At 69.6% G+C, this 41,237-nt stretch carries 39 protein-coding genes, 1 tRNA gene, 1 pseudogene and 2 riboswitches; of the genes and pseudogenes, 21 read left to right on the plus strand and 20 right to left on the minus strand.

Annotated elements, in window-relative coordinates:
• Positions 1-47: 47 nt before the first annotated feature.
• Positions 48-1,889 carry a DUF3352 domain-containing protein gene (locus ABZU75_RS25970; protein ID WP_355559201.1) on the minus strand — a complete coding sequence of 614 codons (1,842 nt, stop codon included), beginning with the start codon at positions 1,887-1,889 and terminating at the stop codon, positions 48-50.
• Between the two features lie 375 nt (positions 1,890-2,264).
• On the opposite strand from ABZU75_RS25970, the gene ABZU75_RS25975 reads away from it, so the two are divergent.
• The 8 genes from ABZU75_RS25975 to ABZU75_RS26010 all read left to right on the plus strand — a co-directional run bounded on the left by ABZU75_RS25975 (position 2,265) and on the right by ABZU75_RS26010 (position 10,160).
• Positions 2,265-3,056: a thioesterase family protein gene (locus ABZU75_RS25975; protein WP_355559204.1), complete on the plus strand. Its 792-nt coding sequence runs from the start codon at positions 2,265-2,267 to the stop codon at positions 3,054-3,056.
• A gap of 99 nt (positions 3,057-3,155) precedes the next feature.
• Positions 3,156-3,977 carry a glutamate racemase gene (gene murI / locus ABZU75_RS25980; RefSeq protein WP_355559207.1) on the plus strand — a complete coding sequence of 274 codons (822 nt, stop codon included), beginning with the start codon at positions 3,156-3,158 and terminating at the stop codon, positions 3,975-3,977.
• Positions 3,978-4,082: 105 nt separating this feature from the next.
• Positions 4,083-4,835 (plus strand): MBL fold metallo-hydrolase, encoded by a 753-nt coding sequence (locus tag ABZU75_RS25985; protein WP_355559210.1) that lies wholly within the window; start codon positions 4,083-4,085, stop codon positions 4,833-4,835.
• A gap of 5 nt (positions 4,836-4,840) precedes the next feature.
• On the plus strand, positions 4,841-5,557 hold the full coding sequence (gene rph / locus ABZU75_RS25990) for a ribonuclease PH (RefSeq protein ID WP_350924802.1): 717 nt from the start codon (positions 4,841-4,843) through the stop codon (positions 5,555-5,557).
• Positions 5,554-6,162, plus strand: a complete 609-nt coding sequence (gene rdgB / locus ABZU75_RS25995) for an RdgB/HAM1 family non-canonical purine NTP pyrophosphatase (RefSeq protein WP_355559214.1) — start codon at positions 5,554-5,556, stop codon at positions 6,160-6,162. Before rph ends, rdgB begins: the two co-directional genes overlap by 4 nt.
• Positions 6,163-6,443: 281 nt before the next feature.
• The gene (locus tag ABZU75_RS26000) at positions 6,444-8,132 is read left to right on the plus strand and encodes a molybdopterin-dependent oxidoreductase (protein ID WP_355559217.1); all 1,689 of its coding nucleotides are present in this window, start codon (positions 6,444-6,446) and stop codon (positions 8,130-8,132) included.
• A 984-nt stretch (positions 8,133-9,116) separates the two neighbouring features.
• On the plus strand, positions 9,117-9,443 hold the full coding sequence (locus ABZU75_RS26005) for a hypothetical protein (protein WP_355559220.1): 327 nt from the start codon (positions 9,117-9,119) through the stop codon (positions 9,441-9,443).
• Between the two features lie 204 nt (positions 9,444-9,647).
• Positions 9,648-10,160: a hypothetical protein gene (locus ABZU75_RS26010; protein ID WP_355559223.1), complete on the plus strand. Its 513-nt coding sequence runs from the start codon at positions 9,648-9,650 to the stop codon at positions 10,158-10,160.
• Positions 10,161-10,677: 517 nt separating this feature from the next.
• Here the strand turns inward: ABZU75_RS26010 and ABZU75_RS26015 are convergent.
• Complete coding sequence (locus tag ABZU75_RS26015; RefSeq protein ID WP_355559226.1) at positions 10,678-11,205, minus strand: DUF1772 domain-containing protein; 528 nt, start codon at positions 11,203-11,205, stop codon at positions 10,678-10,680.
• 97 nt (positions 11,206-11,302) lie between these two features.
• Here ABZU75_RS26015 and ABZU75_RS26020 point away from each other — a divergent pair, with 97 nt between their 5' ends.
• A complete protein-coding gene (locus ABZU75_RS26020) occupies positions 11,303-11,968 on the plus strand; it encodes a helix-turn-helix domain-containing protein (RefSeq protein ID WP_355559229.1) in 666 nt (221 codons plus the stop codon).
• Between the two features lie 204 nt (positions 11,969-12,172).
• On the opposite strand, the gene ABZU75_RS26025 is transcribed toward ABZU75_RS26020, so the two are convergent.
• A complete protein-coding gene (locus ABZU75_RS26025) occupies positions 12,173-13,576 on the minus strand; it encodes a serine hydrolase domain-containing protein (protein ID WP_355559232.1) in 1,404 nt (467 codons plus the stop codon).
• Between the two features lie 345 nt (positions 13,577-13,921).
• Between ABZU75_RS26025 and ABZU75_RS26030 the strand changes: the two genes are divergently transcribed.
• Positions 13,922-14,668, plus strand: a complete 747-nt coding sequence (locus ABZU75_RS26030) for a toxin glutamine deamidase domain-containing protein (protein WP_355559235.1) — start codon at positions 13,922-13,924, stop codon at positions 14,666-14,668.
• Positions 14,665-14,934, plus strand: coding sequence for a hypothetical protein (locus ABZU75_RS26035; RefSeq protein WP_350924817.1), 270 nt, complete (start codon positions 14,665-14,667; stop codon positions 14,932-14,934). The genes ABZU75_RS26030 and ABZU75_RS26035 overlap by 4 nt, the downstream gene beginning before the upstream one ends.
• Before the next feature lie 159 nt (positions 14,935-15,093).
• Here the strand turns inward: ABZU75_RS26035 and ABZU75_RS26040 are convergent, their stop codons facing one another.
• The 8 genes and pseudogenes from ABZU75_RS26040 to bcp form a co-directional block, all read right to left on the minus strand.
• Positions 15,094-17,604, minus strand: a complete 2,511-nt coding sequence (locus ABZU75_RS26040) for an FtsX-like permease family protein (RefSeq protein WP_355559239.1) — start codon at positions 17,602-17,604, stop codon at positions 15,094-15,096.
• 1 nt (position 17,605) lies between these two features.
• Positions 17,606-18,379, minus strand: a complete 774-nt coding sequence (locus ABZU75_RS26045) for an ABC transporter ATP-binding protein (protein ID WP_355559242.1) — start codon at positions 18,377-18,379, stop codon at positions 17,606-17,608.
• Positions 18,380-18,604: 225 nt separating this feature from the next.
• Positions 18,605-19,159, minus strand: coding sequence for a DUF1707 domain-containing protein (locus ABZU75_RS26050; protein ID WP_355559245.1), 555 nt, complete (start codon positions 19,157-19,159; stop codon positions 18,605-18,607).
• Positions 19,160-19,168: 9 nt separating this feature from the next.
• Positions 19,169-19,834: a response regulator transcription factor gene (locus ABZU75_RS26055; RefSeq protein WP_355559292.1), complete on the minus strand. Its 666-nt coding sequence runs from the start codon at positions 19,832-19,834 to the stop codon at positions 19,169-19,171.
• Between the two features lie 106 nt (positions 19,835-19,940).
• Complete coding sequence (locus ABZU75_RS26060) at positions 19,941-21,140, minus strand: sensor histidine kinase (RefSeq protein ID WP_355559248.1); 1,200 nt, start codon at positions 21,138-21,140, stop codon at positions 19,941-19,943.
• 673 nt (positions 21,141-21,813) lie between these two features.
• Positions 21,814-21,886: transfer RNA gene (locus ABZU75_RS26065), tRNA-Leu, on the minus strand.
• 28 nt (positions 21,887-21,914) lie between these two features.
• Positions 21,915-22,322: pseudogene (locus ABZU75_RS26070) on the minus strand (HNH endonuclease signature motif containing protein); the annotation flags it as partial.
• Between the two features lie 104 nt (positions 22,323-22,426).
• Positions 22,427-22,891, minus strand: a complete 465-nt coding sequence (gene bcp, locus ABZU75_RS26075) for a thioredoxin-dependent thiol peroxidase (RefSeq protein ID WP_355559251.1) — start codon at positions 22,889-22,891, stop codon at positions 22,427-22,429.
• Positions 22,892-23,002: 111 nt separating this feature from the next.
• On the opposite strand from bcp, the gene ABZU75_RS26080 reads away from it, so the two are divergent.
• Together ABZU75_RS26080 and ABZU75_RS26085 are read left to right on the plus strand one after the other, a co-directional pair.
• The gene (locus ABZU75_RS26080; protein ID WP_355559254.1) at positions 23,003-23,335 is read left to right on the plus strand and encodes a DUF3618 domain-containing protein; all 333 of its coding nucleotides are present in this window, start codon (positions 23,003-23,005) and stop codon (positions 23,333-23,335) included.
• A gap of 90 nt (positions 23,336-23,425) precedes the next feature.
• Complete coding sequence (locus ABZU75_RS26085; protein WP_355559257.1) at positions 23,426-23,902, plus strand: hypothetical protein; 477 nt, start codon at positions 23,426-23,428, stop codon at positions 23,900-23,902.
• Between the two features lie 138 nt (positions 23,903-24,040).
• Here the strand turns inward: ABZU75_RS26085 and ABZU75_RS26090 are convergent, their stop codons facing one another.
• Positions 24,041-25,234, minus strand: a complete 1,194-nt coding sequence (locus tag ABZU75_RS26090; protein WP_355559259.1) for an amino acid deaminase/aldolase — start codon at positions 25,232-25,234, stop codon at positions 24,041-24,043.
• A 149-nt stretch (positions 25,235-25,383) separates the two neighbouring features.
• On the opposite strand from ABZU75_RS26090, the gene ABZU75_RS26095 reads away from it, so the two are divergent.
• Positions 25,384-26,022 (plus strand): DUF6286 domain-containing protein, encoded by a 639-nt coding sequence (locus ABZU75_RS26095; protein WP_355559262.1) that lies wholly within the window; start codon positions 25,384-25,386, stop codon positions 26,020-26,022.
• Between the two features lie 224 nt (positions 26,023-26,246).
• On the opposite strand, the gene ABZU75_RS26100 is transcribed toward ABZU75_RS26095, so the two are convergent.
• The 8 genes from ABZU75_RS26100 to ABZU75_RS26135 form a co-directional block, all read right to left on the minus strand.
• On the minus strand, positions 26,247-28,028 hold the full coding sequence (locus ABZU75_RS26100; RefSeq protein WP_355559265.1) for a hypothetical protein: 1,782 nt from the start codon (positions 28,026-28,028) through the stop codon (positions 26,247-26,249).
• A gap of 137 nt (positions 28,029-28,165) precedes the next feature.
• On the minus strand, positions 28,166-29,542 hold the full coding sequence (locus ABZU75_RS26105; RefSeq protein ID WP_350924841.1) for an L-serine ammonia-lyase: 1,377 nt from the start codon (positions 29,540-29,542) through the stop codon (positions 28,166-28,168).
• Between the two features lie 70 nt (positions 29,543-29,612).
• The gene (gene gcvH / locus ABZU75_RS26110; RefSeq protein WP_030906360.1) at positions 29,613-30,002 is read right to left on the minus strand and encodes a glycine cleavage system protein GcvH; all 390 of its coding nucleotides are present in this window, start codon (positions 30,000-30,002) and stop codon (positions 29,613-29,615) included.
• Complete coding sequence (gene gcvT / locus ABZU75_RS26115; RefSeq protein WP_350924845.1) at positions 29,999-31,090, minus strand: glycine cleavage system aminomethyltransferase GcvT; 1,092 nt, start codon at positions 31,088-31,090, stop codon at positions 29,999-30,001. The genes gcvH and gcvT overlap by 4 nt, the downstream gene beginning before the upstream one ends.
• A gap of 40 nt (positions 31,091-31,130) precedes the next feature.
• Positions 31,131-31,215, minus strand: a riboswitch (glycine riboswitch).
• Between the two features lie 2 nt (positions 31,216-31,217).
• Positions 31,218-31,316, minus strand: a riboswitch (glycine riboswitch).
• A gap of 78 nt (positions 31,317-31,394) precedes the next feature.
• A complete protein-coding gene (locus ABZU75_RS26120; RefSeq protein ID WP_355559270.1) occupies positions 31,395-32,090 on the minus strand; it encodes a gamma-glutamyl-gamma-aminobutyrate hydrolase family protein in 696 nt (231 codons plus the stop codon).
• Positions 32,091-32,229: 139 nt separating this feature from the next.
• Positions 32,230-32,994: a 3-oxoacyl-ACP reductase gene (locus tag ABZU75_RS26125; protein WP_350924856.1), complete on the minus strand. Its 765-nt coding sequence runs from the start codon at positions 32,992-32,994 to the stop codon at positions 32,230-32,232.
• A gap of 5 nt (positions 32,995-32,999) precedes the next feature.
• A complete protein-coding gene (locus ABZU75_RS26130) occupies positions 33,000-34,346 on the minus strand; it encodes an aldehyde dehydrogenase family protein (protein ID WP_355559274.1) in 1,347 nt (448 codons plus the stop codon).
• A 2-nt stretch (positions 34,347-34,348) separates the two neighbouring features.
• Positions 34,349-35,692 carry a glutamine synthetase family protein gene (locus tag ABZU75_RS26135; RefSeq protein ID WP_350961173.1) on the minus strand — a complete coding sequence of 448 codons (1,344 nt, stop codon included), beginning with the start codon at positions 35,690-35,692 and terminating at the stop codon, positions 34,349-34,351.
• 88 nt (positions 35,693-35,780) lie between these two features.
• On the opposite strand from ABZU75_RS26135, the gene ABZU75_RS26140 reads away from it, so the two are divergent.
• The 7 genes from ABZU75_RS26140 to ABZU75_RS26170 form a co-directional block, all read left to right on the plus strand.
• Positions 35,781-36,500, plus strand: a complete 720-nt coding sequence (locus ABZU75_RS26140) for an FCD domain-containing protein (RefSeq protein WP_355559278.1) — start codon at positions 35,781-35,783, stop codon at positions 36,498-36,500.
• Between the two features lie 39 nt (positions 36,501-36,539).
• Positions 36,540-37,292, plus strand: coding sequence for a hypothetical protein (locus tag ABZU75_RS26145; protein WP_355559281.1), 753 nt, complete (start codon positions 36,540-36,542; stop codon positions 37,290-37,292).
• Between the two features lie 61 nt (positions 37,293-37,353).
• Entirely contained in the window at positions 37,354-37,662 is a 309-nt protein-coding gene (locus ABZU75_RS26150; protein ID WP_350924866.1) for a hypothetical protein, read from the plus strand.
• Positions 37,663-37,735: 73 nt separating this feature from the next.
• A complete protein-coding gene (locus ABZU75_RS26155) occupies positions 37,736-37,966 on the plus strand; it encodes a hypothetical protein (RefSeq protein ID WP_355559284.1) in 231 nt (76 codons plus the stop codon).
• 246 nt (positions 37,967-38,212) lie between these two features.
• The gene (locus tag ABZU75_RS26160) at positions 38,213-38,461 is read left to right on the plus strand and encodes an acyl carrier protein (RefSeq protein WP_084195145.1); all 249 of its coding nucleotides are present in this window, start codon (positions 38,213-38,215) and stop codon (positions 38,459-38,461) included.
• Positions 38,458-39,678 (plus strand): beta-ketoacyl-[acyl-carrier-protein] synthase family protein, encoded by a 1,221-nt coding sequence (locus tag ABZU75_RS26165; RefSeq protein WP_355559287.1) that lies wholly within the window; start codon positions 38,458-38,460, stop codon positions 39,676-39,678. The genes ABZU75_RS26160 and ABZU75_RS26165 overlap by 4 nt, the downstream gene beginning before the upstream one ends.
• A 209-nt stretch (positions 39,679-39,887) precedes the next feature.
• On the plus strand, positions 39,888-41,237 hold a 1,350-nt coding region (locus tag ABZU75_RS26170), incomplete at its 3' end, for an ABC transporter ATP-binding protein (RefSeq protein WP_355559290.1).

Here is a 41,237-nt window from a genome sequence, read left to right on the forward strand (position 1 = left end):
GTCCGATCGGTTCCTGCAGATCCGGCTCAACGGTGACCTCGCGCTCTTCAAGGCGATATGAACAGGAGCCGCAGCGAGAAGGTCGCCTCGCTGCCCGACTGGGTGCCGCTCACGCCCACGCCGCGCAGCACCTGGAGGTTGGCCTTCTCGTCGCCCTGCAGGCCTTCGAGATAGAGCTTCTCAATCTTGTCCAGGTCGACGAAGACGGCGAAGGTCGCCTCGTCGGCGTTGGGGATCGCGAGCTGGAAGGTCTCGCTGTCGCCCAGGGCGCCGTCCTTGTCGAGCTCGGCGGCGTACTCCTGCGAGCTGGCCAGGACGAAGGTGCCGTCACCGGGGACCTTGGCGAGCTGCGGGACGGCCGTCCCGGTGCCGGCAAGGTACTTCTCGATCTTGCCGACGACCTCCTGGGCCTTGGCCGGGTCGGTGACGATCTTCGCGCCGAACTTCGGGTCGCTGTCGAGGCCGCCTGCGTCCAGTGCGAGGGTGATGTTCTTGCCGAGCAGCGTCACCAGGTCGTCGGGGAGCGACAGCCCGGACTGCTGCTTGGCCTGGTCGACGAACTGCTGCACGCCGCCGCCACCGGCCGCGTCGGCCGACTTCATGAGCTGCGTCCACTGCTTGCCGATCACCTCGCCGAGACCGGAGATCGAGACCGCGCCGGCGGTGGAGGCCGGAAGCGTGCTGATCCGGGAGGCCTCGGGGGTGCCCATGTCCAGATTCTGGGCGCCGCGGCTGATGCCCGCGAGCTCGATGTACCCGCTGTCGAAGCGGAGGGCGCCGGCCACCCGGACGTTCTTGATCTGGGCGAGGGTGGCGGGGTCCTGGGACGCCACTTCGGGAGTCAGCTGGGCGATCTTGCCGGCGTCCGCCCAGAAGGAGAGGACGCCGGTCTCGCCGAGGGCGCTCAGGTCCTCGGAGAAGGTGGCGTTCTCCGACAGCGGCGCGGCGGCCGCGGCCTGGTCGGCCTCCGCCTGGGTGGGGCTGAGCAGCGCGTAGTCGTCGCGGAAGGCGATGCCGTACTTCTCCTTGCCCATCAGCTTGGCGATGCCGGCCTTGGCCTTGTCCTGGTCGGTGACCTGGACGGCCACCACGGCACTGGGCTCCTTGGCACCCTTGGCGGCCGGCACCGCGGCCACGCCGACGCGGACACCGAGCCACGGCTCGATGTCGGTGGCGTAGTTCACCTTGCCGAGGCTGCCGGACTCCTTCTTCAGCAGGTCGAAGATGGCCTGGCGCGGGTCGTCGCCGGTGAAGGAGTCCTTGGTGACGGTGAACTTCCTGGCGATGCCGAACAGCGCCAGCTTCTGGTTCGCGGCCGGGTCGAGGTCAAGGCGTACGTAGCCGATGGCGTTGGCGGGCAGCACGTCGTGCGGCTGCGTGCCGCCGCCGCTGAGCAGGCTGACCGCGAAGACACCGCCGCCGCCCACGAGGACCACGACCAGCGCGGCGATCGCCGCGAGCAGCCAGCCCTTACCGCCCTTGCGGGGCGGGGTTCCGGTCGGCTGTCCCGGGCCCAGGAAGTCGGGGCCCTGCTGCCAGTTCCCCGCCTGCTGCGGATAGGTCTGCTGCCCGTAGTTCTGCTGCTGATAGCCGGGCTGCTGCTGGCCGTAGTTCTGCTGCCCGTAGTTCTGCTGGCCGACCGGCTGTCCGTAGTTCTGCTGGCCGTACGCCTGCTGGGGGTTCTGCTGGGGCTGGCCCTGCTGCGGGTAGGGCTGCCCCTGCTGGTAGCCCTGCTGGGGCTGGGGGTGTCCGGGCTGGCCGTTCTGGGGGTAGACCTGCGTGTGTGGTTGGTCGCTTCGCTGCGCGCCCTCGTTCCAACGGTAGGCGATCGTCCTGTCGGGTTGCTGATCCGGCGTGGGCGACTGGTCTGGGGGATTGTTGGCAGGCATGATCACTCACAATGTGGACTTCGTGGATATGGAGAAGTTAGTGCACTTTGCTAGCAAGCCGCTTGCATTGAACTAACTATGTGATTGGTGCATCTAAGCGGGATTGAGCTCGCTTGCTGGGGATTCGCCAGGTCTTACCGCGCTATTTCCGCAGGTGATCGTCATGTCCTTCTCCCTGTGGGCTTCGACCTTTCCGCCGCCCTGGGCGGCTCGGGAAACCGCGGGGAATCTTGCGACTCGGATGCCCTCGGCCTCATTTCGGGCCCGGGTCCGGTTCGGGGGCGGCCCAGGTGGTGGAGCGTCCGGGGGCCGGGGAGGCGAAGGCGGCGGGGAGTAGGTAAAGTGAGCCGTCTAGAACAAGGTTCGGGAGCGTGGATGACGAAGTTCGACGAGGCGACAGGGGCCATCCGGGTGGACGAGACCACCTACGACGTGTGTCTCGACCCCGGATACTCGATCGGCGGCCCCCTCAACGGCGGCTACCTGATGGCCGTGCTGCTGCGCGCGGTCGTGGACGCCTCCCCCCATGAGCACCCGGTGACCACCAGTGCCCAGTTCCTGCGCGCCGCCGTCCCCGGCCCCGCGCAGGTGCGCCTGGAGCAGATCAAGACCGGCCGCACCGCCACGATGACCCGGGCCAGCCTGGTCAGGGACGGCGACCCCATCATCGAGTCCCTCGTCACGACCGCGACCCTCGGCGCCGCCGCCCCCGACTGGACGGACGGACCCTCGGTGGCGATGCCGCCGATGGAGCAGTGCCTCCGGCTGCCCGCTCCCAAGACCGAGTCGAACATGACGCTCAACGCCCAGATGGACCTGGCGTTCGACCCTCCGACCATCGGCTGGCTCGACGGCAGGCCCAGCGGCCGCCCCGAGGCCCGCGCCTACTTCCGGATGGCCGAGCCGCAGGATCCCGACCCGTACGTGCTGGCGCTGGCCGTGGACTGCCTGCCGCCGGTGGTCTTCTCCGCCGGAGAGCGCGGCTGGGCCCCCACCGTCGACCTCACCTGGCACCTGCGCGCCCTGCCCGCTCCCGGCTGGCTGACCCTCATCGCCGGAGGCAGGCTGATCAGCGACGGCTGGTTCGACGAGGACGTCGAGGTCTGGGACTCCACCGGCCGCCTGGTCGCCCAGTCCCGCCAGCTGGCCCGGGTCGGGCGGGGCTGACCCTCGCGAGACCGGAAAAGTACACGGCCGAGTCGGCAATCGGTGGTGTGAGGATTCTTACCGTGTTCGATCGACCCAGGTCGCCTAGCCTTGGGAACTGTGTCGCAAGCAAGCGTTGGAATCTTTGACAGTGGTGTCGGCGGCCTCACGGTGGCTCGGGCGATCATCGACCAGTTGCCCAACGAGTCGATCCTCTACGTGGCGGACACGGCGAGGCAGCCGTACGGCCCCAAGACCATCGCGCAGGTCCGCGCCTACGCGCTGGAGGTGATGGATCACCTCGTCGAGCACGACGTGAAGATGCTGGTGATCGCGTGCAACAGCGCCAGCGCCGCGGTGCTCCGCGACGCCCGCGAGCGCTACGACGTGCCGGTCGTCGAGGTGATCCAGCCGGCCACCCGCCGTGCCGTACGCGCCACCCGCAACGGCAGGGTAGGGGTGATCGGGACCAGGGCCACCATCGAGTCGATGGCGTACCACGACGCGTTCGCCGCGGCCCCCGACGTCCGGCTGACCACAGTGGCGGCGCCGCGCCTGGTGGAGTTCGTCGAGCGCGGGGAGACCATGAGCGAGGAGCTCATCGCCGTCATCCGCGAGTACCTGGAGCCGGTGCTCGCCGACCGGTGCGACACGTTGATCCTGGGATGCACGCACTACCCGCTCCTCGTCGGGCCGATCTCCTACGTGGTGGGAGACGGCGTCACGCTGGTGTCCAGCGCCGACGAGACGGCCAAGGACGTGTACCGCATCCTGCACGACCGGGGTCTGGCCGCCGTAGGGGGCGCGCCCAGACACCTTTTCCGCGCCACCGGAGACGCGGACCTCTTCGCCGACCTCGGACGACGGTTCCTCGGACCGGAGATCGAGGCGGTCGAGGCGGCGCTGGTGGGTGATGTTTCAAACAACGGGCATCGCGCGTGACGGTGCTCCGGCGCTCCGTAGGGGGAGCGCCGGAGAGGGGCGGGGCGGCCATCGGCGCCCGCGCCGTGCCGCGCGGCGCCGCAACGTGAACCGTAGGAGGCCGCCGTGAAACTGACGATCATTGGATGCTCGGGGAGTTTTCCCGGTCCTGACAGCCCCTCCTCCTGCTATCTGCTGGAGGCGGAGGGGTTCCGCATGCTGCTGGACTTCGGGAACGGCGCGCTCGGCGCACTCCAGAGGTACATCGGCCTGTACGACGTGGACGCGATCTGCCTGTCGCACCTGCACGCCGACCACTGCCTTGACATGTGCCCGTACCACGTGGTCCGCACCTACTCGCCCGAGGGGCCGCTGCCCAGGGTGCCGGTGTACGCGCCCGCCGACGCGCGCCGGCGCCTGAACTCGGCCTACGCGATGCCGGACGAGCCGCTGCTGGAGTCGGCCTTCGACTTCGTGGGGCTGACGCCGGGAACGTTCGAGGTCGGCCCGTTCGAGGTGACGGCCGCGCTGATGAACCACCCGGTGGAGACCTACGGCTTCAGGGTCTCCTACGGCGGGCGCTCGGTGGCCTACTCGGGCGACACCGGTGAGAGCGCCGAACTGGTCAAGCTCGCCTCGGGGGTCGACGTGTTCCTGTGTGAGGCGTCACACCTCGACCGGCCAGGACTCCCCGTCGGCCTGCACCTGAGCGGCCGCCAGGCGGCCGAGCACGCGGCCAGGGCGGACGTGGAGACCCTGGTACTGACCCACCTGGTGCCCTGGAACGACCACGACCGGGTCAGGGAGGACGCCTCTCGCGGCGGGTTCGGCGGGCGGATGGAACTCGCACGAAGCGGGGTCCGGTATGACCTAGGGTGAACTGCATGGCTCGTGCAGATGGACGTTCTCCCGATCAGCTCCGCCCCGTCACCATCACCCGCGACTGGATCACGCACGCCGAGGGTTCGGTGCTCGTCGAGTTCGGCGGCACCAGGGTGCTCTGTGCCGCCTCCGTGCAGGACAGCGTGCCGCGCTGGCGCCGGGGCAGCGGTCAGGGCTGGATCACCGCCGAGTACGCCATGCTGCCGCGCGCCACGAACACCCGCAACGACCGCGAGTCGGTACGCGGCAAGATCGGCGGCCGTACGCACGAGATCTCCCGCCTGATCGGCCGCTCGCTGCGCGCCTGCGTCGACTACAAGGTCCTCGGCGAGAACTCGATCGTCATCGACTGCGACGTGCTCCAGGCGGACGGCGGCACCCGCACCGCCGCCATCACCGGCGCGTACGTGGCGCTGGTCGACGCGATCGCCTGGATGCGCAAGCGGAAGATGTGCGGCGCCGACCCGCTGGTCGACTCGGTCGCGGCGGTCTCCGTCGGTGTCGTCGGCTCGACGCCGCTGCTCGACCTCTGCTACACCGAGGACGTCGCCGCCGAGACGGACATGAACGTGGTGATGACCGGCTCCGGCGAGTTCGTCGAGGTCCAGGGCACCGCCGAGGGCAAGCCGTTCAACCGTGCCGCCCTCGACGAGCTGCTCGACCTCGGCGCGGCCGGCTGCGCGGAGCTCACCCGCCTGCAGCGGGAGGCGCTGGCATGAGCAGGCCCCGTGTCGTCCTCGCCACCCGGAACGCCGGGAAGATCGCCGAGCTGCGCCGGATCCTGGCCGACGCCGAGGTCCCGGTGGAGATCGTCGGGCTTGAGGAGTTCCCCGAGATCGGCGATGTCGCCGAGACCGGCCTGACCTTCGCGGAGAACGCCCTGCTCAAGGCGCACGCGGTGGCCCGGCAGTCCGGCCTGCCGGCGATCGCCGACGACTCCGGCCTCTGCGTCGACGCGCTGAACGGCATGCCGGGCATCTTCTCCGCCCGCTGGTCCGGAAAGCACGGCGACGACCTGGCCAATCTCGACCTGCTGCTCGCCCAGGTCTCCGACGTGCCCGCCGAGCACCGGGGCGCGCACTTCGCCTGCGCCGCCGCGCTGGCGCTCCCCTCCGGAGAGGAACGGGTGACCGAGGGTGCGCTGCACGGCGTGATCATCGACACCCCGCGCGGTGTCAACGGCTTCGGCTACGACCCGATCCTACTGCCCGAGGGCGAGACCCGGACCACCGCCGAGCTGTCCGCCGCGGAGAAGGACGCCATCAGCCACCGGGGCCGCGCCTTCCGCGCCTTGGCCCCCATCCTCGCCGAGATGCTCGTCTGACGCTCCTTCACTGAGCCCGCACTGGAAAGAGCTGCGGCTTTGGCGAGGACTCGCGCTGGGGGCCGGTGTCGATGATCTCGTGCTCCCTGGCGGAGCCCGTACGAGAGAGCCGCGACGACGATCTCGTGGTTCGCGGCGCGGCTCACGCTGGGGGGCGACAATCTCGTGCTCCGCGGCGGAGCCCGTCCGGGGAGCAGGCGATGACCAGGGGCGATTGTTCGAGTCGGCCTGTAATCGTGGCGTAAGATCCCCCGCTCGCCGATGGGCGTAGCGTCGGAGGTATGCAGAGCAACAGGCGCATGCCCTCGTGGGCCGCGGCGCTGATCGGCCTGGTGTCCGGCGCGGTGGCGGTCGGGGTCTCCCTGCTCGTCGCGGGCCTGGTGAACCCGTCGGCCTTCCCGATCGTCGCGGTGGGCAACGCGGCGGTCGACCTCACCCCGGCTGTGCTCAAGGAGTGGGCGATCCGCACCTTCGGCGAGAACGACAAGGTCGTGCTGCTCGGCGGGATCTTCGTGGTCATGGCGCTGATCGCCGCCGCGCTGGGCATCGCCGCCGCCCGCGACGTCCGGTACGGCCTGGCGGGCCTGGCCGCCTTCGGCCTCGTCGGAGTCGTCGCCGTGCTGACCCGGCCGGAGGCCGGGCTCGCGGACGTCCTGCCGACCGTGGTCGGCGTCGGTGCGGGCATGTTCGCGCTGCGACGGATCATCCGCCGCTCCCTCGTGCCAGTCGAAGAGCTCGCCGGCGCCTCGACCGGTCCGTACGGCGACCGGGGGCACCCGACGCCCGGCGCCGGACCCTGGGAGATCGCGCAGGAGGCGGCACAGCAGGGCTCGCCGGAGGCCGGGGAACGGCCCGAGCCGACCACGCCGCCGGTCATGCGGGCCGGGAGGGATCTGCGCGCGTTCGACCGCCGGGGCCTGCTGACCGGTGTGCTCGGCGGCGTCGCCGTCGCCGGGGTGGCCGGGGTCGCCGGGCGGATGCTGTCCGGGCGGGCCGAGGTGAGCGTGGCGCGCAACGGCATTACGCTGCCCCGTCCCGCGACCCCCCTCGCGCCGCTGCCCGCCGGGGTCGACCTCAGGATCAAGGGCCTGTCGCCGTTCGTCACCCCGAACAGCGACTTCTACCGGGTCGACACCGCCCTGGTCGTCCCCCAGGTTGACCCGCGCAGCTGGACCCTCAAGATCCACGGCATGGTCGACCGCCCCGTCGAGCTCACCTTCGCCGACCTGATGAAGCGCACCGTGGTCGAGGCCGACGTCACGCTCTGCTGCGTCTCCAACGAGGTCGGCGGCCCCTACATCGGCAACGCCCGCTGGCTGGGCGTCAGCCTGGCCGACGTGCTGCGCGACGCGGGCGTCCACAAGAACGCCGACATGCTGCTCAGCACCTCCGCCGACGGCTGGACCGCCGGAACCCCGGCCGACGTCGTCCTCGACGGCCGCGACGCCCTGCTGGCCTTCGGCATGAACGGCGAGGCGCTCCCCGTCGACCACGGTTTCCCGGTCCGCCAGGTCGTCCCCGGCCTGTACGGCTACGTCTCGGCCACCAAGTGGGTCACCGACATCAAGGTCACCCGCTTCGACGAGGACGAGGCCTACTGGACGCCCAGGGGCTGGTCCGCCAAGGGGCCGATCAAGACCGAGTCCCGCATCGACCTGCCCAGGGACGGCGCGAGCGTCCCGGCGGGCCGTACCGTCGTCGCGGGCGTCGCCTGGGCCCAGCACAAGGGCGTGGACGCGGTCGAGGTCCGCGTCGACCGGGGCCAGTGGCGCCAGGCCCGCCTCGCCGAGGCCCCCACCGCCGACACCTGGCGCCAGTGGGTCCTCGACGACTGGGACGCCACCCCCGGCGACCACACCATCGAGGTCCGCGCCACCGACGCCACCGGCTACACCCAGACCGCCGCCCGCGCCCCGGTAGCCCCGGACGGCGCCACCGGCTGGCACACCATCCAGGTACGGGTCGGCTGACTTGGGCGGTGGGTCCTGTTGATGGTCTTTGGCTGCCACAGGTGGAATCACACTCCCGCGTATGCGGGGCGGACTTATGGGACCCGAACGCGAAACAGCGATCGTCAGGATCACCCCCCGCGTGTGCGTGCGGAGTGGACGAATATTTGTACGCCAGGTCAGGTGTGAACCAGGGATCACCCCGCGAGTGCAGGGCAGATCTGATCTTCCGGAGCGACGGCGAGACCTTCGTGGGATAACTCCCGCGCGTGCGAGGCGGACGCCACCCGGCAAGCCCAGGGGCTGTTGCTGATGGGATCACCCCCGCGCGTGCGGGGCCGACGCCCCAGCCGCGATCTTGTCGGCGGTGACCGCGGGATCACCTCCGCGCGTGCGGAGCGGACAGCGGTCATCCGCTGTATGAGTACCAGCGTCCTGGATCACCCCCGCGTGTGCGGAGCAGACTTCTCCTAGTCGTACGGGTGAACGACGATGCCGGGATGACCCCCGCGCGTGCGGGGCCGACACCCGTTTACCCGAGCAGCGTCAGATTGCGGAAGGATCACCCCCGCCCGTGTCCAGCGAGGGTTTCGCAACCTGCGCCCGCACCTACCCCTGCCTGCCGGTGCGCCGAAGCCCAGCAGGCCCGGCCCCGGACGCCCACCTGGCTCCAAGAACCGCGCCATCGCTCGCCACCACGACGTGGGCAAGACCACCAAACGCGCCGAAAACCTCACCGAGCACCGCAACCGCGGAGGTTAAACGACAAGCTGAGGTTCTGCATGGAAAGTTCTTCGTCTTGCGAGCAACTCACCACCCCATACATGCCTCGTGATGTCAACCCACTCCAGCGGTTGGGGCATATCGGCAGCTACGGCACCACCAGTTCAGCCTCAATAATCCCCAAGCCTCCTTACTGTAAAGACATAAGGGTACACCGACGCCGTAACTCAGCTCCACACGACATGCAACCTCAGTGGGGCCGGACAGACCGATGTGGTATGGATGAATTACGGGTTGGGCGGTGTCAAGTTTGGAGGCACCGACTGCGACATCTATTGGGACCCTCCTTACGAGGAGCGGTGCGACAGATTCCGTGCGGTAGTCGACAAGAACAGAATCGACGGCGCGGCCTATCTACGCGCAGAAAACCAATACGCCAAGACCGCCTGCCATGAGATCGGACACACCGTCGGCCTGGCGCATTACAGCGAGATGGTCGTGCCCCCGGAGGGTGCTGACTGCATGCGGGACGGCCTGTGGGCAGACGGAGAGCTGTGGACTCGAACTTATAATTATCATCACATCGCTCATGTCGACGCCTGGTTCTAGCAAATAACGCCGCCCGGGGAGTGTCACTTGAAATCATTGAAACCCCGTCTCGCGATCGCTCTGATGCTACCCATATTCGCAACCTTGGGTTGCGGAAGCGAAGGCGTATCACAACCTTCAGCAGAAAGAAGTGCGCAAGCGATCGAGACGCAAAGCAAAATAGATACATTGCCACTTCGATCAGGTAAATTCGACTACCCCCATATGGATACGCCCGAAGAGCTGGTAAAGTCTCGGGACCACGAAAGCATAATCATTGGCAGCGTCGAAGGGTTCGAGCAAGGGAGAGACATATACGATATGCCAGAAGATCCATACCCGGACAAGCGTGTCGTCATGCGCGTCCGTGTCGACTCGACAATAAAAGACAGGGGGCTTGTCAGTGATGGCCGCGTTTACCTGGACCTGGATCAAGGCGGTCTCTACCGCAGCGGAATACCTCGCACATCTCTCGATGACTTCCGGAAAGCTATACCCGCCGACACGAAGGTGATGCTCTTCCTTTTCCCGGACCAAAGGCAAGCTCCCCGGATCGAAGGAGCGAGGAACGGCCTACCGGACGGAGCCATTCTGGCGACGGCTGACCCTCAAGGAGTGATTTTCGATAGCGGCTCGAAACTTGTAGGGGGCCATGAAGAGCTGGAAGGTGCGTGGCGGGGAATCGGAAGCATCGACGAAGTGGTACTTCGCGTCAGGAAGGCATTGGGCGTGGAGTGACTGATGATGCACCAGCGCCACAGCGCTACCGCGCGGTCATCCGGAGTTTGTGAAGACAACTAAAGATCATGCGGTGGCCGCAGGGCATAGTGTAAGCCTTGGCGCCTGGCGCATCATGCTCGGACGTGCCGCCAACCGTTAGCTTGGTCTGGCAACACGGGCGGGCGGTGGAAACGCAGGGTGAGACCAGTGCAGTGGATTTCACCCGAGGGGACCGCAGGCATATGACCTGTCGGTCCCTTCGCTTATCTCCGGCAACCATCTCGAAGGTTCGCGAACCAATACTTTTCTCCAAGGAGGCATACCGATGCGCCATACGTCGTAGACCATCGCGTCGCGGCTCGTACCAGTCCTCCGCCCCCTAGTAGGGCCTGGTCGGCTTTAGACGCGACAGCGTGTCGGCCCCTTGAATTGGTGTCCTGCTCTTCGATGAGCGCATTACCTCAGTTGTTCGCTCTACCTGCTGAATGATCGCAGGGACGATCGCGATTCGAAATGGTCGCTGTAGCCGTCAGGATCAACTGGAGACCCGCGCGGGCTGTATGGCCGAATCTGCGGTATTGACGGTTTTGCTGCTGCCCCGGTCGACCGCCTGGGCGATCAGGAGTCCGGCGAAGGCCAGTACCGCCATCACAGTGCGTGCCGTGTGCAGGTTCCACCAGCGTTCGCGGGCATCCGCCCAGCCGGTCGGCGGCTGATCGGCATTCCAGGAGTTCGCGAGCTGATTGAGCGGCTCCAGCTGGGTCACCGAGAGCACGATCGTGCCCGTCACCAGCAGCAGGGCGGCGATGCTGAGTCCGAAGACGAGCCAACCACGCTGGTACGACAGTACGCACGTCGCCAGGAGCAGTGCGAGGCAGGTGAGCAGGAGCACCGGCATGGCGCGGCCGTAGTCGGTGTTGAGTGCCTGCCAGTACCGCACGTAGGCGGGTCCGGGCAGCTCACGCAGCGACGGAGCGAGCACGGTGAAGAAGACACCGCCGGCGAACAGGCCGAGTAATAACGTCGCCGTCGTTCGAACGATCTCCAGCAGCAAGGGACGCATGCTCGTCCACCTCCGGTCCTGAGCCTTACAAATTGGCTAGATCAGCACCATTTCATTTGAATATGTTCTAGTCAATACTCTGGCACGATGGTTCCCGATGAGCGAGAAACCCAAGCGGCGATACGTCAGCGACCTGCGGCGTCAGAATGCCGAGGCGACCCGGCTGCGGATCGCCGAGGCCGCCCGGACACTCATGCTGGAGCGTGGCTATGCCGCTACGACGATGGCCGACGTGGCGCAGGCCGCAGGCGTCGTCGTGCAGACCCTGTATTCGGCCTGCCCCGGCGGCAAGCCCGGCTTGGCGAAGGTCGTCTACGACGTCACTCTGGCTGGCGACGCGCAACCCATCCCGCAGAGCGCCCGCCCGCAGGTGCAGGCGATCATCGCCGAGCCTGATCCGGTACAGAAACTGTCCATGTTCGCGGCGATGGCTGTGATGATTTTTCAACGCGTCGGCCCGGTGCATCGCGTGCTGCGCGCCGCTGCAGCCGCCGATGCCGGATTGAGTGACCTGTTGGCAAGCACCGAACAGCAGCGATTGGTAGGCAGCCGGGGCCCGGCCGAGGATCTGGCCGCGATCGGCGCGCTGCGCATCGGGCTGACCGTCGAGCGGGCCGCCGATCAGATTTACGCCTTGACCTCGTTCGAGCTGTTCGAACGGCTTACCGAGATCTGCGGCTGGAGCGTGGGTGACTTCCAGGACTGGCTGGCCCGGATACTGGCCGAGGCCCTGCTCGACCCGGCCAAACGTGAATGGCGCTGAGGAAGTGCCGGGCGCTGCGCCGTCTGCTTGGCGTTCCGAATCTACGGCATCCAAAAGGAGAACTGGGCGAACCCAGATGGACTGACGGCCCGAGAGGTCATGGAGTTCTTCCCCCTCGGCTCTCACCACGGAGCAGAGTAACCAAATGATCGATTGCTTCGAAGCGGGGTTTGATGGGTACCTCCGCTCGCAGGTAGACAGGGGTCAGGCCAGTCGGAGCGAGGCGGGCCAGACGACGATGTCGGGCTGCAGGGGGTGGTCGGCGTTCTGGACGCCGATGGCCGCGAGACCGCCCGCGAGCTCCGTCGCCGCCGTACGGTGCAGCCAGAGGGCCGGGGCGTGTGGTCGCGCGGCCAGGTCCGGGGCGTCGGCCAGGCCGTCAAGCTCGACGGTGACGGAGGAGTCGGTGACGCGCAGTTTGGTGATCGCGTGGTCGGTGGAATCCCACCTGGCGGTGCCGGAACCATCCGGGGCGATCGACAGGAACAGCGGCACCGCCCCCGAGGGCAGGTCGAGGCTTCCCGACCACTCGCCGCCGACCTCGGCGGCCGGTGCGGAGAGCAGCTCGCCGTCGGGTGAACCGTCGGCGCGTGTCAGCGGTGTGAAACCCGGCAGCAGGGCGGCCAGGATGTCGTTGGTCACCGAGATCAGCAGTTCTCTGCCGCTCTGCACGTTGGCCAGGGCCGCGATCACGATCCCCGCGGTGGGGACCGCGACCAGGTAGGCGGCCACCCCGCCCATGCTGCCGCCGTGGAAGGCGATGGACAGATCACCGTGGCGCCGCACGCCCCAGCCGATCCCGTAGCCGTCGGCGCCGGGCCACGGCGCGGTGGGACGGTGGCTGGCGGCAAGCGCCTCGGCGGGCAGGGCGCTCATGCCGCCCGCGTGCGCGAGCCCGAAGCGGAGCAGGTCCCGGACGCTGCACCAGGCCTCCGCCGCCGCGCCGTGCCCGGTGACGTAGGGCGGGTACGCCGAGCCCGACGAGGTGTGGCGCCGGGCGGCGCCGGGGCCGCCGTCCGGCTCACCGAACCGGGCCGACCGCATCTCCAACGGTTCGAAGACCAGCTCGGACAGCGCGTCCGCCAGCGGAGAGCCGGTGACCTCCTCGATGATCGCGCCGAGCAGCTCGTAGCCGACGTTCGAGTACGTCTGCCGGACTCCCGGCGGGAACACGACGCGGGCGTAGGCTCGCAGCAGGTCGTTCTTGCTCGGCGCCCGATCGATCTCGTCGCCGTAGAAGAACCTGAGGAACGTCGGGAAACCACCGGTGTGGTTGGCGACCTGCCGGAGGGTGGGGGCCGTTCCGTGGCCGGGCAGCGGCCGGTAACGCGACACCTGGGCGTCCAGATCGAGCGCGCCACGTTCGGCCAGGACGGCCAGTGCGGTGCCGACCATGGGCTTGGTGACGGAGGCCAGGCTGAAGGGGGTGTCGACCGTGGCGGCAACGCCGTCCTCGACCGACGCCAGCCCGAACGCGGCTTCGAGCACGGTCGTCCCGCCGGCCGCGACGGCGAGCGCGGCTCCGGGCACCTCGCCCGAGTCGCAGGCATCGCTCAGCCGGCGAGACGCCTGAAGAACGAGTGCGCTGATCCGGTCATCGAGCGTCATATTCTCCCATTTCTGCCTTACAGCCTGTGTGGGGGCAACATCGGGCAAACCAACCTATCGATCTATCGGGCCGGTCCCGTGGGCCGGCTCGTTCGACCGAGGCATGGCGCTGAGGTCGCCGCCGGTACGCTCTGCTCGCCCAGGCCCTGTCGCACGAACCGCAAGCTTGCCGCCCACCTTGGGAGTGTTCCCGGTCCTCTCGGATCTCGAAGCCCATCACATCCCCTCAACGGGGTGTCGCGACGACCACTGGAACGCCTGGCCTTTAAATGGTCAACTCCTCCGTGCCGGGTGGGTGGGCCGCTCTACTATCTGGCTCCCAGGGGTTGGGGGACGGGGGAGCCGGTGAGCGAGTGGAGTTTGGCCTCGGGGGTCTACAACCCCGTGGTGACCGTGGACGGGCAGCGGTGGCGGGACTTCGAGCTGGAGTTTCAGGTGCCGGCGGCGGCGGTGCCCCGGGAGCGGGAGCGGATGCGCTGGGGGCCGGCCCGGCTGGACCAGTGCCGGCCGTACGGGGTGGCGGGCGGCCTGGCCAGGCCCGACCCGCAGACCGAGGAGGACATGCTGCGGGCCGTCCCCCTCACCGAGCAGGGCACCCCGCGCCGCTTCCCCGACCCGCGCGGCATGTGGATCAGGCTGATCAACGGGACCGGGCCGGCCGACGACCCGTTCCGGGCCACCAACGCGATCGACTGCGCGCTGTCGGTGCTCTCCACCTGGTACGGAGCCCCGGCGGTGGCCGCGCCCCGGCGGCCCGAGTACGACCGGGTCGGCAGGCCGCTGCTCAGCGGCGAGGCCGGGGGAGTGGCCAGGGCGGAGCGGTGGCTGGGACAGCGCTTCCAGTACGTGGGGCAGGGGCGCCACGCCTACCTCCCGATCGCGCAGGCGCTGCTGGCCGGGGGGCACGGCTCCTCGGCCATGGTCGTCAACCGCTGGCCGGCCGGGGGCAGCCACGCGTGGAACGCGGTGAACTTCGACGGCGAGGTGATCTGGATCGACGGGCAGCGGGGGCACATGGCGGTGGAACCGCCGTACGAGTCGGTGACTGGCGTGTTCTGCGTCGTGATCGACAGGGAGGGGCGGCGGCTGTGAACCCGGACCAGGCCAGGGCGGTGGCGGAGGAGTACTTCAACGGCGTCCGCAGCGCGGGCGCCGCCGTCGAAATCAGGATTTATGCCTTTCAAGAGGGCTATGTCGCCTGGGCGAATGAGCCCGACTCCGACGATCCCAGCGTGCTGCCCGACACCGTCGGCTCCGGGTGCGTGGTCATCGACAGGGCCACCGGCGAGATCGTCATCCGGCCGCTGCTCAACCCCGAGACGGTGGCGGAGCAGTGGCCGGGACGCCGCCCCCGATAACGAAGACGTCCCGGCCACCATGCTCAACCTGCCCCGTCGGGCCGGATCGGAAAACGCCCTGCTCATCCGGCTCATCCGGCTCGGGCCGCCCGGCAGGACTTCGGATCGTCCCGGCCGTGCTCGGACTCGCGCGACGCTTGCGATCCGGCCCGGCCGCGCTCAGCCGCTCGCGAGCGAACCCACCACCGAGGCGCGGGCCGCGCGCCGCGCGGGCAGGACCGCGGCGAGCACCCCGGCCAGGCCGGACAGCGCCACGAACGACAGGATCTGCGGCACCGGCAACTGGAAGATGACGTTCTCGGTCATCGTCCGCGCGGCGGCCCAGCCGAACCCGATGCCCAGCACCACGCCGACCAGCGCGCCGATGAGCCCCAGGACCAGCGCCTCGACCGAGAGCATCCGCCGCAGCTGGGGCCTGGTCAGGCCGAGCGCCCGCAGCAGCGCCGACTCGCGGGTGCGCTCGTGGACCGACAACGAGAGCGTGTTGGCGATGCCCAGCAGGGAGATGAGCACCGCCAGGCCGAGCAGCCCCGTGATGATCATCAGCATCATGTCGAGCGCCTCGTCGAACTCGCCCCGTACCTCCGTCGAGCTGGCGACCTTCGCCGTCGGGTACGGCCGCGTCGCCGCCTCGACGGCCAGCAGCGCCCGGTCGGGATCCACGCCGTCGGAGCGGTTGACGATCACCCGGCTGTCGCCCACCTCGCCGAAGTAGCGGTCGAACTCCCGCTCCGGCACCGTCACGCCGGGAAGGCCCGACTCCCGGTTGGAGACGCCCGCGATCGACAGCTCGACCGCACCCGCCTTCGCCGTCCGCACGGTGACCCGGTCACCGACCCCGACCTTGAGCCGCTCGGCGACGTGGTCCGCGACCAGCGCCGTACCCGGCACGAGCCGGCCGACCGAGCCCGCGTCCAGCTTCGGGACGAAAACCGGAGCCGGGGTGAACGTCCCCACCTCGTATTTCTCGTCCCCGGTCGCGAGCCTGGCGGTGCTTGACCGGAACGCGACGACCGCGGTCAGCTCCGGCCTGGTCCGCAGGTCCTCGGCGATCGCCCGGGGCAGCTCCGAGCTGCGATCCTGGCTCTGCACCAGGTAGTCGATCGGGAACTGCTCGTCGAGCTGATGGGCGTAGGTCACCCGGATGGTGCCGGTGAGGACGGAGATGACGGTCATCAGCGTCACGCCCACGGTGAGCGCCACCGTGGTGGTCGCCGACCGCTTCGGGTTACGCCGGGAGTTGTCCACGGCCAGCCTGCCCGGCACCCCGAAGAGCCTGGCCGGAACCCAGCCCGCGAAGGCGGACAGCGGCTTCACGATCACCGGGCCGAGGGTCAGCACCGCCAGGAAGACGAGCGAGCAACCGGCCATGACCACGACGAGCGCGGCCTCGCCGGGCTCCATGGCCATGCCCGCCGCGGTGATCCCCGCGCCCGAGACCAGGAAGAGCGCCGCGAAGATCATCCGTACCAGGCCGGCCCTGAAGGCCTGCTCCTCGGCCTGCGAGCGCAGCGCCGCGATCGGCGCCACCCGCGTCGCCGACCTGGCGGGCAACAGCGCCGCGCCGACCGTGACGGTCAGGCCGATGACCAGGCCCAGGACGATCGTACGAGGCGTCAGGGAGGCCGCGACCGACGGCAGCGGCGCGCCGACCGCGGTGAGCACGGCCAGCGCTCCCGCCCCCATCCCGTAGCCGAGCAGCAGGCCCAGCACCGACGACAGCAGGCCGACCACCGCCGACTCCAGCACGATCGAGCCGAAGACCTGCCCGCGCGTCGCCCCGATACAGCGCAGCAGCGCCATCTCACGGGTCCGCTGGGCCACCAGGATGTTGAAGGTGTTGTAGATGACCAGCGCGGCCACGAACATCGCCACCACGCCGAACAGCAGCAGACCCAGGGTGAGGAACTCGCTGCTGGCACCGTTGGCCTTGGCCAGGTCCGCCGCGTACCGCTCACCGGTCTTGACCTGGTGACCCGCCCCCACGACCGCCGCGACCGAGGCGCGCAGCGTCTCCTGGGAGACACCCTCGGCGGCGGCGACGTCGACCTCCCGGAACCCCTGCTGCCCGGTCATCTTCCTGGCCGTGCCGGTGGTGTAGCCGACCGCGCCGCTGTACCCGATCTCCTGGTCCAGGCCGATGTCGAACAGGCCCACCAGGGTGAACTCGTGCCTGACGTTCTCCGAGTCGAGTACCGCGATGGTGTCGCCGACCTTGAAGCCACGAGTCCTGGCCGTGCCCTCGTCGAGCACCGCCTCCTTCGCGGTCCTCGGCGCCGCGCCGCTGACGATCGAGGTACGGTTCAGCGCGCCCTCGGGCAGGGAGATCCCCACCGTAGGATAGTCACCGGCCGCCTTGCCGTCCTTGCCGATCAGGGCGGACGTGCCCCGCACCAGCCCCTGGGCGTCGGCGACACCTTCCGTGGCGCGGATCCTCTCCAGGGTCGCGTCGGAGACGGCCGGCGCCTCACCGCCCTTGTCCGGCAGCGGGAGCACCGCGACGTCGATCCGGTCGGCCGCCGCCGCGAACTTCTGGGTGAAACCCGCCTCGATGGTGTCGGTCAGTACGAACGTCCCCGCGATGAAGCCCACCCCCAGCGCGATCGCCAGCGACGTCAGCATCAGGCGCAGCCGGTGCGCGCGCAACCCGGCCAGCGTCGTCCTCAGCACCTCACGCCTCCAGCTTCATCAGCGTGTCCAGCACCGACTGCGGCGTCGGCCCCACCAGCTCACTGACCAGCAGGCCGTCACGGAGGAAGACCACCCGGTCGGCGTAGGAGGCCGCCACCGGGTCATGGGTGACCATCACGATCGTCTGGTCGAGCTCACGCACCGACGTACGCAGGAACGACAGCACCTCGGCACCGCTCCGCGAGTCCAGGTTGCCGGTGGGCTCGTCGGCGAAGATGACCTGCGGCCCGCTGATCAGGGCGCGGGCGACCGCGACCCGCTGCTGCTGGCCGCCGGACAGCTCGGCGGGCTTGTGCCCCAGCCGGTCGCGCAACCCCACGGTCGCCACGACCAGGTCGAACAGCTCGGGGTCGGCCAGCCGCCCGGCGATCTCCAGCGGGAGCCGGATGTTCTGCTCGGCGGTCAGCGTCGGCAGCAGGTTGAACGCCTGGAAGACGAAGCCGATCCGCTCGCGGCGGAGCAGGGTGAGCTGCCTGTCGTTGAGACCGGTGAGCTCCACGTCCCCGATGCGCACCTGCCCGCCGCTCACCGTGTCCAACCCGGCCAGGCAGTGCATCAGCGTGGACTTACCCGACCCCGAGGGCCCCATGATCGCGGTGAAGGCGCCGGACGAGAACGAGACGTCCACGCCGCGCAACGCGTGCACGGCGGTGTCCCCCCGGCCGTACACCTTCGTGAGACCCCTGGCCGTCACGGCCGGCTCCGCGCCTTTTCCGCGCGCGCGCCACGCGCCGACCTCTCCGGTGATGGTCACGGTAGTTCTCCTCAACAACGTATGGCGTTATGACGCACCAAACGCTATTGATGGGGAAAGTGGGATCCATCAGGCTTTTGGCCTGACCTGCGGTGCGGTGGAGGGCGCCCAGAGGGGGACATGCGCCACCTCCGTGGTAGTACGACCTCGGCCATTCGGCCGAGACGACCGGGGCCTCACGCGGGCCTGAGCCTCACTTCCATCGGGGCCCGCCCACGCCGGAGGTCACTTCCGCGGGTATCTGATCTTGAGGCGGCCCAGGCCGACCGTACCGGTGACGCGCAGCGTCGGCGCGTCCGGAAGGCCCGGATCGGTGGCCTTGTTGCTGATCGTGCCCATGTTCGTCGTCAGCGTGTCGACCCACACGGTCCACCCGCGCGGCACGATCACCCGGATCTCCCCCATCCCGCAGGTCGCCTCCAGCAGCACCTCACGGTGCGAGCACACCGCCCCGGTAAAGTCGATCTTCACCCTGCCCGAGGCGCAACTCGCCACGATGTGCGCGGGCACCACCCAATGACCCGTCCGCTGCGCCAATCCGTGTTTCGTCCGCAGCTCCAGAACCCCGCTGACACCCGGTACGGCGGGCGACGAGTTCCCCGGCAGATCCGAGGTCAGCGCCCTCAGGTCGTCGTACGTCCTGGCGGACTGCGCCTGCTCGATCCGCTCCTCCAGCTCCTCCAGCGTGAGCCGCCCGTCTCCCGCGGCCACGCGTAACTGCTCGATGACCGCGTCACGATCGGTGTGCGATGCGCGGAGCCGACCCTGGAGATCCGTCATACGACGATGCTAATCGGCCGAATGTGGAGTTACGAGCCCGGATTCATAGGCATATACGACGACTTGCGCCCGATCCCGCAGGCCCAGCTTGGCCAGCACCCGGCCCAGATGCGTCTTGACGGTCGCCTCCGCCAACTCCAGCCGACCGGCGATCTCCATGTTCGACAACCCCCTCGCCACCAGCACCAGCACCTCACGCTCCCGCGCCGTCAACCCCGACAGCGCGGCCGACTCGGCCACCCCCGCCGAGGGAAGATGCACCGCGAACCGCTCCAGCAACCGCCGCGTCGTACTCGGCGCCACCACCGCGTCCCCGCTGTGCACCGAATGGATCGCACTCACCAGATCGGCGGGCGGCACATCCTTCAACAGGAACCCCGACGCACCCGCTTTCAACGCCGCGAACGCGTACTCGTCCAGATCGAACGTGGTCAGGATCAGCACCCGAGGCCCCCCGGCCACCGAACAGATCAACCGCGTCGCCTCCACCCCGTCCATGACCGGCATCCGCACATCCATCAGCACCACGTCGACCTCGACCGCCCGCACCGCCTCCACCGCGGCGGCCCCATTACCCGCCTCCGCGACGACCTCGATACCGGGATGGGCACCGAGCACCATCCGGAACCCGGTACGCAGCAACTCCTGATCGTCGACCAGCATCACCCGAATCACCCGGTCGCTCACCGCTCCACACCCGTCCTGCTCTCCACGGGACACGCCCGACCGTTCTCCACCGAACGCACCCGATCGCCACCACACCCGACCCAGACGCCCACTCTCAAGCCGCCCGACCCGTCCCGGCCTCACCGATCGGCAGCCGCGCCACCACCCGGAAACCGCCGCCGGGACCGGGCCTCGCCTCCACACTCCCACCGAACAGCGCGACCCGCTCCCGCATGCCGACCAGGCCGTGCCCGCCCTCACGCCGCGGCGCCGCGGCACCACGACCGTCGTCGGTCACCCGCAACAGCAACTCCCGCACGCCGTACTCCATCTCCACCACGGCCCTGCTCTCCGGACCGCCGTGCTTGAGAGTATTGGTGAGCGCCTCCTGCACGATCCGATAGACGGTCAACTGCTCCCCCTCAGGAAGCTTCCGCGGCACCCCGAGCACCCGAAACTCCACCGGCAGCCCGGACGCACGCACCCGCGCCACCAGATCGTCCAACTGCGACAGGCTCGGCTGCGGAGCGTACTCCTCCTGCACACCATCGGCCCGCAACACACCCACCATCCGCCGCATCTCCGCCAGCGCCCCGCGCCCCGTCGCCGAGACCGCCCGCATCGCCTGACGCGCCTGCTCCGGATCATGCTCGATCGCATAACCCGCCCCGTCCGCCTGAACGATCATCACGCTCACATTGTGCGCGACCACATCGTGCAGCTCACGGGCGATCCGAGCCCGCTCCGCCGCCGCCGCCAACCGGGCCTGCTGATCACGCTCCCGCTCCGCCCGCTCGGCCCGCTCCTCCAACCCCTCCAGATAGCGGCGACGGGTGTTCGCGTAGATCCCCGCGATCCAGATCGCCACCGCGAACGCCGAGGCCGTGGCGAAGGCACTCACATCGAGTTCCGGCGCCAACCGCGCGAACGCCAGAGCCAGCCCCAACTCCACCACCAGACCCGCGCCGACCGCCCAGCGCAGCGGGCGCCGCGACGCCACACCGTACATGGCGACGAGCACCGAGACATTGAAGAACAAGGGCTGCACACCGAGAAGCCACTGCAGGAAACAGGTCAGCGAGATGATCACGAAGACCGTGACGGGACGCTGCCGCAACCAGAGCAGCGGCACGAACAGCAACAACCCCAGCCCCGCGAACCCCCACGACCCAAGCCTCGTCGTTCCCAACGCCACCAGGTCACCCGTCCCGACGGCCCAGACATTGAGCACCGAGACCAGCAGGAACGGGCTCAGCCACAGCGCGTCCGTAATCCCGGGATGGCGCCTGCTCCAGGCGCGTAATCTGCCGAACACACCACCACGATACGTATACGCAGATCACCGCCCTTCCCCCTGAAGGGGGAGCCCGATGTACGACCCAGGTCGCACATCCGGCACGACTTACAGAGCCTTTACGGCCCCTGCGGCACCATGGTTTATGGGAGCACCCTCCGGGGTGAGTAAAGGGAGACAGTTTGTGATGATCAGTCACAACGACGCTGGGTCGCGCGGCATTTAGACCACGCCGCGCGACCTGACGTTTTCCCCGTTCCCCCCGCCACACCGGATGGAGCCGCCCATCGGATACCGCTCCGCGCCCGCTCGGATGCTTCGGTGATCTCACCCGAATCACCCGGTTACCCGCGCGGATTTTCCCGTCCAGCAGTGGACATCGTGCCGTTCCGGGCGACGCCGGTCCCACGAGCGGTCGACCGGAGCTCACGCGGGTGACTCACCGAAGCCGTCTCCCACGGCGAGGCCACCTGAACGTGCACCCCCGGCCTCACCCGCCACACCGGACGCGGCGGCACGGTCTTCCGCGAGGACGGATTCGCGCAGCAATTGAATGGCTCTGCGTATGACCGCAGATCTCGACGCGAAGCGTCTTTCGGTCCGGCAATATTCTATGAAGAATGAATCCTGGGCCGATATTGTTATGCTGGTGTCCATCGACTTCGTGTCGACCGGTTGGCTTTGAATTGTTTTGTGGGGTCGACGGGATTCGAACCCGCTCTGGACGGTACCTAAAACCGTGGCCTCTACCGTTGGGCTACGACCCCTATTCTTGCCTGCGAAATTCTCTGTCTGTGAATGGCAATTGGGGCAGAGAACGCGCAGGTTTTCTTTTCTGTTGTCCAGCCAGTTGCCATTGATATGGTCAACGTGCAGTGTCAATGCCTGACCTTGCCAGGCGCCCTCGATCCTACAGCCCGCGCAGCGGTATGGCATCCCGATCTCGATCAAGCTGCGCCTGAGCTGCCCGGGGTCTGGGCGAGGGCTGCCCTCCGATCGTATGGCGAGAACCTGTTCCGGGCGACTGCGTCGTGGTGAGGGCTTCCCTCTGTTGGGGGAGACCCTGCGAAAGTGCGACGTGTCGATTCCGAAGCGCTTCAGCTGGCGGCTGATGTGGGTGTAATTGCCGCCCGCGATGGTGATGCCGAGGCGGCGGAGGACGTCGGCGATGCTGAGGGAGTCGGCCGCGGCCTCCGCCAGCATTTCGGGGGTGTATTTGTATTTGACGGGCACGCGTCAAGTCTAGGTAACGGGTACGGCAATTCTCGACGCGTGCCCATGTCATGATAAAAGGCTAAAAAAGGGATTTAATCGACGCCGAGTTCGCGGCGGAGCCGGGCCACGTGGCCGGTCGCCTTCACGTTGTAGAGAGCCTTCTCGATCTTGCCGTCGGCGTCGATGACAAAGGTGGAGCGGATGACCCCGACCGTCGTCTTGCCGTACATCATCTTCTCCCCGTAGGCGTCGTAGGCCTTGTGGACCTCCAGCGCGGGGTCGGACAGGAGCGGGAAGGTCAGGGCGTCGCGCTCGACGAACTTGGCGAGCTTGGCGGGGGTGTCCTTCGAGACGCCGAGCACGGCGAGGCCGGCCGAGCCGAGCGAGGCCAGGCTGTCGCGGAAGTCGCAGGCCTGTTTGGTGCAGCCCGGGGTCATCGCGGCGGGGTAGAAGTAGAGGATGACGCGCCTGCCGCGGTACTGCTCAAGCGACACGGTGGCGCCGTCGGCGGCCGGAAGCGTGAAGTCCGGGGCGGCGTCGCCCGGCTCGAGTTTCATGATGTCCCTCCGAGGAATGGTTCCCAGGTCAACTTACCGGCCTGTCCGAAGTGCCGTGGGTGGGCCGGACCTGACAGACTGATCGATGTCAAGGAGTAGGGGAGGAGAGCCATGGCGGACACCGATCCCGCGGAGTTGGAGCGGCAGATCGAGCGCACGCGCGCGGAGTTGGCCCAGACGGTGGACGCCATCGCGGACCGGGTGAACCCCAAGCGGGTCGCGGAGCGTGGCGTGGCGAAGGTCAGGGCGAATGCCGAGCATTTTGTCGCCCAGGTCGGTGATCTGGTGGGCGGTGTGGCGGGGCCGAGGCCGGTCAGGGCCGAGGGCGAGCCTGAGGACCTGTGGGCGGACGATCGGCCCGAGCTGGCGCCGATCCTGATCGGTGTGGGTACGCTGCTGGCGGTCAGTGCGGTGATCATGTTGTGGCGGCGCCGTCGCCGGTGATCGGCGGCCCCGAATTGAGTAGGGGTTTACTCATGTGCCCTTTTCCTTGCTCGCGGAATATTGCGAGCAAGGAAAAGGGAGGGTAAATCCGTGAAAAGCATCATTCGCGCTGCGGTCGCGGTGGCGGCGACCACCGGTCTCATGCTGACGGTGGCTCCGGCCGCCTTCGCGGCGTCGGCGCCGGCGTCGGCCGCGCGTGACTTCGACGACAGCTTCGACCAGGAGTCCAGGAACGGGCTGGCCACGGTCGAGGCCGAATACTCGGTCGAGGGCGACGACGAGGATGAGAACACGTTCGTGCTGCGGGGCGGGCTGTACGACGGTGACCGGCGTTCGCTGGCCCGGGGCGGGCGGTGTGCCTACTTCGAGGTGCAGGCCGCCTCGTCCGATGACGAGGACTGGAATGTCATCAAGCGGGTGAAGCAGTGCGGCTATGACGACACCAAGTACTTCCGCGTCACGGCGCACGATGTCAGCGAGGTGCGGGTGAAGACCTGCCAGATCAGCTACCGAGGTTGGTCCACCTACAAGTGCAGCAGGTGGTACGAGCTCGACCTGGGCTTCTAGAGGTTTCCGCTGAGCCCCGTACGGGGGCCTCTCCGGGCGCGGGGCAGCGCGGGCTTCCGGGGCCGGAGGGTGGGGGATGAGACACGAGCGGGCACCCGCCGGTGGGCGAGGTGCCTGCTCCGCGTGCACGGGGGCGGGTCAGAGGAAGGTGCGGCCTTCGCCCCGGTAGGTGGGGACCTCGTCCACGACCCTGTCCCCGTCGATCAGGTGCAGGCTGGCGAAGCGCTCGCAGAGCTCGCCGGCCTTGGCGTGCCTGAACCAGACCCGGTCGCCGGTGCGCAGGTCCTCGGCGGCCGGTCCGACCAGGGGGGTCTGGACCTCGCCGGCTCCCTCGTTGGGGTCGTATCGCAGCCCGCACGGCAGGTAGGGCTGGGGCAGGCGGTCGGCGCCGGGGGCACCGGAGGCCGGGTAGCCGCCGCCGAGGACCGTGACGACGCCGGGTGCGGGGCGGCGTACGACGGGCAGGGCGAAGAGGGCGGCGGGGTGGCCGCCGAAGCCCCGGTAGAAGTCGAACAGGCGGGGGTGGAAGAAGCCGGAGCCGGCGGCGATCTCGGTGATGGCTCTTTCCCTGGCGGTCTTCTCGATGCTGCCGGTGCCGCCGCCGTTGACGAACTCCAGGTCGGTGATCTGGTGGACGGCCTGGACGATCCGGCCCCTGCGGGTGATCAGCTCGCGCTGGGAGCGGGTCTGCATCAGGCGGATGGCCCGGGTGAGGGCGGGCTTGCCGGGGGGGTCGTCGCCGACCCCGGCGATCTGCGCCTCGTACGCCATCAGGCCCACGAGGCGGAATCCGGGGCGTTTGGCGATCTGGGTGGCCAGGTCGGCGGCCTGGTCGCTCTCGCGGATGGGGGAGCGGCGGACGCCCGCCCGGAACCGGCCGCCGAAGGCGAGGTAGCCCGCGTCGATGTCGAGGCAGAGCCGGATCTCCTGGCGGTCGTGGACGCCGGCGACGGCGGAGTCGACGAGGTCGAGGTGGTCGATCCGGTCCACCATGATGGTGATTTCCCGTGCGGCGAGCGGTTCGGCGGCCAGCTCGGCGAGCGCGGCGCGGTCCACCGTGGGGTAGGCGACGAGCACGTTCCGCATTCCGGTGGAGACCAGCCAGAGGGCCTCGGGGAGGGTGAAGGCCATGATCCCGGTGAAGCCGTCCATGGTGAGGATCCGTTCGAGCACGGCCCGGGACCTGATGGACTTGCTCGCGACCCTGATCGGCTTGCCGTGAGCCCGGTGGAGCATTCCCTCGGCGTTGGCGCGCAGGGCGGGCAGGTCGAGGACCGCGAAGGGGGGGTCCAGGTGTGCGGTGGCCCGGTTGTAGCGCTGGAGGTCGTCCATGTTCGCAGGATAACCCGGCTCGAAAGAATATGAGTAGTGTTCATGTTGCTGGAGAGCTGCTCAATGCTCCCGCCAGGAGGGTCCCAAGATCGCGCAAGAGGGCGGTTGATCCCGGCCTCGACCCCGCCGGAACGCGTACACCTGACCGAATGACGACTACTCTCCAGGACGTCCTGGCGGGCTCGGGAAGCACCGGGAGCGCGGGAGGCAGGGCGGCCGAGCAGTTTCAGGACGTCCGCCGCAGGTCGGTGCGGCTGCTTCGGCCGGGGAGGACCCCGGCGGGCGTGCCGGCGGCGCTGGTGGCGTCCGTCGTGCTGTCGGTCTCGGCCTCGGTGACCGTGGGCCTGCTGATGGAGTCGCCCGTCGCGCGAATGCCCTACCGGCGGCTCGTCAACGGGGCCGGCTCGTGGAGCTGGTCGGACCCCGTCGTGTTCGCCATGGCGGTGCTCGCCATGGTGGCGGGCCTGCTGATGCTCGGGCTCGCGGCCCTGCCGGGACGACCCAGGCTGGTGCCGCTGGAGTCGGGAGATCCGCACATGGTGATCGGGATCACCAGGTCCGGGCTCTGCCGCACGCTGGGGGAGGCGGCGGCGTCGGTGGAGGAGGTGAGCGGGGCACGGGTCCGGCTCGCGTCGCGGATCGTCGAGGTCACCGTGTTCACCGAGGCCGAGCGGACCGGGCCGGTGCTGCGCGGGGTGGGCGCGGCGGTGGGCGACCGGATGGCGGGCCTGGGCGCGATGTGCGCGGGCGACGTCGTGGTGCGGCTGCGCAGGCGGAGGGTCAGATGAGACCGTATCTCGGCAACCGGATCGGCCTGGCCGTCACCGGCGCGGCGCTGGTCTGCGCCGGTCTCTACGCCTTCCTGCGGGGACGTGGCGACCTGCCCGGTCAGCCGCCCGGGGCCAGGCTCGTGCGCGGGGGGTTCCCCGGCTGGCTGGCCGCGCATCCGTGGCTGGGCTGGCTGGTCGGGCTGCTGCTGGTGGTGCTCGCGCTGCTGGCGGTGCGGTGGCTGCTACACGCCCTGGGCTGGGGACGGTGGGGCGGGCGGACCGGAACGGGGACCGCCATGCTCGCTGTTGCCCTTAAAGAAGTCGAAGGGCTCGTCCGGATTCGGGTCAGGTACGTAAGGCACGAGCGGTTGCGAATCAGTGTGGGCTGCGCGCCGGGGACCGATGTCGGCAGGCTCGTGGCGCGGCTGAACAAGGACGCGGTGGGGAAGGTCAGACGGGCTCTCGGGGAGGTAGAACTCGGCGCGATGGTTCGTCTGCACGTCCGCCGCCGCTGACCTGTCGTACGCCGGCTCCGCGACGGGGCTCGCGTACACCGGCCGCTCGGCGGTCCTGCCGTAGTCCGGTTCGAAGTCCGGTTCCTCCTCCGCCGGTTCCTCGGGGGTACTCTCCTGGTGCCGGACGCCGAAGGACAGCCCGGCGGCCAGGCAGACCAGCGGGAGCGCGGGCACCACGTAGCGGTGGTCGAAGGCCGCGATGAAGGGCGGCAGGATCAGCAGCATGGTCCCCGCGGCCCAGGGCAGCAGCACCGCGCCGCCGAGCCGCCGCAGCCGCATCAGCACGCCGACCAGGCCGATCAGGCAGATCACCGCGAGGAACGGGCCGCGCACGAAGCCGTACTCCTGGTAGCCGCGCAACCAGCCCGCGTACGGCTCGGCCATCGTCGGCGCTCCCGAGACGCCCTGGTAGGCCACGGTCAGCTGCTCGGCGGTCTTCCCCTGCGAGGCGGCCTCGGTGGGGAAGGGGTGCAGCGTGTCGGGGAAGACGTAGGCGCTCTGCGGTCCGGGGGTCGGGTAGACGCGCCGGGTCCAGTCGAAGATGTGGACCGCGTCGTCGAGGCCCGCCCGCAGGAAGTCCAGCGGCTGGGCCTTGATGGCCTGGGTGGCGAAGGCGCCGGCGAGCGCGTCGCGCTCGGCCCAGCCGCCCTTGACCTTGTTCAGCGGTGAGGCGTCGTCCCAGATGTAGACCGGCGGCGCCGCGCGCTGTCCCACCGGTTCGACGGGGCACAGGGCCGCCTCGGGGCCGGTCGGCTGGATCCTGGCGCAGTCGGCGAAGGTCATCGTCCGCGCCCACAGGAAGGTGTTGCCCCGGGTCAGCGCGTAGCTGCCGTGCTCGGATTCGAACCAGGCGGCGTACGAGCCCAGGCCGATGGCGGCGGTCAGGGTCGCGGAGACGACCGCCCGCCACCCGGCCCGGCGGATCACCAGGCAGACCAGTGCCACGGCGATCAGCGGCAGCCCGATGGTCCGGGTGACCGTCGCGGCGGCCAGCAGCAGGCCGGCCAGCGCCGCGACCCAGGCGGCCGGGCGTTGCCGCCACAGCAGCAGGGTGACCGCCAGCACCGCCAGGAACTGGAAGAGCAGGTCCGCCATGACGAGGTGTTCGAGCTGGATCTGGTGGGCGTCCAGCAGCACCGGCAGCGCGGCGAGCGTCGCGCCCCATCCCGGCAGGCGGCCCAGCCTGCGCAGCAGCAGGTAGACGCAGAGCGCCACGGCCAGCCCGAGCAGATGCTGGACGACGACCACGGCCTGGACGCTGGCCAGCGGCTTGAGGATCCACAGGAACAGCGAGTAGCCCCCGGGACGGGGCTCCAGAGGGCGAGGGTCGAGCCCGGCGTTCAGGTAGACGAAGGAGTCGGCCCAGAACCACAGGGCGGGCCGGTAGCCGAGCACGGCCAGGGCGCGCAGGCAGCCGCCGGCCAGCAGGGCGGCGATGAAGAGCCAGTGTGCCCCGAAGAAACGGAGCACCCGCGAGGCACGGTTCGCCGGGTGCGTTCCCGTTACCACCACGACCTCCCGAGTCCCGCGGACATGGCCACCCAGCATAGGCGCGGGACGGGAGGGGCCCATACGTGATGCGAAATTTGGTGTCGATCGAGCTCTATGCGGCGTTCCTCATCTGAAGCGCGGATCTGGGGAAGCGTTCAGCACTCGATGACGTTCACCGCGAGCCCGCCGCGGCTGGTCTCCTTGTACTTGTCGAGCATGTCGCGGCCGGTGTCGCGCATCGTCTTGATGGCCTTGTCCAGCGAGACGAAGTGGCGGCCGTCGCCGCGCAGCGCGATCCTGGCCGCGGCGATGGCCTTGATCGAGGCGACGGCGTTGCGCTCGATGCACGGGATCTGCACCAGGCCGCCGATCGGGTCGCAGGTCAGCCCCAGGTTGTGCTCGATACCGATCTCGGCGGCGTTCTCGACCTGCTCGGGGGTGCCGCCCATCACCTCGGTGAGCCCGGCGGCGGCCATCGAGCAGGCGGAGCCGACCTCCCCCTGGCAACCCACCTCGGCCCCGGAGATGGAGGCGTTCTCCTTGAACAGCACGCCGATCGCCCCCGCGGTCAACAGGAAGCGGATCACCCCCTCGTCATCGGATTCGCGGACGAAGCGGTCGTAGTAGGTGAGCACGGCGGGGATGATGCCCGCGGCACCGTTGGTGGGCGCGGTGACGATCCGGCCGCCGGCGGCGTTCTCCTCGTTGACCGCGAGGGCGAACAGCGAGACCCAGTCCATCGTCTGCAGCGAGTCCTTCTCTCCCGGCTCGCTCCGCAGTTGCCGGTGGAGCTGGTGGGCGCGGCGGCGGACCTTCAGGCCGCCGGGCAGCACGCCCTCCTTGCCGATGCCCCGTCGCACGCACTCGCTCATGACCTGCCACAGGACGAGCAGCTGGGCGCGGATCTCGGCCTCGGTGCGGCCGAACGCCCGTTCGTTCTCCAGCATCAGCCCGGAGATCGACAGCCCGGTCTCCGCGCACTGGGCGAGCAGCTCCGCGGCCGTGGTGAAGGGGTGCGGCAGGACCGTGTCGTCGGGTTTGATCCGGTCGGCGCCGGTGGCGTTCTCGTCGACGACGAAGCCGCCGCCCACCGAGTAGTAGACCTTCTCGCGCAGCGTCTCGCCGGACTCCGACAGGGCGGTGAAGCGCATGCCGTTGGGGTGGTGGGGGAGCGAGATCTTGCGTTCGAAGACGAGGTCCTCGCCGATGACGAAGGGGATCTCGTGGGAGCCGTACAGGCGGACGGTGCCCGAGGCGCGCATGGCGGCCAGCCGCTCGTCGACCGTGTCGACGTCGACCAGCTCGGGTTTCTCGCCCGACAGGCCGAGCAGCACCGCCTTGTCGCTGCCGTGGCCCTTGCCGGTCAGCCCGAGCGAGCCGTACAGGATGGCGCTCACCCGCGCGGTCTTCTCCAGCAGCCCGTCCCGGTGCAGACCCCGAGCGAACTTGTGGGCGGCGGCCATCGGGCCGCCGGTGTGCGAGCTGGACGGGCCGATTCCGATCTTGAAGAGATCGAAGACACTGATCGTCATCTGAATCCTTCCAGCGTGGACGGTCACGCGCGCCCGGGGACGCGCGTGACCGTGACGCGAGGCGTCGAACTTATGACTCACCCGAGGTGAGCGCGGTGTACTCCTCCGGCGACAGCAGGTCGTCGGCGGAGCCCTCAAGACGTACCCGGAACAGCCAGCCGTCGCCGTAGGAGTCGCTGTTGACCAGCGAGGGGTCGTCCACGACCGCCTGGTTGACCTCCACGACCTCGCCGGTGACCGGTGCGAAGATGTCACTCACCGACTTGGTCGACTCGACCTCGCCGACGGCGTCACCGGTGGCGATCGACGCGCCTACCTCGGGTACCTGCACGTAGACCACGTCGCCCAGCGCCTCGGCGGCGTAGGCGGTGATGCCCACGGTGAGGGTCAGGCCGTCGTCGACGCCGCCGATCCACTCGTGTTCCTTGGTGTAGTGCAGGTCCTCGGGAATGCTGCTCATTTTTTCCTCCTGTAGAAAGGCAGTTCGACGACCTCGACCGGCTCGCGGCTGCCCCGGATGTCGACGGCCAGCCCCGACGACAGGCCGCTGTCCACGTAGGCCATGGCGATGGGCCTGCCCAGTGTCTGGGAGGGCGCCCCGCTGGTGACCTCCCCGGCGACCGTGCCGTCATCGGCGACCACCACCGGATACCCGTGCCGGGGCACCCTGCGGCCGCTCGCGACCAGGCCGACCAGACGACGGGCCGGCGGGACGTCCCTGAGCGGTTCGAGGGCGGCCCGGCCGACGAAGTCGCCCGGCTTGTCAAACCTCACCACACGGCCGAGCCCGGCGTCGAACGGAGTGAGGTCCGCGGAGAGTTCGTTGCCGTAGAGCGGCATGCCCGCCTCCAGCCGGAGGGTGTCGCGCGCGGACAGGCCGGCGGGGACCAGCCCGTGCGGTGCGCCCGCCTCGGTGAGGGCGGTCCAGAGGGGTTCCGCCGCCGAGGCCGCGACGAACAGCTCGAAGCCGTCCTCGCCGGTGTATCCGGTGCGGGCGACGAGGACCTCGTGTCCGGCCACCACGGCGGGCAGGCCCGCGTAGTACCCGAGCCCGTCCAGGTCGGCGTCGGTGAGAGTGCTCAGGATCTCCACCGAGCGCGGCCCCTGGACGGCGACCAGCGCGTACTCCTCGGAGCGGTCCCGCACCGCGGCGTCGAAGTCCTTGGCGCGCTCGGTCAGCTCGGCGGCCACCCGGGGGTAGTTGGAGGCGTTGGCGACGACCATGAACTCTTCGGGGGCCAGCCGGTAGACGATCAGGTCGTCCAGCACGCCGCCCCCGGCGTCGACGATCATCGTGTAGCGGGCGCGGCCGGGCGCCAGCGCGGAGAGGTGGCCGACCAGCGCGTAGTCGAGGGCCTCGGCGGCCTGCGGGCCGGTCACGAAGATCTCACCCATGTGGGAGAGGTCGAACAGGCCGGCCGCCTGGCGGACCGCGTTGTGCTCGGCGGACTCGCTGCCGTAGCGGAGCGGCATCAGCCAGCCCGCGAAGTCGGTCAGCGTCGCGCCGAGGGACTCGTGCACGCCGCGCAGCGGCGTAGGTCGGGACATGTTCGCACCTCAGACAAGGGACAGATGAGATCATCCTCCCCCTCTGTCATTGGTGCCTGAGAGTTTCATCCGGGTTTTACCGGACTTTCACCTTCGGCGAGGTCGTGGGACCTGCTTTCCAGAGGCACCTACCCGCACGGTCCTTTGCCTTGAGAGGTTCGCGGGGAGGGCTTGCTCCTTCAGGGGTCCTGGCCTGGATGTCAGGACACTCTCCCGCGCGGGGTTCATCGGTGTCGCAGGCCAGCCTAACCGCCCGCACCGGCCGAGCGAAATCCCCGGGCGCGCACCGGCCTTCACGAATCACTCAGCGGCGGGTGTGCCGGACCAGTGCCTCGAACAGGGCCGACTCGTCGTCGGTCTCGGGATGCCACTGGACGGCGAGGGCGAACGGATGATCCTCCACCTCCACGGCCTCCACCGTGCCGTCCTCGGCGTGGGCGGTCACGGTCAGGCCCTCGGCGAGCAGGTCAACGGCCTGGTGGTGGTAGTGGGCCACGTCCACGGTCTCGGTCCCGAAGACCTTCGAGGTCAGGCTGCCGGGGGCGAGCCGCACCGGCATCCTGCCGTAGCTGCCGGGGGCCGGGGCGTGCCCCTGGTGGCCCACCACGTCGGGCAGGTGCTGGTGGAGGCCGCCGCCGAGGGCGACGTTCAGGATCTGCATGCCCCTGCAGATGCCGAGGAAGGGCAGGTCCCGCTCCAGCGTCGCCCGGACCAGTCCCAGTTCGGCGTCGTCGCGGAACGGCCGGACGTAGCCGGTCCGCTCGTGCGGCTCCTGCCCGTACCGCTCCGGGCCGACGTCCCCGCCGCCGGCCAGGATCAGCCCGTCCAGGCGCTCCACGAGCGTCGCGGGGTCGCCCGCGGGCGGCAGGATCACCGGCTGCCCGCCCGCGCGGGCCACGTGGTCGACGTAGTCGTACGGCAGCAGCGCGGTGGTCGTCTCCCAGACGGTGAACCTCGCGGGCTCGACGTAGCAGGTGATGCCGATGACGGGACGGGACATGATCTCTTTCTCACGCGGACGCCGGGGACATGGGACATCCGCCCACGTCCTCGCACGTTATCGGGGCCAGGGTATGGCCTGGGCAAATCCCGCCACCGCCGGTCGCGAAGGTGGCGGGGGCGGAGATGGCCGGGAGCGGTCAGAGTGGCGTGACGTAGGCGCCCGAGATGCCGCCGTCCACCAGGAACTCCGCGCCGGTGACGAAGCTCGCGTCGTCCGAGGCGAGGAACGCCACCGCGGCGGCGATCTCGGTCGCCTCGGCGAAGCGGCCGATCGGGATGTGCACCAGGCGGCGCTGTGCCCGCTCGGGGTCCTTGGCGAACAGCTCCTGCAGCAGCGGGGTGTTGACCGGGCCGGGGCAGAGCGCGTTGACCCGGATGCCCTCGCGGGCGAACTGCACGCCCAGCTCGCGCGACATCGCCAGTACCCCGCCCTTGGAGGCGGTGTAGGAGATCTGGCTGGTCGCCGAGCCCATCACGGCCACGAACGACGCGGTGTTGATGATCGACCCCTTGCCCTGCCGCCGCATGTACGGGATGGCGTGCTTGCAGCACAGGTAGACGGAGGTGAGGTTGACCTCCTGGACCCGGCGCCAGGCGTCGATGCCGGTCTCCAGGATCGAGTCGTCCTCCGGCGGTGAGATGCCCGCGTTGTTGAACGCGATGTCCACGCTGCCGTAGCTGTCGAACGCGGTCTGGAACATCCGGACGACGTCGTCCTCGCTGGTCACGTCGGCCTTCACGAACAGGCCGCCGACCTCGGCCGCGGCCGCCGCGCCGGTCGTCTCGTCCAGGTCCACGCACACGACGCGGGCGCCCTCCTCGGCGAACCGGCGCGCGGTGGCCAGGCCGATCCCGCTACCGGCGCCGGTGATGACGGCCACCCGGTCCTGCAAACGCAGCATCGCTTCTACTCCTCGGAAATGAAGACGTTCTTGGTCTCGGTGAACGCGGACAGGGCGTCCGGTCCCAGCTCGCGGCCGAGGCCCGACTGCTTGAAACCGCCGAACGGGGTCCAGTAGCGGACGCTCGAATGCGAGTTGACGCTCAGGTTGCCCGCCTCGACGGCCCTGGCCACCCGGAGCGCCCGGCCGACGTCACGGGTCCAGATGGACCCGCTCAGGCCGTACGGGGTGTCGTTGGCGATCCGCACGGCGTCCGCCTCGTCGTCGAACGGCAGCACCGACACCACCGGTCCGAAGATCTCCTCGGTGAACGCCCGGTCGTCGGCCGAGGTCGGGGTCAGGACCGTCGCCGGGAACCAGAACCCCGGCCCCGACGGGCACGCGCCCCGCAGGTGGGGCGGCTCGGTGACGTAGGAGGCCACCCGCTCCCGGTGCTCGGCGCTGATCAGCGGGCCCATCTCGGTGCTCTCGTCGCGGGGGTCGCCGACCCTGACCTTCAGCACGGCCTCGCCGAACCGGGCCAGGAACTCGTCGTGCACCGAGCGCTCGACCAGGATCCGGGAGCGCGCGCAGCAGTCCTGGCCCGCGTTGTCGAAGACCGCGTACGGCGCGGTCGCCGCCGCCCGTTCCAGGTCGGCGTCGGCGAAGACCACGTTGGCGCTCTTGCCGCCCAGCTCCAGGGTGAGCCGCTTGACCTGCCCGGCGCAGACGGCGGCGATCTCCTTGCCCACCTCGGTGGAGCCGGTGAACACGATCTTCGCCACGTCCGGGTGCTCGACCAGCCGGGCGCCCGCGACCTCTCCGGCGCCGGGCAGGACCTGGAACACCCCCTCGGGCAGCCCGGCGGCCAGGGCCAGCTCGGCCACCCGCAGGGCGGTCAGCGGTGTCCACTCGGCGGGCTTGACGATCACGGTGTTGCCCGCGGCCAGCGCCGGGGCCGTCCCCCAGGTCATGATGACCATCGGGAAGTTCCACGGCACGATCACGCCGACGACGCCCAGCGGTTCCTTGAAGGTGACGTCCAGGCCGCCGGGCACCGGGATCTGCAGGCCGTGGTCACGCTCGGGCGCCCCGGCGTAGAAGTCGAGCACGTCGGCGACGTTGCCCGCCTCCCAGCGGGCGTTGCCGATCGTGTGCCCGGCGCCCGCGACCTCCAGCAGGGCCAGTTCCTCGGCGTGCTCGCGCACCAGCGAGGCGAACCGGCGCAGCAGCCGGGCCCGGTCGGAAGGGCCGACGCTCCGCCAGGTGGCGAAGGCCCTTCTCGCGCGCTCCACCGCCCTGTCGACCTCGGCGGCGTCCGCCATCTCGACCTCGGCGATCACCTCTTCTGTCGCCGGATTTATGATCTTCACCGTCACATCCGTTCGAATCCTCGGAACAGCTCCCAGTCGGTCACCGCCGCGTCGAAGGCGGCCAGCTCGGTCCGGGCGTTGTTCGCGTAGTGCGCCACGACGTCCTCGCCGAAGACGGAGGCCGCGAACGCGGAGCCCTCCCAGAGCTCCAGCGCGTCCCGCAGGGTGTGCGGGACGGTCTCCGCGCCCGAGGTGTAGGCGTTCCCCGTGACCGCCTCCTCAAGCGGCAGTTCGTTCTCGATGCCGTGCAGCCCGGCCGCGACCAGTGCCGAGACCGCCAGGTAGGGGTTGACGTCGCCGCCGGGCACCCGGTTCTCGATCCGCAGCGAGGGGCCGTGGCCGACCAGGCGCAGCGCGCACGTCCTGTTGTCCACGCCCCACTTGACGGCGGTGGGGGCGAAGCTGCCCGGCACGTACCGCTTGTAGGAGTTGACGTTCGGCGCGTACAGCAGGGTCAGCTCGCGCATGAGGGCGAGCTGACCGGCGATGAAGTGTTGTCCCGTCGCGGACAGTCCGTGCGCCTCGGAACCCGCCATGACCGGCTCTCCGGCGGTGTCCCTGAGCGAGATGTGGATGTGGCAGGAGTTGCCCTCGCGCTGGTTCGGTTTGGCCATGAAGGTGATCGACATGCCCTCCTGGGCGGCGATCTCCTTGGCGCCGTTCTTGTAGACGGCGTGGTCGTCGCAGCTGGACAGGGCCTCGCCGAAGCGGAAGGCGATCTCGTGCTGGCCGAGGTTGCACTCGCCCTTGGCCGACTCGACGTACATGCCCGCGCCCTCCATGCCGAGCCTGATCCTGCGCAGCAGCGGCTCGACCCTGGCGGTGCCGAGGAGGGAGTAGTCGACGTTGTAGAGGTTGGCGGGCGTCAGGTCACGGTAACCGCCGCGCCAGGCGTCCTCGTAGCTGTCGTTGAAGATCACGAACTCCAGCTCGGTCCCGACGAACGCCCCCCAGCCCCGCTCGGCCAGCCGGGCGAGTTGCCGGCGCAGGATCTGCCGCGGCGAGGCGGCCACGTCGGAGCCGTCCTCCCAGAGCAGGTCGGCCATCACCAGGGCCGTCCCCTCCTGCCACGGCACCCGGCGCAGGGTGGACACGTCGGGTTTCATGACGAAGTCGCCGTAGCCCCGCTCCCAGGAGGACATCGCGTAGCCGTCGACCGTGTTCATGTCGACGTCGACCGCGAGCAGGTAGTTGCATCCCTCGGAGGCATGTCCCAGCACCTCCTGCAGGAAGTAACGTGCCGACAGGCGTTTCCCCTGCAGGCGGCCCTGCATGTCGACGATCGCCAGCAGCACGGTGTCGATCCGTCCTGCCCGCACCTCGTCGTGAAGTTCGCGGACGTCCACACGCCCTCCTCGCCGGAGTCTTATTGGGCTAGTGTCAGACCATTGACGTGTAGCGGGGGGAGCATTGTCAAGGGTCGGAGGAGATCAATTGGACGAGGTGTCGCGACTGGCGACCGTGCTGCGGCCGGTGCGCGCGGGTAACGCGTTCGAGGAGACCGTGGAGCGCCTGCTCCAGGTCATCAAGCTGGGGCTGGTAGCCGAGAAGCTGCCGCCCGAGCGGGAACTCGCCGCCCAGCTCGGGATCAGCAGGGTCACCCTGCGCGAGGCCATCCGCGCCCTGGCGGAGGCGGGCTACCTCACCGTGCGCCGTGGCAGGTACGGCGGCGCCTTTCTCACCTACACCCCGCCGCGCCCGCGCCGTGACGACCTGCGCAGGGCGGTCGCCGACATGGGCACCGACGACCTGGGCGACGCGCTCACCTTCAGGATGGCCGTGGAGTGCGGCGCCGCCCAGGTGCTCGCCACCACCGCGCTCACCGAGGAGCGGTGCGACGCCCTGCGGGAGCGGCTGCGTGAGGTCAACTCGGCGGGGCCCGACGACTACCGCCGTCTCGACACGGCCTTCCACCTGGCCATCGCCGAGCTGACCGGCTCCCCGCTGCTCGCCGCGGCCTGCGCCGACGCCCGGCTGCGGGTCACCGACCTGCTCAACGCCATCCCGGTGCTCCGGCGCAACATCGAGCACGCCGCGATCCAGCACGAGGCGATCGTGACGGCGATCCTGGCCGGCGACCCCGAGGGCGCGCGCCGCGCCGTGGCCGAGCACCTTGAGGGCACCGCCGCGCTGCTACGGGGCTTCCTCGCATAGCCTGATAAAACGGTGGGGGATGTGTTCCGAGATCGGATCATGGAAACAGGGCGGCTGCCGCTGTTCTGTTTCTTTGTCGCGCTGATCGTCGCCTTCGTGTTCACCAGGATCAACGTCCGGCTCATCCGGGCCAAGATCGGCTGGTTCCGTAACGTCAACGTCGGCGAGATGCACATTCACCATGTGGTGTTCGGCGTGGTGCTGACCCTGCTCGGCGGGGTGTCCGGCCTCGTCGTCTCCGGGGTCTCCGAGGGCTGGTACGCGGTGACGGCGGTGATCTTCGGTATCGGCGCCGCCCTCGTCCTCGACGAGTTCGCGCTGATCCTGCACCTGCGCGACGTCTACTGGGAGGAGGAGGGCCGAGCCTCCGTGGACGCGGTGTTCATCGCCGTCGCGATCACCGGCCTGCTCCTGCTCGGCCTGCGCCCCCTCGGCTGGGAGAACTCCGACGGCACCCCCAGGGGCACCTGGCTGACCGCCGGCCTCATCGTGACCAACCTCGGGCTCGCCGTGGTCACGCTGCTCAAGGGCAAGATCTGGACGGGCCTGGTCGGGCTGTTCGTGCCGATCCTCCTGGTGCCGGGGGCCGTGCGGCTGGCCCGCCCGGGATCGCCCTGGGCACACTGGTTCTTCGCTCCGGGCGCCCGGCACCCGCGGCTCCGCAAGATGGCCAGGGCCGAGCGCCGCGAGGAGCGCTGGCGCCGCCCGGTGATCCGCGGCAAGATCGCCTTCCAGGAGTTCGTCTCCGGCCGTCATGACCTCCCCTCCACCCGCCGCCGCTCCCGCCGCTGAACCGCCGATGCCCTCGCCGTCGCCCTCGCCGTGTGGACCGGGAGCCGAGGTCGGCCCGCGAGTGTGGGCACTGCACGAGCGCGGTCTCGCCCGCGACGTCATCGACGTCGCCTCGGTCTCCGAGCCGTACGGTTTTCGCGAACTCGAACACCTCGCCCGCCGGTACGACGAGGGGTTCTCGCTCGCCGAGCTGGTGATGCGGCTGGAGTTCGTCGCCCTGATCGCCGACGAGGACTTCGAGGCCCACGGCGTGCGGGGCGAGCGGCTCTGGGAGATCCGCCGGTTCGCCGGCGCCTGGGTGGAGGACATCGGGCTGCGCCGCGCGGAGGAGGGCGACATCGACTACGACGACGTCCCCGACCCCGACTGAGGAACGAGGGGAAAGCGGCGGCCGGTCGTGGTGAGCTTTCAAACCCGTGCATATCCGGCCGCGCGCCGGGCAGATGACGGCCCTGCCTGCCGAAGGGGTGCTGATCATGGGTCTGATGGAGAAGTTCAACCTGCGCGAACTGAAGGCCAGGGTCAAGCGGAGGCTGGCCGGCCGGACGGGCAACCGCCGGCTGGTGGCCGAGGCCAGAACCGAGGAGGCCGAGGCGAGGCTGCTGAAGACCCAGGACGAGATCCTGGACACCGTCGCGGAGATGCGCAGGGAGTACGGCGTCCGCCGCCACTGACCCCGCTCGCCGGTGTCCCGCCGATGGGCTCCTTGCCGGCTCCGGATCGGCGGGGCACCGGTACGCGGCGGCCGCTCTTCGGGCCGGCCCCGGGAGGGGTGGTTTTCCCCGCACCGCTCATCACTTAATGAGTAGAAATTTCGAGAATTCCGCCTGGTCGTACATAGACAGAATATATGTCTGTTTCGCTATAGTCCGAAGGCATTGCAGGGGCGCGAGTGGACCAATCCTTTTAAAGGTGGGCGAATGACAAGCCTCGATTCAGCGACATCCGTGGTCCGGTCGGCGATCGCCGAGGTGCTGAGCGTACCGAGCGATCAGGTGAAGCCGGGGGCCACCATCGCCGACCACCAGATCGACAGCCTGGAATGGGTGGAGATCTCCGTCATCATCGAGGAGAAGCTGGGCATCCAGCTCGACCCCAGTGACTTCGCCGGGGCGCAGACCGTCGCCGACATGGCGGGCGTACTGCACGCCGCGCTGGCGGCCCGGTGACGCGCGTCGTCGTCACGGGTCTGGGGGTCAAGAGCCCGGCGGGCAACACGGCGGGGGACGTCTTCGCCACGGTGCTCGCGGGCAAGTCGCTCGCGACCGCCATCCCCGAACTGGCCGACGCCCGGGTGCCGGTCTCGATCGGGTGCCCGCTGGCGCCGTTCGAGCCGGATGACTACTTCGGCGGGCGCGAGCTCCGGACCCTCGACCGGACCTCCCAGATCGGCCTCGCCGCGGCGATCGACGCCGTCGCCGACGCGGACGGCCTGCCCGCCGAGGGCTGCGGGGTGTACGTGGGCACCGGCGGCGGCGGGTTCGCCACCCTGGAGAACCTGATCGTGGGGCACACGCTCGGCAGGGAGAAGGTGCCGGTCCACGCGGTTCCGACGCTGATGTCCAGCTCGACGGCCTCGCGCGTCGCCATCAGGTACGGCTTCAGGGGGCCGTGCCTCACCTTCAACACGGCCTGCGCCAGCGGGGCCACCGCGATCGGCGAGGCGCTGCGCGCGATCCGCTCGGGCGTGGTCGGCTCCGCCGTCGCCGGGGGCCTGGACGCGCTGCTCTCCCCGCTCGCGATGGAGGCCTTCGCCCGGGTCGGCGCCCTGTCGGAGCGGACGCACGCCCCCTCGGAGGCGTCCCGCCCGTTCGACGCCGACCGTGACGGCTTCGTCATGGGGGAGGGCGCGGCCTTTCTGGTCCTGGAGCGCGCCGACCTCGCCGAGGCGCGGGGCGCCCGTGTCTACGGCGAGGTCAGCGGCTACGCGGCCAACTGCGACGCCAACCACATCGTGGCGCCGCTCAGGGACGGCTCGGTGGCGGCCGGGTGCATGCGCGCCGCCCTGCTCGACGCCGGACTCGACATCGGCGACGTCGGGCACGTCAACGCCCACGGGACCTCGACCCCGCACAACGACAGCGCCGAGGCCGCCGCCCTGCACGCGTGCTTCGGTGGCCGTACGCCCCCGGTGACCTCGACCAAGGGCGTGACCGGCCACCTCGTCGGCGGCGCGGGCGCGCTGGAGGCGGTCATCGCCCTGCTGTCGGCCCGAGAGGGCCTGATTCCCCCCACCGCCAACTTCGCGGGCGGCCCCGAGGCCGACCTCATCGACATCGTCTGCGCTGAGCCCCGGTCCGTGGCCGTCGCCCCCGTCCTGTCCAACTCCTTCGGCTTCGGGGGCAGCAACGCCTGCCTGGTCCTCACCCCCTCCCTGGATTCCTGACATTCCGTACGGCCCCGCCGGCCCGCCGTGAAACGGCGCCGGATCGGCGGGGCCTTCGCCGACCCCCTGATGTCAGTTTTGGTTGACAAAATTGGTGACGTCACCGACTTTCGTTACGAAACACGGCAAAGGCGCTCGGGGTGGACTCGTGCGAGGTAAACAGGAAAAGCGGCCGGAGGTCGATCGCGTCGTTTCGAAGGGGGATCGCATTGTCCGAGACCGCGTCCTGGCGGTTGCTGGTCGCCTATTTAGGGCCCCACCGGAAAACCTTGCTGCTGGGCGGGGTGCTCAGCCTCGTCGGCTCGCTGGCCGGATTGGCGATGCCGCTCCTGGCCAAGACGGTGGTCGACGCCTTCGGTGAGCAGCGCTCCCTGCTCGGCCCCGTGCTGGGGCTGACCGCCGCCGTGCTGGTGGGAGCCGGCCTCGGCGCGCTGGGCAGCTACGTGCTGGAGCGGATGGGGGAGAGCATCGTCTTCTCCGCCCGCCGCGGCCTGGTCGACCGGATGCTGCGGCTGCGCACGTCCGAGGTCGACCGGCTCAGACCCGGTGACCTGATGTCCCGGGTGACCTCCGACACCACGCTGCTGCGCGCGGTGTTCGCCAACAGCGTGGTCGAGACGGTCAGCTCGCTCTTCATGATCGTGGGCGCCGTGGTCATGATGGCGATCATGGACTGGGCGCTGCTGCTCATCACGCTGGGAGTGCTGGTCCTGGTCGGCGGGCTCGTCGGCCTGGTCCTGCCCCGTATCCAGCGGGCCTCGACGCAGGCCCAGATCGCGGTCGGCGAGATGGGCGCGGTCCTGGACCGGGTGCTCCAGGCGTTCCGTACCGTCAAGGCCAGCGGTGCCGAGGAGCGGGAGATCGCTGCGGTGACCGAGGCGGCACGCGAGGCGCGTGACCGGGGCATCGCCGTCGCCTGGCTGGCCTCGATCGCCGGTATCTCGGCGTGGGTCTCCGCGCAGCTGGCCTTCGTGGCCGTGCTCGGCGTGGGCGGCGCGCGCGTCTCCTCGGGCACGCTGGAGGTCTCCTCGCTGATCGCCTTTCTGCTCTACCTGTTCTACCTGGTCGCCCCCATCGGCCAGCTGGTCCAGGGCTTCACGCAGTTGCAGAACGGCCTGGCCGCGGTGCGGCGGATCCGCGAGATCGAGGAGCTTCCCGTCGAGAAGACGGACGGCAAGGTCTACGAGGTCGGGAGCACTCCGGCCTGGGTCTCCTTCGAGAGCGTCGTCTTCCGCTACGGCGACGACAGGCCGATCATCCACGACGACGTCTCCTTCGAGGTGCCCCCGGGCGGGCTGACCGCCCTGGTGGGGCCGTCCGGCGCGGGCAAGTCCACGGTCTTCGCCCTGCTGGAGCGGTTCTACGAGCAGCAGTCGGGGACGATCAGGATCGACGGCCGAGACATCGGGGACTGGCCGCTGGCCGAGCTGCGCGCCTGCCTCGGCTACGTCGAGCAGGACGCGCCGGTGCTGGACGGCACGCTCAGGGAGAACCTCGTCTTCGCCGCGCCGGGCGTGGAGGAGGCCGACATCAGGCGGGTGCTCGCCCGCACCCGCCTG

Source organism: Streptosporangium sp. NPDC005286, assembly GCF_040607515.1.
In the GTDB taxonomy this organism is placed as follows: domain Bacteria; phylum Actinomycetota; class Actinomycetes; order Streptosporangiales; family Streptosporangiaceae; genus Streptosporangium.

Coding starts and splice junctions, on each gene's coding strand:
- ABZU75_RS25970 (WP_355559201.1), bottom strand. CDS start 1,889: ATGCCTGCCAACAATCCCCCAGACCAGTCGCCCACGCCGGATCAGCAA.
- ABZU75_RS25975 (WP_355559204.1), top strand. CDS start 2,265: ATGACGAAGTTCGACGAGGCGACAGGGGCCATCCGGGTGGACGAGACC.
- rph (WP_350924802.1), top strand. CDS start 4,841: ATGGCTCGTGCAGATGGACGTTCTCCCGATCAGCTCCGCCCCGTCACC.
- rdgB (WP_355559214.1), top strand. CDS start 5,554: ATGAGCAGGCCCCGTGTCGTCCTCGCCACCCGGAACGCCGGGAAGATC.
- ABZU75_RS26000 (WP_355559217.1), top strand. CDS start 6,444: ATGCAGAGCAACAGGCGCATGCCCTCGTGGGCCGCGGCGCTGATCGGC.
- ABZU75_RS26005 (WP_355559220.1), top strand. CDS start 9,117: ATGAATTACGGGTTGGGCGGTGTCAAGTTTGGAGGCACCGACTGCGAC.
- ABZU75_RS26010 (WP_355559223.1), top strand. CDS start 9,648: ATGGATACGCCCGAAGAGCTGGTAAAGTCTCGGGACCACGAAAGCATA.
- ABZU75_RS26015 (WP_355559226.1), bottom strand. CDS start 11,205: ATGCGTCCCTTGCTGCTGGAGATCGTTCGAACGACGGCGACGTTATTA.
- ABZU75_RS26020 (WP_355559229.1), top strand. CDS start 11,303: ATGAGCGAGAAACCCAAGCGGCGATACGTCAGCGACCTGCGGCGTCAG.
- ABZU75_RS26025 (WP_355559232.1), bottom strand. CDS start 13,576: ATGACGCTCGATGACCGGATCAGCGCACTCGTTCTTCAGGCGTCTCGC.
- ABZU75_RS26050 (WP_355559245.1), bottom strand. CDS start 19,159: ATGACGGATCTCCAGGGTCGGCTCCGCGCATCGCACACCGATCGTGAC.
- bcp (WP_355559251.1), bottom strand. CDS start 22,891: ATGAAACTCGAGCCGGGCGACGCCGCCCCGGACTTCACGCTTCCGGCC.
- ABZU75_RS26080 (WP_355559254.1), top strand. CDS start 23,003: ATGGCGGACACCGATCCCGCGGAGTTGGAGCGGCAGATCGAGCGCACG.
- ABZU75_RS26090 (WP_355559259.1), bottom strand. CDS start 25,234: ATGGACGACCTCCAGCGCTACAACCGGGCCACCGCACACCTGGACCCC.
- ABZU75_RS26095 (WP_355559262.1), top strand. CDS start 25,384: ATGACGACTACTCTCCAGGACGTCCTGGCGGGCTCGGGAAGCACCGGG.
- ABZU75_RS26105 (WP_350924841.1), bottom strand. CDS start 29,542: ATGACGATCAGTGTCTTCGATCTCTTCAAGATCGGAATCGGCCCGTCC.
- gcvH (WP_030906360.1), bottom strand. CDS start 30,002: ATGAGCAGCATTCCCGAGGACCTGCACTACACCAAGGAACACGAGTGG.
- gcvT (WP_350924845.1), bottom strand. CDS start 31,090: ATGTCCCGACCTACGCCGCTGCGCGGCGTGCACGAGTCCCTCGGCGCG.
- ABZU75_RS26120 (WP_355559270.1), bottom strand. CDS start 32,090: ATGTCCCGTCCCGTCATCGGCATCACCTGCTACGTCGAGCCCGCGAGG.
- ABZU75_RS26125 (WP_350924856.1), bottom strand. CDS start 32,994: ATGCTGCGTTTGCAGGACCGGGTGGCCGTCATCACCGGCGCCGGTAGC.
- ABZU75_RS26145 (WP_355559281.1), top strand. CDS start 36,540: ATGGAAACAGGGCGGCTGCCGCTGTTCTGTTTCTTTGTCGCGCTGATC.
- ABZU75_RS26155 (WP_355559284.1), top strand. CDS start 37,736: ATGACGGCCCTGCCTGCCGAAGGGGTGCTGATCATGGGTCTGATGGAG.
- ABZU75_RS26160 (WP_084195145.1), top strand. CDS start 38,213: ATGACAAGCCTCGATTCAGCGACATCCGTGGTCCGGTCGGCGATCGCC.